Here is a 56,743-nt window from a genome sequence, read left to right as displayed (position 1 = left end):
GGGCCGAGGATCAACCCGACCAGGATAGGCGCCACCACCGGCAGCAGCGACGGCACGATCATTTCCTTGATGGCCGCCGTGGTCAGCATGTCGACCGCCGCGCTGTAGTCTGGCTTGCGCTTGCCGGCCATGATGGCGCCGTCGGCGAACTGCTTGCGCACCTCCACGACGACGGCACCAGCCGCGCGACCCACCGCCTCCATCGCCATCGCAGCGAACAGGAAGGGGATCAGGCCGCCGAGGAAGAGGCCCAGGATGACCTTGTGGTCGGACAGCGAGAAAACCTCGTGCATGCCGCGCGCTTCCAGCGCATGCGTGTAGTCGGCAAACAGCACCAGTGCCGCCAGGCCGGCCGACCCGATGGCATAGCCCTTGGTGACGGCCTTGGTGGTGTTGCCCACGGCGTCCAGCGGGTCGGTGACGTCGCGCACGCTCTCGGGCAGCTCGGCCATCTCGGCGATACCGCCTGCGTTGTCGGTGATCGGCCCGTAAGCGTCCAGCGCCACGACGATGCCGGCCATGCTCAGCATCGAAGTCGCCGCGACGGCGATGCCATAGAGGCCCGCCAGCGCAAAGGCAGCGTAGATGGCGGCGCAGACGAACAGGACCGGCCAGGCTGTCGACTTCATCGACACGCCCAGGCCAGCGATGACGTTGGTGCCATGTCCGGTGGTCGAGGCCTGCGCCACGTGCTGCACCGGGTGGTACTGGGTGCCGGTGTAGTACTCCGTGATCCACACCATGGCGGCAGTCAACACCAGGCCGACAGTGCAGGCGCCGAACAGCGCCATGGCATTGGTCGTGCCGCCGCCGGTCAGCTCGATGGTGCCCGGGAACATGGCTCTCGTGACGAAGAAGAAGGCGATCAGGCTCAGCACGCCGGCCACGATCAGGCCCTTGTACAGAGCCGGCATCACGTTCTTCATGCCGGGGCTGGCCTTGACGAAGTAGCAGCCGACGATGGACGCGAGGATGGATACACCGCCGAGTGCCAGCGGGTAGACGACGCCGGCCAGCGCGCTGCTGCCAGTGATCATCAGCGCCCCGAGCGCCATCGCGGCGATCAGCGTCACGGCGTAAGTTTCGAACAGGTCGGCCGCCATGCCGGCGCAGTCGCCGACGTTGTCACCGACGTTGTCTGCGATAACGGCTGGATTGCGCGGATCGTCTTCTGGGATCCCGGCCTCGACCTTGCCCACCAGGTCGGCGCCGACGTCAGCGCCCTTGGTGAAGATGCCGCCGCCCAGGCGCGCAAAGATGGAGATCAGCGACGAGCCGAAGGCTAGGCCGAGCATGGGCTTGAGGGCCGTGCTGTCGTGCCCGCCGCCGATGGCGAGATAGAAGCCGCCGACGCCCAGCAGGCCAAGTCCCACGACCAGCATGCCGGTGATGGCACCGCCCTTGAATGCAACGTCCAGCGCCGGGCCGATGCCCTTGGACGCGGCCTGTGCGGTGCGCACATTGGCGCGCACGGAGATGTTCATACCGATGAAGCCGCAGATGCCCGAAAGCAGCGCGCCAATGACAAAGCCGATGGCTGTCGTCATGCCAAGTCCCGGCACCACCGCAATGGCGATGGCCAGCACGACGCCGACCATGCCGATAGTGCGGTACTGCCTGCCGAGGTAGGCGGCGGCACCTTGCTGGATCGCCGCGGCGATCTCCTGCATGCGGGCATTGCCCGCGTCTTGGCTCAGGATCCAGCTTCGTTGGATGAAGCCATAGAGAACGGCCGCGAGGCCGCAGGCCAGCGCGAAATACAGCGCCATTTCCGTCGACATGTATGAGTCTCCTGTTTAGCGTGTCAGCTGAGGCCCGTGCGCGACTGCTGGCGGGCTTTGCGCGGCGGAGCTTACGGGCCGCCTTGACACGCCGGTTGCGCGTTTACCAGCGATGTTCGGGAAACCTAGAATGCGGGTTTTCCATCACACAAAAAACGACCATGAGCCTGCACAACGTGACCCCCGGCGCCAAGGTGCCCGACGAGTTCAACGTCATCATCGAGATCCCGATGAATGCCGACCCGATCAAGTACGAGGTTGACAAGGAAAGCGGTGCGATCTTCGTCGACCGCTTCCTGACGACGCCTATGTACTACCCGTGCAACTATGGGTACATCCCCAGGACGCTGGCGGATGACGGTGACCCGGTGGATGTGCTGGTCATCACCCCCTTCGCGCTGACGCCGGGTGTCGTGGTGACTTGCCGCCCGCTGGGCGTGTTGATGATGGACGACGAGGCCGGTGGCGACGCCAAGCTGCTGGCTGTGCCCACCAGCAAGATCCTGCCGATGTACGACCACTGGCAGAAGATCGAGGACGTGAACCCGGCGCGCCTGGCAGCGATCCAGCATTTCTTCGAGCACTACAAGGACCTTGAGAAGGGCAAGTGGGTCAAGGTCAAGGGCTGGGAAGGCCCGGACAAGGCCAAATCGGAGATCACCGAGGGCATGGCGAATTACGCCAAGGTCTGACCGGCCATCTCACTACAAAAGACGCCGCTGTTGCGGCGTCTTTTCTTTCTGGGGTCGGGTAGGCAAGGGTGCGGGAGCGCCGCTTGCCGACGCGGCCGTCATGAACCATGACGCACCCTGGCTACGCGCGCGCCGCGCCTCGCGATTGAGGAAATTTCTAACGGCCAGTCTGCTTGCAAGCGCACTGGCCCCTGCGGCTGCTCAACCCGCAGAGGAGGGGGGGCTGTGGCTGTTCGGACAGGTCGGCGCGTCCGAATACGGCCGTCAACTCGCCGTCGGCCTGCAATTGCCGGGGCCGCAGAGCTGGCGTTTCGGTCGAACAGATCTGGCGGGGCATTGGGATATCTCGCTTTCGCGTTGGCGGTATCCGTCCGCCGCAGCCGGCCGGGCTGGCTGGCTGACGCAGGCGGCTGTGACGCCGACACTGCGGTGGTGGGCCTGGCGCGGTGCCTTTGTCGAGGTCGGTATCGGGGCGACGGTGACGAGCCGGGTCTACGAGACCGATGGCAAGCGCTTCTCCAGCCGCTTCAATTTCGGCAGCCACCTGGGCGCCGGCTGGTCACTGGACGACAAACGCTCGCAGGAGCTGGTCGTTCGCATCGAGCACTATTCCAACGGTGGCTTCCGACGGCCCAACCCGGGTGAGAACTTCCTGCAGGTGCGCTATGCGCACCGCTTCTAGGGCGGACCGGCCTTGTAGGGGGCGTGTTCGGCCAGTTCGTCGATGTAGCCGGCCATGGCCTCGCCCTCGCGGGCAAGGAAGTCGTTGACTGCGTCGGCGAAGGACGGATGCGCAAGCCAGTGGCTGGACGCCGTGGGCGTCGGCATCAGGCCACGCGCCATCTTGTGCTCGCCCTGCGCGCCGCCCTCGAAGCGTTGGTAGCCGTTGGCGATGCACCAGGCCAGCGGCTGGTAGTAGCAGGCATCGAAGTGCAGGCTAGCAATGTGCGCGGTCGCGCCCCAGTAGCGGCCGAAGGCGGCGCGACGTTCGGGGTCCAGCGCAATCAGCGACGTCGCGACCAGCACTTCGCCACGCCGCGCGGTGAACATCAGCCAGTGCTGCGGCATGTCGTTTGCCATGCGGGCAAAGAAGTCCCGGCTGAGATAGGGCGTGCTGTGGTGCTCGCGATAGGTCTGCTGATAGCAGCGGTAGAAGAAGTCCCAGTCCTCGGCACCGATATCCTGGCCAAGGCGGGTCTCGAAGACAACGCCGGCGTCTCGAACGCGGCGCTGCTCCTGCTGGATCTTCTTGCGCTTGTCCCGTTGCAGCCGGGCAAGGAAGCCGGAGAAGTCGGCATCGCCTTCGGCCGTCCAGTGGAACTGCACGCCGGCGCGCGGCATGCAGCCAGTGTCGGCCAGTGCGCGCTGGTCTGCTTCGTCGCCGAACAGCACATGCAGGGACGACGTCTCAGCTTCCCGGGCCAGTGCCCGCAACGCCTGGGCGAGCAACAGCCGAGCTTTGTCATCGACCGCCAGCAGCCGGCTGCCCGGCACCGGCGTGAAGGGCACGGCCACCAACAGCTTGGGGTAGTAGGCAAGGCCGTGCCGCCGGTAGGCGTCGGCCCAGGCCCAGTCGAAGACATACTCGCCATAGCTGTGCGACTTCAGGTAGGCCGGGCAGGCCGCGACAAGTTCGTCGCCCGCCCAGATCGATACGAACTGCGGCTGCCAGCCGGTCTCGGCGCTGGCGCTGCCCGATTCATGCAACGCACGCAGATAGGCCAGACGCATGAAGGGCGTCGGCCGCGCCTGTCGGGCGAGCAGCGCATCCCACGCAGCCAGAGGCAATGCCGCCGGGTCGGCATCGACCCGGATGACATAATTTTTTTCCGCCCCGCTTGAAGTGAGTCCCATGCAATCGCCGTCCGTCAAAGTTGCCCTGGCCCAGATCAATGTCGTCGTGGGCGACCTGCAGGGCAATGCGGACCGCATCATTGCCCAAGCGCGCAAGGCGCATGCGGCTGGGGTTGATCTGCTGCTGACGCCCGAACTGGCGCTGTGCGGGTATCCGCCCGAAGACCTGTTGCTGCGCCCGGCCTTCCTGGCGGCCTGTGGTGTGCAGTTGATGCGCATTGCCACCGAGCTGGCTGGCTGCGAGGGCCTGCACATCGTCGTCGGCCACCCGATGATGCGTGAGGACGGCATCGTGCGTGAACGCAGTTGGGCACTGCCACCTTGTTTGAACGCGGCGTCGGTATTGGCCGGTGGGCATCTCCAGCGCACCTACGTCAAGCGCGAGCTGCCCAACTACCAGGTCTTCGACGAGCGGCGCTACTTCTACTCCGGCCGCGATGCGGGACTGGACCCTGTCGTCTTCGAGGTTCGCGGGGTCAGGTTTGGCCTGTTGATCTGCGAAGACGCCTGGTTCGACGAGCCGGCGTTGGCGGCCAAGGCCGGCGGCGCGGACGTGCTGTGCGTCATCAACGCGTCGCCCTTCCACGTGGGCAAGCTTGAGGAGCGCGAGCAGCGCATGGCCGAGCGGGCACGTGCCTCGGGTCTGCCGCTGTTTTATGCCCACCTGGTGGGCGGACAGGATGAAGTGGTGTTCGACGGCGCCTCCTTCGCCATGCAGGCCGACGGCACGCTGGCCGCGCGCTCGCCGATGTTCGAGGAGGCGCTGACGATCATCGAAGTGGATGCGGCGAGCAAGCGCCTGAGTGGCCCCATATCACCGGCGTTGTCTTTCGAGGCCCAGGTCTGGCAGGCTCTCGTCACGGGGGTGCGCGACTATCTCGGCAAGAACGGCTTCCCGGGCGCTCTCATCGGCCTGTCGGGTGGCATCGACTCCGCGCTGGTTTTGGCGATCGCGGTTGACGCACTGGGGGCCGACAAGGTGCGCACAGTCATGATGCCGTCGCCCTACACGGCTGATATCTCATGGATCGACGCGCGAGACATGGCCGAACGTCTGGGTGTGCGCTATGACGAGCTGTCTATCGTGCCGGAGTTCGATGCCTTCAACGCGACGCTGGCCGAAGAATTCAAGGGCCTGCCGCTGGACGCGACCGAGGAGAACATCCAGGCGCGCATCCGCGGCACGCTGCTGATGGCACTGTCCAACAAGTTCGGCAGCATCGTGCTGACGACCGGCAACAAGAGCGAGATGGCCACCGGCTATTGCACGCTCTACGGCGATATGGCGGGCGGCTTCGCGGTTATCAAGGACGTCGCCAAGACCCTGGTCTTTCGCCTCGCCCGCTGGCGCAACGCGCAGGGCAAGGAGATCATTCCCGACCGCATCATCACGCGTCCACCGTCGGCTGAACTGCGTCCCGACCAGAAGGACGAAGACAGTCTGCCGCCTTACGCGGTGCTTGACGCCATATTGGCCCGCTACATGGAGCAGGACCAATCCATCGCCGAAATCGTCGCGGCGGGATTCAAGCCCGAGGATGTCGAGCGGGTTACGCACCTGATCAAGGTGAACGAATACAAGCGCCGCCAGGCGCCGGTGGGCATCCGCATCACCCACCGCGGCTTTGGTAGGGATTGGCGCTACCCCATCACCTCCAAGTTCCGTGCGTAAACTCGAAGCCAGTCAACCGGAGCCCCCCATGAAGCAGATCACCGCCATCATCAAACCCTTCAAGCTCGACGAGGTCCGCGAGGCGCTGGCCGAGGTGGGCGCTTCGGGCCTGACGGTCACCGAGGTCAAGGGTTTCGGGCGCCAGAAGGGCCACACCGAGCTCTACCGTGGCGCCGAGTACGTGGTCGATTTCCTGCCCAAGGTCAAGGTCGAGGTCGTCGTGAAGGACGACGAGGTCGACCGCTGCATCGACGCCATACTGAAGGCTGCGAAGACCGGCAAGATCGGCGACGGCAAGATCTTCGTGCTGCCGGTTGAGCAGGTCGTGCGCATCCGCACCGGCGAGACGGACGAAGCCGCCGTTTAGGCCACGTTCATCGGGGTGTCAACGCCAGCTTGGCGCCCAAGGCCACAAAGGTGGCCGCAAAGCTGCGACGCAGCCAGGCCATCACCGTCGGGCTGCCCAGCACCCGCTCACGCATGCGGGCCGCAAAGGCGCCATAGAGCGCAAAGACCCCAAAAGTCATGGCCATGAATATGGCCGATAGCTGCAGCATCGTCAGCGTCGGGGCTGCGTCGTCCTTGGCGATGAACTGCGGCAGGAAAGCCAGGAAGAACATCGACAGCTTGGGGTTGAGCAAGTTCACCAGTACCGCGTGACGAACGACTCCCCAGTCGGAGCGTTGAGATCCCTCCGCCTCGATCTTCAACACGCCCTTCTCGCGCCAGGTCATCCAGGCCAGGTAGAGCAGATAGGCCACGCCAGCGAACTTGATGACCTCGAAGGCCAGGCTGCTTGCGTGCAGCAATGCCGCCAGGCCGGTCACAGCCGCGAGCATGTGGGGCACGATGCCCAGCGTGCAGCCCAGCGCCGCGACGGTCGCCGTGCGCTTGCCGCGCGAAAGGCCGGCGGCAATGGTCACCGCAGCGCCCGTACCTGGCGAGGCGACGACCAGCAGTGAGATGGTCAGGAATTCGATGTTCATGCGGGCGCTCCAGTGAGGGGAGGCCCATGCTGCCGCCCGCACCGCGCGCCGTCTTGAACGAAATTTCAGGGGCGGGAGTAGGCGCCAGGCGTGAGTCCGAAGCTGCGCACGAAGCAGCGCGTCATATGGCTCTGGTCCGCGAACCCGCTCGCCGCTGCTGCCTCGGCCAAGGGCTGGCCGGCTCGTACCAACTGGCGTGCACGCTGCACCCGGCGTTGGAGCAGATAGGCGTGCGGCGGCAGGCCGGTCAGGCGAGTGAAGGCGCGCAGGAACTGGTAGCGGCTCAGGCCCGCCTCCGCGGCCAGATCGGTCAATGTCAGTGCCGCGCCGGGCTCGTCGTCCATGCGCTCGCGGGCAGCGATGACGTGGCCACCGGCGGCTGCGGTTTCTGGCCTTGGCTGCAGCAGAGCGGCGGTCAGCGTGAGCAGCGCTGTCTCGGCATGCAGAGCGTCGCTCCCGGCAGTTGCAGCGTCGAAGAGATCGCTGAAGCGCATCGCCAATCTGTTGTCACGGATGACCGGCGCCTTGAACTCAAAGCCTGCGCTGGGCATGACATCGCCCGCCGCAGCGATGAGCTGCGCGGGGTCGGCATAAAGCATCCGCCAGCGCCGGCCACTGGCATCGAAGGGCTTGCCGTCGTGCACCTCGCCGGGGTTGACGGTGATGAGGTCGCCCGGGCCGGCCTCGACGACGCCCCGGCCGCTGGCCGACTTCTGCGCGCCGCGTTCGATGAGGCCGATGCCGAACTGCTCGTGGGTGTGGCGACCGAAGGCGTGGGCAGAGTCGGCCACGACGGCTTCGATGCCAGCAAGGCCGCTGGGCAGGAGCTGGAAGATGCCGCGTCGGGTGCTCATGGCAGTGCCGACTGTTGCATGAATCGCGCTAGCGCAGGTGCTGCCAGACCGCCGCACCCCAGACGCCGGCAGCTAGCAGTAGCGACAGCAGCACCGCTGCGCTGGCAATGTCCTTGGAGCGCTTGGACAGGTCGTGCAGTTCGAAGGACACACGATCGATGGCCGCCTCAATGGCCGAGTTCAGCAGCTCGACGATGAGCATGATCAGCAGCGAGCCGATCAGCAGGGCGATCTGCACCCAGTCGTTGCCAAGCCAGAAGGCCAGTGGCGTGGCAATAACCATCAGCCACACCTCCTGGCGAAAGGCGCTTTCGCCGCTGTAGGCAGCATTCAGGCCTGCCAGAGAATAGCCTGCGGCATGCCTGATGCGATCCAGACCAGTGCGGCCCTTGTGCGGGTTGCTCATGCACTCAGCGGAAGTTGTGTAATGACACGCGAGCCGCAGATTGCGTCGTGCGGGAATTGCCGCTGCGGGTGCAGGCGCGCCAGTTGCGCATAGGCGACCATCCAGGCCAGGACTGCAGCGGCCAGCAGCCAGCCCTTGACGCCAAGTGTCCACAAGCTCAGGCCGGGCAAGACCCATAGCCAGCTCAATGCATAGCGTGCCAAGGCCCTGCCAATGCCAAGCGGTTGCCCGTGCAGGTCGACCACGCGCAGATGCCAGGTCTTCAAGGCCAAGGTCTGGCCGGAACGCGTCCAGAACGTCACAAAGTAGAGCGCTGGCACGCCGAAGACGAAGACATAGCCTGGCAGGCCAAACAGCGCATCTTGCTGTCGCGTCGCCACGACGTAGACGAAGCAGGCGAAGAACAGCACGCCGAAAAGCAGAACGCCTTCATAGACGAAGGCGGCGAAGCGTCTCGCCAGGCCCGGAGGTGCGGCGGTCGTGTCGACCGGTGCCGTCATGGGCGCGGGGTGGCCGAGCGCGGCGCCTTGAGCGACTTGGGCAGCAAGGTTTTGGAGTCAACCAGGGCCGGGTCTGCCACGACCTTGGACTGACCCGCCGCATGGTGGCTGGGCCGGGCCAGTCCGCGTGTGATCAGCACCGTGGTGGCACCGGGCTTGGCCTGGATCAGGCTACCGGTCACTGGCACCTGCGCGACGAGCTTGGGCGCAGCGGGCACGATGTTGGACTTGGGCAACGCCGCAATGGGTTTGTTAGGCGCACGAGCGGCCTGAGCCTGGCGGCGCGCGCGGGCTTTTTCCGCCAACGCCTGACGCTCCTCGGGCGGCAGCGCTTGGTAGGCTTCCCAGCGAGCTTGCCGTTGTTCGGCAGTCAGTTGCCTGGAGACCTGAAACCCGATGCGGGCGTTGGCGCGTTCGGAGGCGCTCAGACTTGTCCAATCGCGCATACGGTCGTGCACACGCTTGATCTCCTCGCCCGACATCGTGGCCAACGTCGGCGTGGCGCTCAGCCATTTGCTTCGTTGCGAATCCTCTATGCCGGCCCAATCGCGCTCCAACGGTGCAAGCAGCGCCTGCTGCTTCGCCGTCAGGCCACTCCACGCGGGAGGCGGTGCGCTGAGCGCCGTGGGCGCGACCGGCTTGGCCAGCGGCCGGGGTTTGCTCGCCGCAGCCGACGGGGCGGCGGCCACACTGGCGGCGGGTTCTGGCGCCACGGCGGCATCCGCTGGCTGCGCAAAAGCAGAAAACCCTGCTGCGTTGAGCAGCAGGGCCATCGACAGGCGGCAAAGGGCGGGCAGCGTCAGCGCGGCTCGGATCATGCGTGTCCGGTCATTCTTCGGCATCGCGGAGGAACTCCGCAAAGCCCGGGTCGGTGAAGGCGGACGGCGGCAAACTGTCGCTGAGCAGCGCGGTGTCGACCTCGGCGGCCGCCGCAATCTGCTCGTTGACCTGGCCTTGCTGCATCAACAGCAGTCCGGCCGCCAGCAACAGTAGGGGCAGGGCGGACAAGAGCAGGGTCCAAAGGCCGCCGTCATTTCCGGGGCTGCGCGGACCGCCGTTCAAGGCTAGGGTCGAGCCCATTTGCACCGCGTTGGGCGCGGCGCTCACCGTCGCGCTTGCAGCTGCGCGGGCTTGGCTGGCGCGAGCGACGGCCTGCTCGCGTGCGAAGCGCAGGCGTTCCGACACATCGTGGGGCAGTGCGTTGCTTCGTTCAGTCAGGCTTGCAGCAACGCGCAAGCCAAAGCGTGTGACGCGGGAATCGAGCTCGGCGGAGGGGGTGGGCAGATTGGACGACTTCATAGCGTGATTCCTTTGGCCTTGAGTGCCTTGGCCAATGCGTGCACGGCCCGCGAGCAGTGCGTTTTGACGCTGCCTTCGGAACATCCCATCACGGAAGCGGTCTCGGCAACATCCAGTTCCTCCCAGTAACGCAGCAGAAAGGCTTCTCGTTGACGTGTCGGCAATTCCTGCACCTCGGCATCAATTCGTTGCAAGATTTGCGCCCGACTGACTTCATCAGCGGCACTTAGGGCCCCCAAAGCGCCTTCCTGCGTTTCGAGCACCTCCAACAAGTCGAAATCGCCGTCCGCATCGCTGCCCTCGAAGTCGGACATGTTGCTCATGACCGCATTGCGCGTCTTCTGACGACGGAAATAGTCCATCGTCGCGTTGGACAGGATGCGCTGGAACAACGGTGGCAACTCGGCCGCAGGGCGGTCGAAATAGTTCTCGGCCAGCTTGATCATGGCGTCCTGCACGATGTCCAGGGCGGCATCGTCATCGCGAACCACGTAGGCCGTGCGCTTGAAGGCGCGACGATCCACGGTACGCAGGAAGTCGTTGAGTTCTTTGTCGGTGGCCAAGGCTGGGGCGGGTCCGGGCGGCAGCGCGGATTATGTCATTCGCCTGATACGAAGGCTCGTACCGTTTTGCTCGGCATAATGCTGCTTCGCACAAAGAGTCAATGGTCTTTCAGTGGCCGCCCGACAGGGGCACCATCGATTGATGCGCAGGTTCCAAATCCGCCTCACGAGGGCGAGAAGAGGGGCACCAATGGTTTTTCGTTAGAGAAATTCACAAAGGTTCTAAAAATGGATATGTCTGCCGCGGAAATCAAGCGCGCCGCCCTGGCGCAGCCGCAAATCTCCCCCTCCCATGCCACCGCGGAGCTCAACGGTTCCGAGATCCTCGTTCGCTGCCTGCAGGCCGAAGGGGTGCGCCATCTCTGGGGTTACCCAGGCGGCGCGGTGCTTTACATCTACGACGCTCTCTACAAGCAGGAGAGCATCCAGCACGTGCTGGTGCGCCATGAGCAGGCCGCCGTCCATGCCGCTGATGGCTTTGCCCGGGCGAGCGGCGAGGTCGGCGTGGCACTGGTCACTTCCGGCCCTGGCGTCACGAATGCCGTGACCGGCATCGCGACGGCCTACATGGACTCGATCCCGATGGTCATCATCACGGGTCAGGTTCCGACCCCGGCCATCGGCCTGGATGCCTTCCAGGAGTGCGACACAGTCGGCATCACTCGCCCCATCGTCAAGCACAACTTCCTGGTGAAGGACGTGCGCGATCTGGCGCTGACGCTGAAGAAGGCCTTCCACATTGCGCGCACTGGCCGCCCCGGCCCGGTCGTTGTCGATATCCCCAAAGACGTCTCGCTGGCCAAGACGACGTTCAGTTATCCGGACCGCATCGAGATGCGCTCCTACAACCCTGTGAAGAAGGGTCATAGCGGCCAGATCCGCAAGGCCGTGCAGCTGTTGCTGCAAGCCAAGCGGCCCTATATCTACACCGGCGGCGGCGTCATCCTGGGTGAAGCGACGGCCGAGCTGCGCCAGCTGGTCGACATGCTGGGATTTCCTTGCACCAACACGCTGATGGGTCTGGGCGCGATGCCTGGCACCGACCCACGCTTCCTGGGCATGCTCGGCATGCACGGCACCTACGAAGCCAACATGACCATGCAGCACTGCGACGTGCTGCTGGCCGTGGGCGCGCGTTTCGACGACCGTGTGATCGGCAACCCCAAGCACTTCGGCTCGGTCGAACGCAAGATCATCCACGTGGACATCGACCCTTCGTCGATCTCCAAGCGCGTGCGCGTCGACATCCCCATCGTGGGCGACGTGAAGGACGTTCTGCAAGAGCTGATCGCGCAGTTGAAGGAGGCGCAGGCCAAGCCGGATGCCAATGCCGTCAACGCCTGGTGGAGCCAGATCAACGAATGGCGGGGCCGCGACTGCCTCGCCTTCAAGGGCTCGGACGAGGTGATCAAGCCGCAGATGGTGGTCGACACCCTCTGGCAGTTGACGCGCGACCGCGACACCTACATCACGTCGGACGTCGGCCAGCACCAGATGTGGGCCGCCCAGTACTACAAGTTCGACCAGCCCCGCCGCTGGATCAACTCCGGCGGTCTGGGCACGATGGGCGTGGGCCTGCCGTATGCGATGGGCATCAAGCTCGCCAAGCCGGAGGCGGACGTGTTCTGCATCACCGGCGAGGGCAGCATCCAGATGTGCATCCAGGAGCTGTCGACCTGCTTCCAGTACAAGACGCCGGTCAAGATCGTGTCGCTGAACAACCGCTACTTGGGCATGGTGCGCCAGTGGCAGCAGTTGGACTACGGCGGCCGCTATTCACACAGCTACATGGACGCGCTGCCCGACTTCGTGAAACTTGCCGAGGCCTATGGCCACGTCGGTATCCTGGTCGAGAAGCCGAGCGACGTGGAGCCTGCGCTGAAGGAGGCGATGCGCCTCAAGGATCGCACCGTCTTCCTGGACATCCGCACCGATCCGACCGAGAACGTCTGGCCCATGGTCAAGGCGGGCAAGGGCATTTCAGAGATGCTGCTGGGGTCGGAAGACCTGTGAGCGCCTGAAGCCGCGAGTTCTGGCCGGCGTTACCGCGCCAGCCGGAGCTCACGGCGGAGGCTGCAATCAGTCCGATACCTGTAGCAATTCCCGTTAACTCGAACCCGCAGCCAAGGTCCGGCAGTTACCGCTGCCGGCGCTGAAGAGCGCGAAGGACGAAGACCCATGAAACACATCATTGCCTTGCTCATCGAGAACGAGCCCGGTGCGCTGTCGCGCGTCGTCGGCCTGTTCTCGGCCCGGGGCTACAACATCGAGAGCCTGACCGTCGCGCCGACGGAAGACGCGTCGCTGTCGCGCATGACGATCGTGACGACCGGCAGCGACGAGGTCATCGAGCAGATCACCAAGCACCTCAACCGCCTCATCGAGGTCGTCAAGGTTGTCGACCTGACCGAGGGCAACTACACCGAGCGTGAGCTGATGCTCATCAAGGTGCGTGCCGTCGGCAAGGAGCGCGAGGAGATCAAGCGCACCGCCGACATCTTCCGCGGCCGCGTCATCGACGTGACCGAGAAGACTTACACCATCGAGCTGACCGGCGACGCCGGCAAGCTCGACGCCTTCATCGATGCGATCGACCGCGCGTCCATCCTCGAAACCGTACGCACCGGCGCCAGCGGCATCGGCCGCGGCGAGCGCATCTTGCGCGTCTGACCTGCCTCAACCCCTCACCGATTTTTTCCTGGAGCGACCCATCATGAACGTCTACTACGACAAGGACGCCGATCTCAGCCTCATCAAGGGCAAGAACGTCACCATCATCGGCTACGGCTCACAAGGCCATGCCCACGCGCAGAACCTGAACGACAGCGGCTGCAAGGTCACCGTCGCGCTGCGCCGCAGCGGCGCGTCCTGGTCCAAGGCCGAAGGCGCTGGCCTCAAGGTCGCCGAGATCGCCGACGCGGTGAAGACCGCCGACGTTGTCATGATCCTGTTGCCCGACGAGCAGATCGCCGACGTCTACAAGAACGAGGTCGAGCCCAACATCAAGGAAGGCGCTTCGCTGGCCTTTGCCCACGGCTTCAACGTGCATTACGGCCAGGTGCAGCCGCGCGCCGACCTGGACGTCTGGATGGTCGCCCCCAAGGCCCCCGGCCACACGGTGCGCAATACCTACCGCCAAGGCGGCGGCGTGCCTCATTTGATCGCCATCTACCAGGACAAGACCGGCAAGGCCCGTGACCTGGCCCTGAGCTACGCCGCAGCCAACGGCGGCGGCAAGGCCGGCATCATCCAGACCTCGTTCCGTGAAGAAACCGAGACCGACCTCTTCGGCGAGCAGGCTGTGTTGTGCGGCGGTGCCGTCGAGCTGATCAAGGCGGGCTTCGAGACGCTGACGGAAGCCGGCTACGCGCCCGAGATGGCCTACTTTGAATGCTTGCACGAGCTCAAGCTCATCGTGGACCTGATCTACGAAGGCGGCATCGCGAACATGAACTACTCGATCTCGAACAACGCCGAGTACGGCGAGTACGTGACCGGCCCGCGCGTCGTCACCGAAGACACCAAGAACGCGATGCGTCAGTGCCTGAAGGACATCCAGACGGGCGAGTACGCCAAGAGCTTCATTCTCGAGAACAAGGCCGGTGCCCCGACGCTGATCAGCCGCCGCCGCCTGACGGCAGAGCACCCGATCGAGCAAGTAGGCGAGAAGCTGCGCGAGATGATGCCCTGGATCAAGGCCAACAAGCTGGTCGACAAGGCCAAGAACTGATCCGCTGTCTTTCAGCGATAGAGGCCGGTGCCGCGAGGCACCGGCCTTTTTCGTCCCTGACGAGCATCTCAAGCTCTCAGGCGTAGCTTGCTCAGACGCTGCGCTATCCTGCCGTCCATGACGCCTGAACCCATCGAGGACGACGAGCCCAGCATCGCCGTCCGACCCCGCCGCAAAGGCATCTACGCCCTGCCGAACGCGATCACGTTGGCCGCGTTGTTCAGTGCCTTCTACGCCATCATCATGGCGATGAACGGCCGCTTCGAGACGGCCTGTGTGGCGATCTTCGCGGCCGCCGTGCTCGACAGCCTGGACGGCCGTGTCGCGCGCATGACCAACACGCAGTCGGCCTTCGGCGAGCAGATGGACAGCCTGTCCGACATGGTCGCCTTCGGTGCCGCGCCCGCCCTCATCGTCTACATGTGGGCGCTCAAGGACGTGGGCAAGCCGGGCTGGATTCCCGCCTTCGTCTACATCGCCGGCGCGGCGCTGCGGCTGGCGCGCTTCAACGTCAATATCGGCGTCGTCGACAAACGCTTTTTCCAGGGCCTGCCAAGTCCCGCCGCCGCCGCCATCGTCATGGGCCTGATCTGGTGCGCGGTCGATGCGCCCTGGTATGCCGGCGTCGGCAACATGCCCTGGCTGCGCTGGACAGCGTTTGGCGTGACCTTGTTCGCCGGGCTTTCGATGGTCACGAATGCGCCCTTCTACAGCTTCAAAGTGTTCGACAGGCGGCGCAGCGTGCCCTTCATCGTGCTGGTGGCCATCATGCTGGGCATCGGCCTCATCGCACTCGACCCGCCCACAGTGTTGTTCGTGATCTTCTGCGTCTATGGGCTGTCGGGTTATGTGATCTACGGCTGGCGGAAGTACAAGGGCAAGCCGGTCAGCGTCATCTCCACGAGCACGGACGAGCCCGATGAACGTGGCTTGCATCAGTAGGCTTTCATGCTAGATTCCAGCCCCATGAGTTGCGCCAGCATTAGCCTGCTACTAGCCCTAGAGGAACCACGGGTTCGCTAGTCAGCCGCGCGCACGCTCAATCTGACCCCAACGGCCCGTATGCAACCGCAGCGGGCCGTTCGTGTTTTCAAGGCTGCTGGTTGCGCCACCCACCCTCGGATGGAAACCATGTTGAAGCAACCGCAGCAGAAGTACCGCGCCTTTGCGCCCATCACCTTGCCGGACCGCCGCTGGCCCGACGCCGTGCTGACCCGTGCGCCGATTTGGCTGAGCACCGACCTGCGCGACGGCAACCAGGCGCTGATCGAGCCGATGGACATCACCCGCAAGCTGCGCATGTTCCAGCAACTGGTGAAGATCGGCTTCAAGGAGATCGAGGTCGGTTTCCCATCGGCCTCGCAGACCGAGTTCGACTTCGTGCGCCTGCTCATCGAGGGCGGCCACATCCCCGATGACGTGAGCATCCAGGTGCTGACGCAGGCGCGCTCGCACTTGATTGAGCGCACCTTCGAGTCTCTGGACGGCGCCCGGCGCGTCATCGTGCACGTCTACAACGCTGTCGCGCCCATCATGCGCCGTGTCGTGCTGGGCCAGGACGAGGACGGCATCGTGGAACTGGCGGCTTCGCATGCCCGCCAGATCAAGGAGCTGGCCGCCGCGCGCCCCGGCATCGACTGGCGCTTCGAGTACTCGCCCGAAATGTTCTCTGGCACTGAACTGGCCTTCAGCAAGCGCGTCGTCGATGCGGTGACGGCGGTGTGGGAGCCCACGCCCGAGCGCAAGTGCATCATCAACCTGCCATCCACCGTCGAGCACAGCACACCGAACATCTTCGCGGACATGATCGAGTGGATGCACCGCAACCTCGAGCGCCGTGATGCCATCGTGCTGTCCGTCCACCCGCACAACGACCGCGGCACGGGCACGGCGGCTGGCGAGCTCGCGCTGATGGCGGGTGCCGATCGCGTCGAAGGCTGCCTGTTCGGCAATGGCGAGCGCACCGGCAATGTCGACCTGGTCAACATCGCGCTGAACCTTTACACGCAGGGCGTGGACCCGCAGCTCGACTTCTCCGACATCGACGAGGTGCGCCGCTGTGTCGAGCATTGCACGCAGATCTCGGTGCACCCGCGCCACCCCTACGTCGGCGACCTCGTCTACACCTCTTTCTCCGGCTCGCACCAGGACGCGATCAAGAAAGCCTTCGCGGCGCGCAAGGACGGCGAGATTTGGGACATGCCCTATCTCCCCATCGACCCCAAGGACCTCGGTCGCAGCTATGACGCCGTCATCCGCGTGAACAGCCAGTCCGGCAAGGGCGGCATCGCCTACCTGCTGGAGACCGAGTACGGGCTTGAGCTGCCGCGGCGACTGCAGATCGAGTTCAGCCAAGTCGTGCAGGCCGTTATGGACGACAGCGGCAAGGAGCTGACTGCCGCCGACCTCTACGCCATCTTCGAGCGCGAGTACGGCATCGGCGACGCAGCGGCATCGGTCGTGCAGCCGCAGATGACCGAAGTAGCGGGCGGCGCGATGCGCCTGTCGGCCGAGGTCGTGCTGGGCGGCTGGGTGGGCCATGTGCAAGGCCAGGGCAACGGCCCTATCGACGCCTTCGTCGATGCGCTGTCGGCCCGCCTCGGGACGGAAGTGCGCGTGCTCGACTATCACGAACACTCCATCGGCAGCGGCGCCGATGCGCGCGCCGTGGCGTATCTGGAACTGCGCGTTGGTGATGTGACGCGCCATGGCGTCGGCATTGATGGCAGCATCGTGCGTGCGTCCATGCAGGCCATCCTGTCCGGCCTGGCGCGCGCGCCGGTCACCGTGCCGCAAATTCGAGAGGAGAACCTGCGATGACCGACAAGCTGATCATCTTCGACACCACGCTGCGAGACGGCGAGCAGTCGCCCGGCGCCTCTATGACGCGCGAAGAGAAGATGCGCATAGCCCGCCAGTTGGAGCGCATGAAGGTCGACATCATCGAGGCCGGCTTTGCAGCGTCGAGCAATGGCGACTTCGAAGCCGTCAAGGCCATTGCCGCAGCTATCAAGGACAGCACCGTCTGCTCACTGGCGCGCGCCAACGACCGCGATATCGCGCGAGCCGCCGAGGCCCTTGCCGGCGCCAGCAACGCACGCATCCACACCTTCATCGCCACCAGCGAACTCCACATGGAGAAGAAGCTGCGCATGACGCGCGAGCAGGTGCTGGAGCAGGCGACGCTGGCCGTGCGCTTCGCGCGCAACCTGTGTGGCGACATCGAGTTTTCACCGGAAGACGGCTACCGCTCCGACATCGACTTCCTGGCCCGCGTCTGCGAGGCCGTCATCAAGGAAGGCGCCGGCACGATCAACATCCCTGACACGGTCGGCTATGGCATCCCCGAGTTGTACGGCGACTTCATCCGCCGCCTGCGCGAGAAGGTGCCCAACTCTGACCGTGCGATCTGGAGCGTGCACTGCCACAACGACCTCGGCATGGCGGTCGCCAACTCGCTGGCCGGCGTGAAGATCGGCGGCGCGCGCCAGGTGGAATGCACCATCAATGGCCTTGGCGAGCGCGCCGGCAATTGCTCGCTCGAAGAAGTTGTCATGGCCGTCAAGACGCGCCGCGACTATTTCGGACTGGACATTGGCATCGACACCTCGCAGATCGTGCCGGCCTCCAAGCTGGTGTCGCAAACGACCGGCTTCGTCGTGCAGCCCAACAAGGCCGTTGTTGGTGCCAACGCGTTTGCGCATGCGAGCGGTATCCACCAGGATGGCGTGCTGAAGGCGCGTGACACCTACGAGATCATGCGCGCCGAGGATGTCGGCTGGGCTGCGAACAAGATCGTTCTGGGCAAGCTGTCCGGCCGCAACGCCTTCAAGGCGCGGCTGCAGGAATTGGGTATTCAGCTGGAGAGTGAGGCCGAGGTCAACGCGGCTTTCCAGCGCTTCAAGGACCTCGCCGACCGCAAGAACGAGATTTTCGACGAGGACATCATTGCCCTCGTCATGGACGAATCGGTCACCGCCGAGCAGGAGCACTACCGCCTGCTGTCGCTGTCCCAGCGCAGCGAGACCGGTGAGCGCCCTCACGCGGCCATCGTCTTCGCGATGGGCCATCAGGAGCACCGCGCCGAGAGCGACGGCAACGGGCCGGTTGATGCAACGCTGCGTGCCATCGAATCCGTGGCCGAGTCGGGCGCCGAGATGCTGCTGTACTCGGTCAACGCCATCACCGGCGGCAGCACCGAGTCGCAGGGCGAGGTGACGGTGCGCCTGCAGCACGCCGGGCGGGTGGTCAACGGCGTTGGCGCCGACCCGGACATCGTCGTCGCGTCCGCCAAAGCCTATCTCTCTGCGCTGAACAAGCTGCAGAGCAAGACCGAGCGCGTCGCCGCGCAGGGCTGAAGCCACCCGCCGTTGGTGTAACGGGCGTGCACAGCGTCACGCCCGGAGGGATCGTTACCTCGTTACGGGCAATCTGGCGCGTAAACGCCCCGGTGCTTGGGGCTCATGCGGGGCTTGCCGCCCTCAAAATTCAGGCCTTGGTGTATCCGCTAGCAGCATGCGGGTCAGACCGGCAGAGGTTTTGGGGCTGACCCTGATACCGCTGCCGTGTCAGACAAGGCCTACTTGCAAGGGTCGGAGCCAGCTGCGAAAGGACTGAGCGCGTGATGGCCTGCAGTGCCTCCCCTAGAAAAAGGGCGAGAGTTCACTTGAGGTATTTCACTTAAGTTCTTATCTTGTCAGTGTTTTCGGTGGCACATACACTGCCGCCCTGCTGTTGGGGATCCCGTTGAAGACATTTGCCGCCGCCTTTCTGAGCCTCAGCCTGCTGCTTGCCCTGCCGAGCGCGGCCACGGCCGCCGCCGCCAGCGCCAAGTCCAAAGTAACGAAAACCATCAAGGCGGGCGGTTCGCAAACGCGCAAAAAGCGCTCGGTCGTGCTTCGCAAACCGGCGCCGGTGGTCATGCGCGCCGTGCCCACCTTCGGGCAGGTGGCAGGCTTGCATGCAGTCGACGATCCGCTTGATCTGAAGTCGAGCGTCGCCTACGTGCTGGACCAGGAGACCAACGAGGTGCTGTTCTCCAAGAATCCGCAAGCCGTGCTGCCCATTGCGTCCATTACCAAGCTGATGACGGCCTTGGTCGTCGTGGAAGCTGGCCTTTCGCTGGACGAGAAGCTGACGGTCACTGCCGAGGACATCGACACCGAGAAAAATACGCGTTCGCGCTTGGCTGTCGGCACGACGCTGACGCGCGGCGAGATGCTGCACCTCGCCCTGATGGCCAGCGAGAACCGTGCCGCCAACGCGCTGGGCCGTCACTATCCCGGCGGCCTGTCCGCTTTCGTGGCTGCGATGAATGCGAAGGCGGTCAGCCTGGGCATGGCCGACACGCACTATGTGGAGCCGACAGGCCTGTCCAGCCGCAACCAGAGCAGCGCGAAGGACCTGGCGACGCTCGTGAACGTGTCCAGCCAGATTCCGTTGCTGCGCGACCTGTCGACGTCGCGTGAAGCGCGCGTGGCCCTGGGCAAGCGTCTGGTGCAGTTCCGCAGTACCAATGGCCTGCTGTCCAACCCGCTGTGGGACATCGGTCTGCAGAAGACCGGCTTCATCAATGAAGCCGGCAAGTGCGTCGTCATGCAGGCCAGCATGGCGGGCCGCAAGCTCATCATGGTGTTCCTTGATTCCAGCGGCAGCGCGTCCCGGATTGCGGACGCCGAGCGCATGCGCAAGTGGCTGGCCAGCCAGGGCGAAACGGCCTCGGTGTCAGCCAAGCTCTGACGACGGTTCAGCGGACGTGAAACGCGGCGCCTCGGCGCCGCGTTTGCTTCTGGGATCAGGCGCGGTGACCCAGAGCCGATGAGATCTGCGCTGCCGTTTCCTTCAGCCGCACCACCCAGCTTTCTTCCAGCCGGTCGGCGGGCGCAGAAATCGACAACCCGGCGACCAGCTTGGCCTGGTCGTCATAGATGCCGGCGGCCATGCAGCGCACGCCCAGTTCCAACTCTTCGTCGTCACGCGCCACGCCGCGCTGTCGCACCATGGCCAGTTCGCGTTCCAGCGCGCCGATCTCGGTCAGGCTGTTCCGAGTGTGACCGGACAGGCCGGTACGCGTCGCATAGGCACGCACGCGTGGGCTGTCGTCGCTGGCCAGGAAGAGCTTGCCGACCGACGTCAGGTGCAACGGCGCGCGGCCTCCGACGGCACGCACGACCTGCATGCCCGAGCGTTCGGAGTAAGTGCGCTCGATGTAGACGATCTCGTCGCCCTGGCGCACGGACAGGTTGACCGGTTGGTGGGTGAACTTGTGCAACTCGCGCATGGCCGGCAGCGCGGCGTCGCGCACGTCCAGCCGCGCCTTGACGAGATTGCCCAGCTCCAGCATGCGCATGCCGAGCCGATAACTGCCGGCTTCGGGCCGGTCCACGTAGCGACCCAAAGTCAGGTCATTGAGAATGCGATGGGCCGTGGACGGGTGCAGGCCCGTGGCTTCGGACAGTGCCTTTAGCGAAACCGGGTCCTGGTGCTGGGCCAGCACGTCCAGCAGCGAGAACATCCGTTCCAGGACCTGGATCGCCGGGGTCTGCTGGGCCTCTTTGGATTTCATGGCGTCATTGTGGAGGAGATTGCCGGTGTTTTGTATGGCGAAAGTGCGCTCCAGCAGATGGCAAGCCTTGGCCTTGCTTTTCTTGGCCTGCGCTGGCGGCGTTCAGGCTGCGGAATCGGCTTCGGCCCCCAGCGCGGCGGACAGCCGCTGGTCGCGCGTGCCGCGCCTGTATGGCCGCATCACGTCCCATGAACTGGGCCTCGTCATCAACACGGCTGACCCTTATTCGGTCGCCGTGGGCGAGTACTACGCCAAGCGCAGGGGTATCGCGCCCGAGCAAATCCTGCGGGTGCAGCTGCCATCGCGGGCGAGCCTGACGCGCGAGGAATTCAACGCGCTGGACCGGACCATCCGCACCCACATGCCCGAGAACGTCCATGGCTTAGCGCTGGCCTGGGTTCGGCCGTATGCCGTGGAATGCAACTCTTTGACCAGCGCCCTGGGCATCGGCCTGCAGCCCGATGTTTGCGCCAACAGCTGCGCGGCTACGCGCATCAGTCCGTACACGAGTTATTTCGGCGCCAAGCCCTGGCTGGTCATCGGCGTGCGCCCGACGATGCAGTTGGCCGCGCGTTCGGTGCCGGCGGCCATGGCCATGATCGAGCGCGGTATGGCCTCGGATCACTCGCTGGCCGCAGGCGCGCCTGAACCGGCCATCGCCTACCTCGCGACAACGCCCGATGCCGCTCGCAACGTCCGCGAGCGCCTGTTCCCGCCGGCCGGCCCGGTGCCCGGTGTGGCGGGCTTGGAAATCGAACGCGTCAGGAGCGATGCACTGCCGCCGATGCGTCGCACCCTCATCTACCAGACCGGCTTGATCCGCGTGCCCGCGCCGCTAGGGGGCGAATGGTTGCCCGGCGCGCTGGCCGACCATCTGACGTCTGCTGGGGGGCTGCTCGACAAGCCCGTCGGCGAAGGTCAGATGAATATCCTCGACTGGATCGACGCCGGTGCAACCGCCAGCTATGGGGCAGTCAGCGAGCCCTGCAACCATCTGCAGAAGTTTCCCCACCCGCAGATGCTGATCCAGGCCTATGCACAGGGTGTCAGCGCGCTGGAGGCCTATTGGCACAGCGTGGCCTGGCCCGCTCAGGGCGTCTTTGTCGGCGAGCCGCTGGCGGCGCCGTTCGCGCCCTTGCCCAGTCCTTGAGCCGCTGCAATGCCAGCGCGCACGGCGCCTTCAAGCGTGGCAGGGTAAGGGCCGTCGATGTAGTCGCCCGCGGCCCATAAGTCCGGCGCGATCTGCGCCGGTGGCCTGGCCAGACCTGGCGTGCAGGCGAAGGTCGCGCGCTTTTCGGTCAGTACCTTGTCGATGACCGGCGGCGTGGCCCATGCCAGTTCGCGCTGCGCCTGGGCCAGCACCGCCTCGGCGCAGCCGCCGCGTTCCACCCAGGGCGCCGCGCCGCTGACGACGAAGGCGAAGCGGCCCGGAGCACCCCCGAGTTGGCCGTGGTCGAAGACAAACTGGGCAGGCGCATCGGGTCCATCGCGCAGTGCCAGCATCGGCGCAGGCATAGCGCTGCCGGGGCTGCTCAGGTAGACGGTGATGATGGGCTCATAGCCGAGCGCACGGGCCGCGGCGGACCACCCTGGTGCGACATCGGCGGTCAAGCGTGCCGCCTCGACGCTCGTGCAGGCGAGCACGATGCCGTCGAAGCTTTCGCCGTCCACAAGCCCGCCGCGTTCGATGGTTTGCACCCGCCGACCCAGCCGCAGGCGCGGACCTAACCACGCCGTCGCAGGCCCGGCGAGCACATCAGAAAGCGGCCGACGCGGCAGCAGCAGGTCGGCACTGCCGGCGCCGCTGAAGAGTGCGTCCTTCAGCACGCGCAGGAAGACTTGCGCGCTGGCCTGCGGTGCCGGCGTGTTCAGCGCGGCCACGCACAAGGGCTCGACGAGGTCGCGCTTGACTGCGGTCGGCAGGCCGGCGCACAACTCGGCAACGCTCAGGCGCGGGTCGCAACGAAAACCCCGGGTCAACCAGCCGCCGGCCGTCGTCAACAAACCGAGTCGCGCCGGCCACGGCCAGCCGCGATGGGCGAGCACGCCGCGCGTGAAGGCAACGAGGGGTGAGCCGGGTGGTAGACGCAGGCCGGGTTCGCCCGGGTAGGGCAGGGCGAGGGGCAGGCGCTTGAGCACCTGCTGGGGATCGACTCCAAGGCGGCGCATCAGCGCGAGGCTGTCGCGGTAGGCGCCGATGAGGATGTGCTGGCCGTTGTCGTAGGGTGGTTCACCAACGACGCTGCGCGCGCGGCCGCCGAGTTGCGGCGCCATCTCGAAGAGGGTGATGTCATGGCCAGCGTCGGCGAGCGCCACGGCTGCCGCAATGCCGGCCCAACCGCCGCCAACGATGGCTGCCTTCACCGCCCGCGCCAATTGGTCTTCATCGCGATCCAGAGCTTGCGCAGCGGCGTCAGCGCAATGCGCTGGTGCAGGACCTGGAAGTTCTCGCGCTCAATCTCGACCAGCAGGGCGCGGTAGATGTTGGCCATCATCAGGCCGGGCTTCTGTGCCGCGCGGTCCCCCTCGGGCAGCAGGGCGAGGGCCTCGTCGTAGAGCTGGTGCGCCCGCTCGGCCTGGAACTTCATCAGCGCGGTGAAGCGATCGGAGTAGCCCCACGGCTTGCTTCGCAGCAGGATCTCGTTGGCCTTGACGCCAAACTGCTGCAGCTCGTTCACGGGCAGGTAGACGCGCCCACGCCGGGCGTCGTCGCCGACGTCGCGAATGATGTTGGTGAGCTGCATTGCCAGACCCAGCTTGTGGGCGTAGGCGATGGTCTGCGGCTGGTTGCGGCCAAAGATGCTGCTGGCCACTTCGCCAACGACGCCGGCGACCAGGTGGCAATAGCGTGCCAAGCCCGGGAAGTCGAGGTAGCGCGTCTGCTGCAGGTCCATCTCGCAACCTTCGATGACCGCGTTCAGGTGGTCGAGGCGGATGTCGTAGGTAGGCGCATGCGGCATCAGCGCCTTCATGACCGGGTGGGATGGCTGGCCGGCAAAGGCGCTGCCGACCTCCTTGCGCCACCAGGCCAGCTTGGTCGCGGCGACGCTGGCATCCTGGGTCTCGTCGACGACGTCGTCCACCTCGCGGCAGAAGGCGTAGAAGGCGGTGATCGCCGCACGCCGCGGCGGGGGCAGGAAAAGGAAGGCGTAGTAGAAGCTCGAACCGCTCGCGGCGGCTTTCTCTTGGACGTACTGTTCGGGAGTCAAAGCGCAGGGCTCATGTTTTGGCGCGCATTGTCAGCGCACGCCAGGCCAGCCGCGGCGCGTCCCAGGCGGTCAGGGCAGGGCGGTGCAGCAGGCTGTCGTGGCCGCGGGAAGATATCTTGTCGAGAATGGCGAGGCCGCCCTGCACGACAAAGCGCAACTCCCAGCCGGCGCGGCCGGGCAGGGTCAGCGCAAGAGGCGCCCCGTCGAGCATCAACGCGCGCGCCCAGGCACAGAGGTCGGCGATCAGCGCGCGCGCGGCGGGGCTGTCGCGGCAGGACAACACGTCGTCACCGCTGACTCCATGGCGGTCCAAGTCGAGCTGAGGGACATAGAGCCGGCCGTTCGGTCCGTCGCGGGTGAAGTCCTGCCAGAAGTTGATCAACTGCAATGCTGAGCAGATCGCATCCGAGCGCCGCAGTGAAACGGCGTCTGTCACGCCGTACAGCCCGAGCAGCAGCCGACCGATCGGGTTGGCCGAGCGGCGGCAGTAGTCCAGCAGATGGTCATGGTCAAGGTAGCGCGGCGGCGCCAGGTCTTGTTCGAAGGCGTCGAGCAGGTCGTGCAGCAGGGCCGGCTGCAAGCGATGCATCTCGCGCGCGAGCGGCGCGAAGACGCGCTGCCAGCGCGGCGATGGCGGCTGGGCGGCCACCGCGGCTTGAAGTTCGGCGCGATAGTCCTGCAGCGCTTGTCGGCGCTCCGCTGTACTCGCGTCCCCTTCGTCGGCAATATCGTCCGCCGTGCGCGCGAAGTGGTAGATCGCAACGACCGCCGGACGCAGAGCGGGCGGGCAAAGCCAGGAGGCGACGGGGAAGTTTTCGTAGTGGTCGACGCTCAAGCTTCGCCTCAAGTTCCGCTTGCAAAGTCGCGATTTTTCAGTGAAGTTATGCGGCGTTTGACAGTTGTCACAGGCTCTGAATACATTACTGACCCGCCGGTCATTAAATTTCCTAACCGGCCGCTTCACCCCTGCCGAGGTCTGCATGCCCCATCTTCTGCGTCTCGCACCGCCTCTGTTGTTGGCGGTCCTGCTTTCGGCTTGCGGTAAGCAGCCTGCCGCACCCGAGCCGGAGCGCGCCGTGCGAACCCAGCTTGTCAGCGCGAGCTCAGCAAACGCCAGCCATGAGTATGCGGCCGAGGTCGAGGCGCGAGTCGAATCACGCCTGTCCTTCCGCGTTAACGGCAAGCTGCTGAGCCGGCCGGTGAACCTCGGCGACACGGTGAAGGCCGGCCAGCTATTGGCCCGCATCGATGCGCAGGACTTGAGGCTGGCCGAGGCCGCCGCCAGCGCCGCCGTCATGGCAGCGCGCACCAACCGAGACCAGGCCGGCGCTGACTACAAGCGCTTCGTCGACCTGCAGCGTCAGGGATTCATCAGCGCGGCCGAGCTGGAGCGGCGTGACTCGGCCTTCAAGGCGGCGCAAGCCCAGCTTGAACAAGCCCGCGCCCAGTCGGATGTGCAAGGCAACCAGGCTGGTTACGCCCAACTTGTTGCTGACGGCGGTGGCGTCGTGACCGGTGTCGACGCAGAGCCCGGGCAGGTCTTGGCCGCCGGTACGCCGGTCGTGCGCGTGGCGCTGGACGGGCCGCGCGACGTCGTCTTTTCTGTGCCCGAGGATCAGGTGGCCCGCGTGAAAGCGGCAGCCGGCGTGCCCGGCGCACTGAAGGTGCGGCTTTGGGGCGCCGACCAGACCTATCCCCTGACGCTGCGCGAAGTCGCTGCAGCGGCCGACCCAGTGACGCGCACCTTCCTCGTCAAGGCTGACGCCGGCAAGCTCGATGTGCGGCTGGGCCAATCGGCCACCGTCGTGCTGGACTTGCCGCAGACGGCCGGTGTCGTCAAGCTGCCGCTGGCGGCCGTGATGCAGCAGGGCGGCAAGACCTCGGTTTGGGTGCTCGACGGCCCATCGATGACCGTGAAGCCGGTCCCCGTGCAGATCGGCGGTGCCGATGGCAACGAGGTCGTCATCGCAGGCGGGCTCAACCCCGGCCAGGAGGTCGTCGTTGCGGGAGTGCATGTACTCAGCCCGGGGCAGAAGGTCAAACGCTACGTGCCGCCACGCACCACCAGCGCGCCGCCGGCGCCGCCCGCCGTGGCCGCATCACGCTGAGCCGGGGCCGCGCATGAATTCCCCCCTCACCAAGCAGCCGGACATCGGCGGTGGCTTCAACGTCTCACGCTGGGCGCTGGAACATCCAGCCCTGACGCGCTACCTGATGGTGGTGCTGATGCTGATGGGCTTCGTTGCCTATTTCCAGCTCGGCCAGGACGAAGACCCGCCTTTCACCTTCCGTGCCATGGTCATCCAGGCCTTCTGGCCCGGTGCGACGGCCCAGCAGATGGCCGACCAGGTCACCGACAAGATCGAGAAGACGCTGCAGGAAGTGAACCACGCGGACAAGATCCGCTCGTACACCAAGCCCGGCGAGTCGCTGACCGTCTTCCAGGTCAAGGACAACACGCCGCCCAAGGAGGTCGCCGACCTCTGGTACCAGACGCGCAAGAAGATCAGCGACATGCGCAGCACGCTGCCGCAGGGCGTGCTCGGCCCCGTCTTCAATGACGAGTTCGGCGACGTCTATGGCTCGATCTATGCGCTGTCGGCCGACGGCTTCAGCCGCGAGGAGCTGCGCGAGCATGCTGACCGCGTGCGCCAGACCCTGCTGCAGGTGAAGGACGTGGCCAAGGTCGAGATCTTCGGCGTGCAGCCGGAAAAGCTCTTCATCGAGGTTTCCCAGAAGCGCCTGGCCCAGCTCGGGCTGGACTTCAGCCAGGTCATCAACCAGATCGGCGCCCAGAACGCCGTCGAGGGCGCGGGCCTGCTGAATGCGGGCAGCGCCAACTTCCAGGTTCGCGTGCAGGGGCAGTTCACGTCAGCGCAGGCGCTGTCCGAAGTGCCCATCCGCGCGGTCAATCCGCAAACCGGCGTCGCAAGCCAGATGCGCCTCGGCGACATCGCCGAGATCAAGCGGGCCTACGTCGACCCGCCGGCCACCAAGGTGCGCCACCAGGGCAAGGAAGTGCTGGCTCTGGGCGTGTCCATGGCCAAGGGCGGCGACATCATCGCGATGGGCAAGGCGCTGAATGCCGCGCTCAAGGCCATCGACCGCGAACTGCCGCTGGGCATCAAGCTGGAGCAGATCCAGGACCAGCCCAAGGCCGTGACAACCTCGGTTGGTGAATTCGTGCGGGTGCTGATCGAAGCTGTCGTCATCGTGCTGGCGGTCAGCTTCATCTCACTGGGCCTGCATACAAAACCGCTGCGCATCGACATCTGGCCCGGCCTGGTCGTCGGTATCACGATTCCGCTGGTGCTGGCCATCACCTTCACGACCATGTTCTATTGGGGCGTGGGTTTGCACAAGATCTCGCTAGGGTCGTTGATCATCGCGTTAGGACTGCTGGTGGACGACGCCATCATTGCGGTCGAGATGATGGTTCGCAAGCTCGAAGAGGGCTACGACAAGATGCACGCGGCCACCTACGCCTATGACGTGACGGCGATGCCCATGCTGACCGGGACGCTGATCACGGCGGTTGGCTTCCTGCCCATCGGCCTGGCCAAGTCGACGGTGGGCGAGTACACCTTCGCGATCTTTGCGGTGACGGCTGCTTCGTTGGTCATCTCCTGGGTCGTCTCGGTCTATTTCGTGCCCTATCTGGGCGCCTTGCTGCTCAAGAGCAAACCCGCCGCGGACGGTGAGGTGCACGAGCTCTTCGACACGCCGTTCTACAACCGCTTCCGCGGCCTGGTGCGCTGGTGCGTGGAGAACCGCTGGAAGACGATAGCCATCACGCTGCTGGTGTTCGCTCTGGGCATCCTCGGCATGGGCCGGGTGCAACAGCAGTTCTTCCCCGATTCCAGCCGTCCCGAGGTGCTGGTCGACCTGTGGCTGCCAGAGGGCTCGACCATCCAGGAGACCGAGGCCTTGGCCAAGCGGTTCGAGGCGCGCATGCTGAAGGAGCCCGGCATCGCCAGCGTAACCAGTTGGATCGGATCCGGCGTGCCCCGCTTCTATCTGCCGCTTGACCAGATCTTTCCGCAGTCCAATGTCACGCAATCCATCCTGCTGCCGAAGAGCCTGGAGGAGCGAGAGGAACTCAGGAAACGCCTGCCGACCGTACTGGCCAACGAGTTCCCCGAGGCGCGCGGGCGCGTGAAGCTGCTGCCCAATGGCCCGCCCGTGCCCTATCCGGTGCAGTTCCGCGTCACCGGTGCCGACCCCAAGATCGTTCGGGACTGGGCCGACCAGGCCAAGGACATCCTGCGCACCAATCCCAACATGCGTGGCGTCAACGACAACTGGAACGAGAACGTCAAGACGCTGCGCCTGAAAGTCGACCAGGACAAGGCGCGGGCGCTGGGCGTCAGCAGCCAGAGCCTGGCGCAGGCGGCGCGCACCTTGCTGTCGGGCAGCGTCATCGGCCAGTACCGGGAGGCCGACAAGCTCATCGACATCGTGCTGCGCCAGCCTCAGGACGAACGAGCCTTCATCACCGATATCGGCAATGCCTATCTGCCCACCAGTTCTGGCCGATCGATTCCGCTGACGCAGATCGCCAAGGTGGAATTCGACTGGGAACCTGGCGTCATGTGGCGCGAGGGCCGCAACTACGCGGTCACCGTGCAGGGCGACGTGGCGGAAGGCTTGCAAGGCGCGACGGTCACCAAGGAGGTGTGGCCTGAGCTTGATGAGCTGCAGAAGAAGATGCCGACGGGTTATCGCATCGAGATCGCCGGCGCGGTGGAAGAGAGCAGCAAAGGCCAGGGGTCCATTGCCGCAGGCGTGCCCATCATGCTGTTCATCACCTTCACGCTGCTGATGCTGCAGTTGCAGAGCTTCAGCCGCGCGATGCTGGTCTTTCTGACCGGCCCGCTGGGTATCGCCGGCGTAGCCGCCGCGCTGCTGCTGTTGAACCGGCCGTTTGGCTTCGTCGCGCTGCTGGGCGTCATCGCCTTGATGGGCATGATCATGCGCAACTCGGTGATCCTCATCGACCAGATCGAGCAGGACCGCGCCCGAGGCGTGCCGGACTGGTCGGCCATCGTCGAGTCGGCCGTTCGGCGCTTCCGCCCCATCGTGCTGACAGCAGCGGCGGCCGTGCTGGCCATGATCCCGCTGTCGCGCAGCGTGTTCTGGGGGCCGATGGCGGTGGCCATCATGGGCGGCCTCATCGTGGCGACGGTGCTGACGCTGCTGGCCTTGCCGGCGATGTACGCGGCATGGTTCCGCGTGCAAAGGCCGGAGGAACATAGCCGTATGCACAGCCGACTTCCCGATGACGCCGGCGAAACGCTTGTGAGCTGACTCCTCAGGGTTTTGCCGATCCGCGGACCGGGGCGGCGGGCAGGCCGCGCGAGATCGCTACAATCGCCGGTTTGCCGAATCGCCTACGGGGCTGCCGCATCATTTTGAAGTGGTGGCGGCCCAACCCAAGAATTGCGCGGGTGGCGAAATTGGTAGACGCACCAGGTTTAGGTCCTGACGCCTTCACGGGCGTGCCGGTTCGAGTCCGGCCCCGCGCACCACCACTGTCCTTCAACTGTTCCCGAGTCCAATCATGGCCGTCACCGTCGAAACCCTTGAAAAGCTGGAACGCCGCATTACCCTGCACGTTGCGGCCGCTGACATCAGCAGCGAAGTCGAAGCCCGCTTGAAGAAGCTGGCCCGTACCGTCAAGGCCGACGGCTTCCGCCCCGGCAAGGTGCCGATGAATGTCGTTGCCCAGCGCTACGGCTACTCGGTGCAATACGAAGTCGTCAACGACAAGCTCGGCGCCGCCTTCAACACCGCAGCCAACGAAGCGCAGCTCCGCGTTGCGGGCATGCCGCGCATCGAGCAAAAGAATGAAGCGCCTGAAGGCCAGATGGCTTTCGACGCGACCTTCGAGGTCTACCCCGAAGTCAAGATCGGTGACCTGGCCGGCGCTGAAGTCGAGCGCGTCACCAGCGAAGTGACCGAGGAGGCCATCGACAAGACTGTCGAGATCCTGCGCAAGCAGCGCCGCAGCTTCGCCCAGCGCCCTGCGGCGGATGTGGCTCAGGTCGGTGACCGCGTCACCATCGACTTCGAAGGCAAGATCGACGGCGAGACTTTCGCCGGCGGCAAGGCCGAGGCTTTCCAGTTCCTGATCGGCGAAGGCCAGATGCTGGAGCAGTTCGACGCAGCTGTGCGCGGCATGAAGGCAGGCGAGTCCAAAACCTTCCCGCTGCAGTTCCCCGAGGACTATCACGGCAAGGATGTGGCCGGCAAGGAAGCCGATTTCCTCGTCACGGTCAAGAAGATCGAAGCCCAGCACTTGCCCGAAGTGAACGAGGCTTTCGCGAAGTCCCTGGGCATCAAGGATGCGACGGTCGAAGGCCTGCGCTCAGACATCAAGAAGAACCTCGAGCGCGAGGTGAAGTTCCGCGTGCTGGCACGCAACAAGGGCGCCGTCATGGACGCCTTGGTGGCCGTCTCCGAACTGGACGTGCCCAACGCCCTGGTCCAGGGTGAAGCCGAGCGCATGGTCGGTCAGGCGCGCGAGGACTTGAAGAAGCGCGGCGTCAAGGATGCCGACAAGGCCGAGATCCCCGCCGACATCTTCAAGCCGCAAGCCGAGCGCCGCGTGCGCCTGGGCCTGGTGGTCGCCGAACTGGTGCGCACGAACAATCTTCAAGCCAAGCCGGCCCAGTTGCAGGCGCACATCGAAGAGCTGTCGCAGAGCTACGAAAAGCCCGCTGAAGTCATGCGTTGGTACCTCACCGACCGCGAGCGCATGGCCGAGGTCGAGGCGGTGGTCGTTGAGAACAACGTCACGGACTTTGTGTTGTCGACCGCCAAGGTAACCGACAAGTCGCTGCCGTTCGACGAGCTGATGGCCACCGGCAACTGATAGCCCCTGGCCTCATGAAGGCGCCGTGCCGCAAGGCCGGCGCCTTTTTACTTGCGTGGCGATAATTCGCCCCCATTACAGTGAACAAGCTTTGTCTTCAAGGATCTGAATGAGCGCTCTCGACACCAGCAATCTCGGCCTCGTGCCCATGGTCATCGAACAGTCTGGTCGTGGCGAGCGCGCCTACGACATCTACTCACGCCTGCTGCGCGAGCGAATCATCTTTCTGGTCGGTCCGGTCAACGACGGCGTGGCCAACCTTGTTGTCGCTCAAATGCTTTTCCTGGAAAGCGAAAACCCCGACAAGGAAATCTCGCTCTACATCAATAGCCCTGGCGGCAGCGTATCGGCCGGTATGTCGATCTTTGACACCATGCAATTCATCAAACCCGAGGTCTCAACCCTCTGCATGGGCATGGCCGCCAGCATGGGCGCCTTTTTGCTTGCCGCTGGCGCCAAGGGCAAGCGGTTCTCGCTGCCTAACGCCAAGGTCATGATCCATCAGCCGCTGGGCGGCGCGCAGGGCCAGGCGACCGATATCGAGATCCATGCGCGTGAAATCCTGAAGACTCGCGAGACATTGAATCGCATCCTCGCCGAGCGCACCGGCCAGACCCTGGAGAAAATCCAGTCCGACACGGAGCGCGACTACTTCATGTCTGCGGCCGAAGCCAAGAACTACGGCTTGGTCGACCAGGTACTGGAACACCGGCCTTGAGTCGTGAGGGCCTGTAACTGGCCCCCGGATTCATAGCGTAATCGGGGCCCTTATCCCCACAAGGGCCCCGAGACCGTTTGGACTATCATCAATCAGGCACCCGCCTGTCCCCTGGCATTCCCGAGCAGACCCATGGCCGAAAAAAAAGGCACCTCCAGCGAAAAAGTTTTGTACTGCTCGTTCTGCGGCAAGAGCCAGCACGAGGTCAAGAAGCTGATTGCTGGCCCGTCGGTCTTCATCTGCGACGAATGCATTGAGCTGTGCAACGACATCGTTCGTGACGAGATTCCTGCGCCTGCGCCGGCCGCGCGCGCTGGCAAGTCCGACCTGCCCGTACCGAGCGAGATCAAGGCCAGCCTTGATCAATACGTCATCGGCCAGGATGTCGCCAAGCGAACGCTGGCGGTGGCCGTCTACAACCACTACAAGCGGCTGCGCCACATGGCTGCCAGCAAGGAGTCGGTTGAGCTGTCCAAGAGCAACATCCTGCTGATCGGGCCGACCGGCTCTGGCAAGACGTTGCTGGCGCAGACGCTGGCGCGACTTCTGAACGTGCCGTTCGTGATCGCCGATGCGACGACGCTGACCGAGGCCGGCTATGTCGGCGAGGACGTCGAGAACATCATCCAGAAGCTGCTGCAGAACTGCAACTACGACGTCGAGCGTGCGCAGCGCGGCATCGTCTACATCGACGAGATCGACAAGATCTCGCGCAAGGCCGACAACCCATCCATCACGCGGGACGTGTCGGGTGAAGGTGTACAGCAGGCGCTGCTCAAGCTGGTCGAAGGCACGATGGCTTCAGTACCCCCGCAGGGCGGCCGCAAGCACCCCAACCAGGACTTCCTGCAGATCGACACAACCAACATCCTGTTTATCTGCGGCGGCGCCTTCGACGGCCTGGAAAAGGTGATCCAGAACCGCAGCGAGAAGTCCGGCATCGGCTTCGGCGCCACGGTGAAGAGCAAGAGCGAGCGTCGTGTCTCCGAGGTCTTCCGCGAGTGCGAGCCTGAGGACATCATCAAATTCGGTTTGATTCCCGAGCTGGTGGGCCGCCTGCCTGTAGTGGCCACGCTGGGTGAACTGTCGGAGGACGCACTGGTGCAGATCCTGACCGAGCCCAAGAACGCACTGCTCAAGCAATACCAGCAGCTCTTCGAGATGGATGGCGTCGAGCTAGAGATTCGCAAGCCGGCACTCGCGGCCATCGCCCGCAAGGCGCTGGCTCGCAAGACTGGCGCCCGCGGCCTGCGATCCATCATGGAGCAGGCGCTGATCGACACCATGTTCGACCTTCCCGCCCTCGACGGCGTGGAGAAGGTCGTGCTGGACGAACACAACATCGAGGACGCATCCTCGCGTCCTCTGCTTGTCTACCGCGAGCAAGCCAAGGCCAGCGCCTGAGCCCTCAACTTGCAATCGCCCCCTCAGGCCGCACATCGGCCTGAGAAAGAGAGGTCTTCATGTCCGGACATCCCATCCTCCCCGCAGACCCCATCACGCTGCCGCTGCTGCCGCTGCGTGACGTTGTCGTGTTCCCGCACATGGTCATCCCGCTGTTCGTGGGCCGGCCGAAGTCCATCAAGGCGCTCGAAGCCGCGATGGAAGCGGGCCGCCAGATCATGCTGGTCGCCCAGAAGGCCGCCGGCAAGGACGAGCCCAAGCCCGAAGATATGTTCGAGGTTGGCTGCGTCTCCAGCATTCTGCAGATGCTCAAGCTGCCCGACGGGACCGTGAAGGTGCTGGTTGAGGGCCTGCAGCGCGCGACCACCCTATCCATCACCGATCCGGGCGAGCACTTCGTTGCGGAAGTCACGCCCATCCCGCCCGAGACCGAGCATCAGCCTGAGGTTGAAGCCCTGCGCCGCGCCGTGACGCAGCAGTTCGACCAGTACGTCAAGCTCAACAAGAAGATCCCGCCCGAGATCCTCACGTCGATCGGCGGCATTGACGACCCGGGCCGCCTCGCCGACACCATCGCTGCCCATCTGCCGCTCAAGCTCGACGCCAAGCAAGCCGTACTGGATCTGGCGGAGGTTGCCAAGCGCCTGGAGAAGCTGCTCGACCTGCTCGAGCATGAAGTCGACATCCTTCAGGTCGAGAAGCGCATCCGTGGCCGCGTCAAGCGCCAGATGGAGAAGAGCCAGCGCGAGTACTACCTGAACGAGCAGGTCAAGGCCATCCAGAAGGAGCTTGGCGACGGCGAAGAAGGCGCCGACATGGAGGAGCTTGAGAAGAAGATTCTCGCGGCCCGCATGCCCAAGGAAGCGCGCAAGAAGGCCGACGCCGAGCTGAAGAAGCTCAAGCTGATGTCGCCCATGTCTGCCGAAGCGACGGTGGTGCGCAACTACATCGACACGCTGGTCAATTTGCCTTGGAGCAAGAAGACCAAGATCAAGCACGACCTCAAGAATGCCGAGGACGTGCTGAACGAAGACCACTACGGCCTTGAGAAGGTTAAAGACCGCATCCTTGAATATCTCGCGGTTCAGCAGCGCGTCGACAAGGTGAAGGCGCCCATCCTGTGCTTGGTCGGCCCTCCGGGCGTCGGCAAGACCTCGCTTGGCCAAAGCGTGGCGCGCGCCACGGGGCGCAAGTTCATTCGCATGGCGCTGGGCGGCGTGCGCGATGAGGCCGAGATCCGCGGCCACCGTCGCACCTACATCGGCTCCATGCCGGGCAAGGTGCTCCAGAGCCTGTCCAAGATCGGCACGCGCAACCCGCTTTTCCTGCTCGACGAGATCGACAAGCTGGGCATGGATTTCCGCGGCGACCCTTCTTCGGCGCTTCTTGAAGTGCTGGACCCGGAGCAGAACCACACCTTTGGCGACCACTACGTCGAGGTCGACTTCGACCTGTCCGACGTGATGTTCGTCGCCACCTCGAACTCGATGAACATCCCGCCGGCTCTGCTGGACCGCATGGAAGTCATCCGCCTGTCGGGCTATACCGAGGACGAGAAGGTCAACATCGCACAGACCTACCTGCTGCCCAAGCAACGCAAGAACAATGGCGTGCTGGACGAGGAGCTGGAAGTTACCGAATCGGCTATCCGCGGCGTCATCCGCTACTACACGCGTGAAGCTGGTGTTCGTTCCCTCGAACGTGAGATGTCAAAGGTCTGCCGCAAGGTCGTCAAGGGCATCCAGCTCAAGACTTACGACGGCAAGGTGACCGTCACCGAAGACAACCTCAACGACTTCCTGGGCGTACGCAAGTACGACTTCGGCCGAGCTGAGAAGAAGAACCAGGTCGGTCAGGTGGTAGGCCTGGCCTGGACTGAGGTGGGTGGCGATCTGCTGACCATCGAGGCGACCGCAATGCCGGGCAAGGGCAACATCATCCGTACCGGCTCACTGGGCGACGTGATGAAGGAGTCTGTCGAAGCCGCGCGCACTGTGGTTCGCTCGCGTGCCCGCCGGCTGGGCATCAAGGATGAAGTCTTCGAGAAGCGCGATGTGCACGTCCACGTGCCCGATGGCGCCACGCCCAAGGACGGCCCCAGTGCGGGAGCGGCGATGACGACGGCGTTTGTCTCCGCGCTGACCGGCATTCCAGTGCGTGCAGACGTGGCGATGACGGGCGAGATCACGCTTCGCGGTGAAGTGACGGCAATTGGCGGCCTGAAGGAGAAGTTGCTGGCGGCCCATCGCGGCGGCATCAAGACAGTGATGATCCCGGAGGAAAACGTCAAGGACCTGCAGGACATCCCAGAGAACGTCAAGAACCAGCTTGAGATCGTGCCGGTGCGCTGGATTGAGCGCGTGCTTGAAGTCGCGCTGGAAGCGATGCCCACGCCTTTGCCCGATGAAGAAGTCGGGGTCACTGCAGCGAAGCCGGACGACGGCACTGTCAAAGGAACGGTGGCTGCTCACTGAGCCGGCGCCGCTGACTTGTCAGTCGATAAAAAACTGGATTACAATGCCAGCTTCGCTAAACAGGCAACCGCACAGTTGGCTGGCTAGAGAAACAAAGCGGGATTAGCTCAGTTGGTAGAGCGATACCTTGCCAAGGTATAGGTCGAGAGTTCGAGCCTCTTATCCCGCTCCATGATTTTCCGAAAGGGAAGCCCAGGCTTCCCTTTTCCGTCAGGGTCGCGCCAAACGATTCTGATTTTGGGTTTACGGCGGCGCGATAGCAAAGCGGTTATGCCCCGGATTGCAAATCCGGTTAGTCCGGTTCGACTCCGGATCGCGCCTCCAAAAAGCACCATGCGGGTGTAGCTCAGTTGGTAGAGCGCAACCTTGCCAAGGTTGAGGTCACGAGTTCGAGCCTCGTTACCCGCTCCAATAAATCGGTCGCACCGATGTCTTGCCCAAGTGTCACAACCGGGGCTAGTCGAAATGCGCGGGTGTAGCTCAGTTGGTAGAGCGCAACCTTGCCAAGGTTGAGGTCACGAGTTCGAGCCTCGTTACCCGCTCCAATTCACGGGAGATTCGATCAGTCGGATCTCCCGTTTTCTTTTTCGCGGACCGGATAATCCGGCTCGCCGCGCGGGTGGCGAAATCGGTAAACGCAGCGGACTTAAAATCCGCCGCCTCGAAGGGGGCGTACGGGTTCAAGTCCCGTCCCGCGCACCAGACGCTTGTCAGCAGCTCAAACGGTCAGCATTTGCTGGCCGTTCTGTTTTCCGCCTGCCAGGTGCTGACATCCCGGCCCCGCCAGTTGAGCACAGCGGCCATCCAGTCTTCCAGCGCAGCCGAGCTGCCGCTCGTTTCGATGGCGAGATGCGCCTCATCGGTAGTCGCAGGCGTCCAGAGCCCGGCTGCGCGGCGAGCGACGGCCGTTTCGATTCGCAGCAGCCGTATGCCTGGGCCAAGGGCTGCTTGCCAAAGCGGCGCGATCAGCGGGTAGTGCGTGCAGCCCAGCAGCGCCGTGTCTACGCCAGCAGCGTGCAGCGGCGCGCAGTAACCCTCAACCAGAACGCGCAGTTCGGGGCTGTCCAGGTCACCGGCCTCGATGTGGTCAACGATACCTGGGCAGCCTTGTACGACCACCTCACTGCCGTTCACATGCCGCTCGATCAATGCGCGCAGCCGCAGGCTTGCTGCGGTGGCCGGCGTGGCCAGCAAGCCGATGCGCCCATTGCGTGTCGCGGCGACAGCGGGTTTGATGCCTGGCTCGGTGCCAACGAAAGGCAAAGTGGGCCAGCGTTCGCGCAGCGCCTCGATGGCGTGCGCTGTCGCCGTATTGCAGGCGATGACGATCAAATGGGCGCCGCAGTCGATCAGGTGCTCGGTGATGGCAAAGCTGCGAGCGCGAATTTCCTCGGGACTGCGGCCGCCGTAAGGAGCATAGGCCGTGTCCGCGAGGTAGCGCAGTCGCGCGGTCGGCAGCATGGCGTGCAACTCGCGCAGCACGGTGAAACCGCCGACGCCGGAATCGAAAACGCCGATCTCGCGGCGTGGAGGGGGGGCGGTCTGCATGGGCGCGAGCAGTCTAGCTTCGCGATTCGAGAGACCTCTCCAGAAAGAGTTTTTTCAACCCCGGCGGGCGTCTGGCTAGAATCGAACGGTCGTGCTTTTTTAAGCGCAGCTCCCGCTGGGAGCACCCTTAGAATCTGGTTAACGTTTACGTCAATTCGAGCTGGAGTTTCCGATGAAGGTTTTGGTTCCTGTCAAACGCGTCGTTGACTACAACGTCAAGGTGCGCGTCAAGAGCGATGGCACGGGCGTTGACATCGCCAACGTGAAGATGTCCATGAACCCTTTCGACGAGATCGCCGTCGAAGAGGCCGTGCGCTTGAAGGAGAAAGGCGTGGTGACCGAGGTCATCGCCGTGTCTTGCGGCGTCACGCAGTGCCAGGAAACGCTTCGCACCGCGATGGCCATTGGCGCGGACCGCGCCATCCTGGTCGAAACCACCGAAGAGCTGCAGCCGTTGGCCGTCGCCAAGCTGCTGAAGGCGCTGGTGGACAAAGAGCAGCCGCAGCTGGTCATCCTCGGCAAGCAGGCCATCGATGACGATTGCAACCAGACAGGCCAGATGCTGGCCGCGCTCACCGGCATGCCGCAGGGCACATTCGCCTCCAAGGTTGAGATGGCCGGCGATAAGCTGAATGTCACCCGCGAAGTGGACGGTGGCCTGGAGACGGTGTCCTTGAGCCTGCCGGCTGTCGTGACGACCGACCTGCGCCTGAATGAGCCGCGCTACGTCACCTTGCCCAACATCATGAAGGCCAAGAAGAAGCAGCTCGACATCGTCAAGCCGGCTGACCTGGGCGTGGATGTCGCGCCTCGCATCAAGACGCTCAAGGTCAGCGAGCCGCCCAAGCGCGGTGCGGGCGTCAAGGTGCCCGATGTGGCCACCCTGGTGAACAAACTGAAGACTGAAGCGAAGGTGATCTGATGACTGCCCTGGTTATTGCTGAACACGACAACGCCTCGATCAAGGGCGCAACCCTCAACACCGTCAGCGCCGCCGTCGCGCTGGGCGGTGATGTGCATGTGCTGGTCGCTGGCCAGAACGCCGGAGCCGCTGCGGCAGCTGCTGCGCAAATCGCCGGCGTTGCCAAGGTCCTGCAGGCCGACTCGGCCGCGCTGGCCGAAGGCCTTGCCGAGAACGTCGCCGCGCAGGTCGTGGCCCTGGCCTCTGGCTACAGCCACATCCTCTTCCCGGCGACTGCTGCGGGCAAGAACGTTGCGCCGCGCGTCGCGGCGCTGCTGGATGTGGCCCAGCTGAGCGACGTGACCAAGGTGATCAGCGCCGACACCTTCGAGCGTCCCATCTATGCAGGCAACGCCATTGCGACGGTGCAGAGCAGCGATGCGACCAAGGTACTGACCGTGCGCACCACGGGCTTCGATCCTGCTGCTGCCACGGGTGGCTCCGCCGCCGTGGAAACCGTGGCGGCGTCTGCCGACAGCGGCAAGAGCAGCTTCGTCGGCCGTGAGGTGACCAAGAGCGACCGTCCCGAACTGACCGCTGCCAAGATCATCGTGTCCGGTGGCCGTGCGCTGGGCAGCAGCGACAAGTTCATGGAAGTCCTGACACCGCTGGCCGACAAGCTCGGCGCCGCCCTCGGTGCTTCGCGCGCAGCTGTCGACGCTGGCTACGCGCCCAACGACTGGCAGGTGGGCCAGACCGGCAAGATCGTCGCGCCGCAGCTCTACATTGCCGCCGGCATCTCGGGTGCCATCCAGCACCTGGCCGGCATGAAGGACTCCAAGGTCATCGTCGCGATCAACAAGGACGCGGAAGCGCCGATCTTCTCGGTGGCCGATTACGGCCTGGAAGCCGACTTGTTCACGGCCGTGCCGGAACTCGTCGCCGCGCTGTAAACCGCCGCACGCTGACCACACCGGGCGCCCCGACCTTCGTCGTCGCGGCGCCCTTTTTGTTTCTGCAAGGAGGAACAAATGAGTTACCAAGCTCCCCTCAAGGACATGCTCTTCAACATCCAGCACCTCGCGGCGTTGGAGTCGCTAACGGGGCAAGTCCCTGCATTTGCCGACTTTGGCCTGGACACCGCGGCCGCCGTGCTGGAGGAATGCGCCAAGCTGACGGAAGACGTCATCGCGCCGCTGAACTTTGAGGGTGACAAGAACCCGTCGTCGTGGAAAGACGGCGTCGTCACGACAACGCCTGGCTTCAAGCAAGCATTCCGTGCCTACGCCGAAGGCGGCTGGCAAGGCTTGCAGCACCCCACGGCCTTCGGCGGGCAGGGCGCACCCAAGACCATTGCCGCGGCGTGCAACGAGATGCTGCAGGCGGCCAACATGAGTTTCGCGCTCTGCCCGCTGCTGACCGACGGCGCAGTCGAGGCGCTGCTGACGGCAGGCACCGAGGAGCAGCGCGCCGTCTACATCCCCAAGCTGCTGGACGGCTCGTGGACCGGCACGATGAACCTCACCGAACCGCAGGCCGGCTCCGACCTCGCCCTGGTGCGCACGCGTGCCGAGCCGCAGGGTGACGGCACCCACAAGATCTTTGGCACCAAGATCTTCATCACCTATGGCGAGCACGACATGGCCGAGAACATCGTCCACCTCGTGCTGGCCCGCGTTGTGGGCGCACCCGAGGGCGTGAAGGGCATCAGCCTGTTCCTGGTGCCCAAGTTCCTTGTCAACGCGGATGGCAGCCTTGGCGCTCGCAATGACGCTCACTGCGTGTCCATTGAACACAAGATGGGCATCAAGGCCAGTCCGACAGCGGTGTTGCAGTTCGGCGACCACGGCGGTGCAATCGGCACGCTGATCGGCCAGGAAAATCGCGGCCTCGAGTACATGTTCATCATGATGAACGCGGCCCGCTACGGCGTGGGCTTGCAGGGCATCGCGGTGGCGGACCGCGCCTATCAGAAGGCGGTGGCTTACGCGAAAGACCGCGTGCAGTCGCGTCCGGTTGATGGTTCTGTGGCGGGCAGCGCAGCCATCATTCATCACCCCGACGTGCGTCGCATGCTGATGACGATGCGCGCGCTGACCGAAGGCTGCCGCGCGATGGCGAGCACAGCGGCAGCGGCTTTCGACGCGGCCCATCACCATCCCGACGCAGACGCGCGCAAGCAGAACCAGGCCTTCTACGACTTCATGGTGCCGCTGGTGAAGGGCTACAGCACGGAGATGAGCCTGGAGGTCACATCACTCGGCGTGCAAGTACATGGCGGCATGGGCTTCATCGAGGAGACCGGCGCGGCGCAGTACTACCGGGACGCCAAGATCCTGACGATCTATGAAGGCACGACGGCCATCCAGGCCAACGACCTGGTCGGCCGCAAGACGGCGCGTGACGGCGGCCAACTGGCGCGTGGCATTGCCGGCCAGATCGAGGTGACGGAACGTGAGCTGGCCAAGCGCGACAGCGTGGCGGCGCGCGCCGTGCTGAAGTCGCTGCGCACTTCGCGCGAGGACTTCCTCACCGTCGTCGACTACATCGCAGGCTCAGCGAAGAGCAATCCAAACGCGGCCTATGCCGGCTCGGTGCCTTACCTGATGTTGGCCGGCAACCTGGTGGCTGGCTGGCAGTTGGCGCGTGCGCTGATGGCCGCGGAAGACGCCTTGGCGACTGACAAGGAATTCATGGCCGCCAAGATCACGACCGCGCGCTTCTACGCCGAGCACATCCTGCCACGCACGGGGTCGCTGCGTGCGGCCATCGTCGACGGCGCGGACAGCGTCACCGCCCTCAGCCTCGAAGCTTTCTGACGGAGTTCAATTTGGCCCTGCCTTCCATCCTGAAGAACCTGCCGCTGCCCGTCATCGGCTCGCCGCTCTTCATCATCAGCAATCCCAAGCTCGTCATTGAGCAGTGCAAGGCGGGCATCGTCGGCTCGATGCCGGCGTTGAACGCGCGGCCCGCCGAACTGCTCGACGAATGGCTGGCTGAAATCACGGAGACGCTGGCGGCCTACAACCGCAACAACCCGGACAAGCCGGCCGCGCCCTTTGCCATCAACCAGATCGTGCACAAGAGCAATGAGCGCCTCGAGCACGACATGCAGGTCTGCGCCAAGTACAAGGTGCCCATCGTCATCACGTCGCTGGGGGCGCGCGAGGACGTGAACGCCTCGGTTCATGCCTGGGGCGGCATCGTGTTGCACGACATCATCAACAACAAGTTTGCGCGCAAGGCCATCGAGAAGGGCGCTGACGGCCTGATCGCCGTCGCGGCAGGTGCTGGCGGCCACGCAGGCGTCAAGAGCCCGTTTGCGCTGATCCAGGAGATCCGCGAGTGGTTCGATGGCCCGGTGGCGCTGTCCGGCTCGATGGCGACCGGCGACGCCGTCCTGGCGGCACAGGCGATGGGTGCCGACCTGGCCTACATCGGCTCCGCCTTCATCGCCACCGACGAAGCGCGGGCGAGCGACGAGTACAAGCAGATGATCGTCGCCAGCAACAGCGACGACATCGTCTACAGCAACCTCTTCACCGGCGTCCACGGCAACTACCTGCGCGGCTCTATCGTGGCGGCCGGCATGGACCCGGACAAGCTGCCGGAGAGCGACCCGAGCGCCATGAACTTTGGCGGCGGCGCGGCAAAGGCCTGGAAGGAAATATGGGGCAGCGGGCAGGGCATTGGTGCAGTGCGCGAGGTGCTACCCGCCGCTCAATTGATCGCCCGTCTCAAACGTGAGTACGCGGCAGCTCGGGCCCGACTCTCGCTCACTTGATCGGTTAGCGAGCAGCGCTAAACGGCCGCCCGCAAGGCGGCCGTTTCCTTTTGTGAGTTTCCTGTCCCAGAAGCGGGCGACTCATGAAAACGTCTCGCACGGGTTATCCATGAAACCGCTTTCTTGCTGGCCCCGGGACGATTCATCAAATGCTGAAAGCGCTTTCAATTGCTTTTGGCTGCTACCTGACCCTCGCAGCGGCTGCCTGCCGGGGGAGCGCAGTAGGTTTTCGCAGTCGAGCCGCCCGCCAGGGATGGGCCATTCCGCCCTTCCAGCGTTGGGACCCGAACGACCCGCCGATCCTCACGACGAGCGGGCAAAGGAGACAAAGGTGAATCTTGTTTTGCGTTGCTTGCGCCTGTTGGGCGCTTGTTGGTTGCTGGCTCTTGGCCTGCTCGGCACCACACCGGCGCTGGCCCAGGACTACACACACGGCGTGGAAGTCAGCGGCAGCACAGCCACCCTCTGGTTTAAATCCAATGTGTCGACCACGTGGGTCGACGTCCACTACACCGTCAACAACGGCCCGCAGCAAAACGTCCGTATGACTGCGGCCAACGGTCGCCATGAGCAGAAGATCACCGTCGTCAGCGGCAACGTCATTGGCTACTGGTTCACCTACAACAACGGCACGGCGGCCTACGACACGCCGCGGTTCAGCCACACCGTTGGCAGCAGCACGGCGACTGGGCCGGTCTGCTTCTATGCGGACGTGAACTACACCGGCGCCAGCTTCTGCGGCAATGTGGATTCAAGCTGGATCGGCGCTGCCTGGAACGACCGCGTGTCCTCCGTGCGCGTGCAGGCCGGTTACCAGGCAACGCTGTACAACGACATCAGCTATGGCGGCGGCTCGCTGGTGCTGACGGCGAACGAACCGAACCTCGTCAATCGCGGCTTCAACGACCTGACCTCGTCCTACCGTGTCGGCACCAACACCGGCTCTGGCACCTGGAACGGCCGCACGACGTTCAACATCGTCAACCAGACAAACGGCCGCTGGGCCGACGACCAGGTCTACTGGGCCATCATTGGCCGCGACTGGGCCACGGGCCGCTTCGTGCGCGTGGACGCCTCGGGCAATCTCATCCCCATGTCCACCGCGGACAACGGCGCGCTGAGCAAGGGTGGCGTCACCTACAGCAACTACTTCCATCGCCTCAGCAGCACGCGCTCGGTCACCATCCCGGCGCTGGACTCGGCGCGCATCATGCTGTCCGTCGGCTCGCCGATGTACATCCGCGTCGTCGTCGACGGCAATGGCAACGTCGGCTACGCCGGCGCCAACATCGAGAACCCTAGCGACCCCAACATCGACGTCTACTTCGACTTCGGTGAGATGGCCATCCTGCCGCAGGGCCATGCCAACCAGGGCATCTTCATCAACACCACCCGCGTGGACCACTTCGGCTTCCCGCTGAAGCTGCGCGTGCAAGGTCTGGGTGGATTCGACCAAACGGTGGGTGAAGCGTTGAACGAGACGCGCGACCAGCTCTTCAGCCGCTTCCAGGCCGAAACGCCTGCGCAGTTCCGCTCGCTGGCCCAGGCGCCCCATGCGCCCTACCGCATCATTGCGCCGGCCCATGCGACGTTCAAGCCCGGCCAGGCCAACGCCAACTATTTGCAGCCCTACATCGACGCAGTCTGGGCCCGCTACCGCAACGAAGACCTCGTCTTCACGCTGCAGAACCTCGGCACCTTCCGTGGCCGCATCAGCGGTGACCGCTTCGTCTTCACCGGCGGCTCACCGGCCGGCACCTTCTACATCAATGGCAAGCCCGACACCGCCATGGTGCTGCTTGGCGCCGGCCTGCTGGCAGACGCGAGCGGCAACCCGACCAACACTGGCACCCAGCTGCAGATCCAGGCGCAGCTCTGCGCGGCGCTGAATCGCCGCGTCGTCGAGCAACCGGCCAACTGGTACGTGCAGACGGCGCACCACCCGGCAGGCTTGGCCAGCAACTGGTACTCCAAGTTCTGGCACGACCACAGCATCAACAAGAAGGCCTATGGCTTTGCGTACGACGACGTGGGTGACTTCAGCCCATCCATCCATACGTCGGCGCCGACGACGGTGACGTACACCATCGGCTGGTAAGCGCCCAGCTCGGCCGGCGCATCAACGCTTGCTGTTGATGCGCCAGGCCGGCAGGGTCCATCCCGTCCACAGTGCCAGGCCGCGCAGCAGCATTGCGGTCGCGGCCGCTGCAGTTATGGCGGCCCATTGCGGCGCCTGCAGGTGCGCGGCGGCGACCAGCACCCAGCCGCCGGCAAAGCTGCACAACGCATAGGGCCGGTGGTCGTGGAAGGCGGCCGGGATCTCGTTGCAGACGATGTCACGCAGCACGCCGCCGAAGGTGGCTGTGATCACGCCCATCAGCACCGCGACGATCGGCGGCTGGCCCATGTCAAGCGCGAGCTGGGCGCCGTTGGCCGTGAAAAGCCCGAGCCCCAACGCGTCGGGCCATTGGATGGCCTTTTCGGTCAGTGCCAGATGGCGCCCGCGCATGAAAAGCATGGCGGCAAAACACAGGGCCATCAGCGCCCACAGCCAATCTGCGTGCTCAGCCCAGAAGAAGGGTCGCCGGTCCAGCAGCACATCGCGCAGCGTGCCGCCGCCAAAGGCCGACAGGCCGGCCACCACGCACAGTCCGACGACATCGAGCTGCTTGCGCGCCCCGGCCAGCAGGCCGGAAAGCGCGAAGGCGAGGGTGGCGGCAATCTCGACGACGGATTGCAGCGTCGAGAAGTTCAGGGCGGGAGGGTTCACTCCCGCATCATTTCACCGTTCACTTCACGGTTGCCCAACGCGCCTGCGGTGCATCGTTGGCCGAGTGCGGAATGGTCACGCCGGCCTTCATCGCCCACGGCCGCACCTGGTGGTGGATGGGGATGAAGAGGAACTCGTCGCGGGTGCGCTTGAGCGCCTCCTGCATCTGCGCCAGGCGCTTGGTCGCGTCCGTCTCGACCTTCATCTGCTGCACGAGGGCGTCCACCTTTGCGTCACTGACGCGTGAGTAGTTGCCCTTGCCGTCGGCGCCCGAGGTCTTGGTGTGCACGATGTCTTGCAGGGTGTACTGCGCGTCAAACGTGGTCACGCCCCAGCCGTACATGTAGAGCGGCAGGTCGAAGCGCTGCAGCGCGACCGAATGCTGGGTCATCGGCTGCGTCTGCAGCTTGGCCTTCACGCCGATCCGCGCCCACATCGACACCACCGCCTGGCAGATCTCCTCGTCGTTGACGTAGCGGTCGTTCGGGCAGGCCAGAGGCACCTCGAAGCCTTCGGCGTAGCCCGCCTCGGTCATCAACTGCTTGGCGCGCGCGACGTCGGGCTTGGCCACCACGTCGAGGTCGGCGGACCAGCCATAGGCCACCGGCGCCACCATGACGGCCGCGGGGATGGACAGGCCGCGCATCAGGCTGCGCTTGATCGCTTCGCGGTCGATGGCCAGCGACAGCGCTTCGCGAACGCGCTTGTCCTTGAACGGGTTCTTGCCCTTCACGCTGGCGCCCTTGATCTCGTCGCTGCCGATGTCAAGCGCGAAGAAGATGGTGCGGTTCTCCGGCCCTTCGATAACCTTCAGCCGCGGGTCGGCTTTGAGCTTGGCGACGTCCTGGGGTGGCAAGTCGGTCAGCAGGTCGAGGGCACCAGACAGCAGCGCGGCCACGCGTGTCGCGTCCGACTTGATGGGCAGGTAGGTCACCTCGCTGACATTGCCCGTGGGCTTGTCCCACCAGTCCTTGTTGGCCACCATCGTGACCTTCTGATCGGGCGTCCAACTCGTGATCTTGAACGGCCCAGTACCCATCGCATTGCGCGAGGCATAGGTGTCTTCCTTGGCCTTGAAGTCCTGCGGGTTCTCGGAGCGGTTCTTCATCGCCCAGGCCTTGCTGATGATGCGCACATAGGTCAGGTTGCGCGTCAGCACAGGGTTGGGGCCGTCGAGAACGAAGTCCACCGTGTGGCTGTCGACCTTCTTCACTTCCTTGATGCCGGAGGCGTAGATGATCATGTTGCTGGCCGGGTGCTTGATGCGCTGCAGACTGAAGAGCACGTCGTCTGCCGTGAAGGGCGAGCCGTCATGGAACTTGACACCCTTGCGCAACTCGAAGCGCACCAGCGACGGCGTCACCATCGTCCACTTCGTGGCCAACGCCGGCTCGACTTCGAACTTCTCGGTGTAGCGGGTCAAGCCCTCGTAGGCATAGCCCTGAATGGTCGTCGTCGCGGAGTGGTTCTGCGAATGCGGGTCGAGGGTCTGGATGTCGTTCTGCGCGGCCCAGCGCAGCGGGTTCGCAGTGACGATGCCGGCGGCCAGCAACAGGGCGGCGAAGGTGGTGAGTGTCTTCATTTGATGGTGGTGTAGCGGGCTTCGAAGTAATCGTTGGAGCGGTGCATTGTGTCCACACCGGGCTTCATCGCCCAGGGGCGGATCTGGTGGTGGACCGGAATGAACAGCGCCTCGTCGCGGATGCGCAGCAGCGCCTCCCGGATCAGCGCATTGCGCTTGGGCACATCGGGCTCGAACTTGATCTTCTGGATCAGTCCGTCCAGTGTCGCGTCGCTGACCTTGCCGAAGTTGAAGTTGCCATCGGCTCCTTGGGTGCGCGTGTGGCCCCAGGCCTGCATGCCGTAGAGGGCGTCATAGGTCGATACGCCCCAGCCCAGCATGAAGAAGGGCGATTCGCCGCGCTGGAAGGTCTGGCTGTGTGTCGAGAACGGCGCCGAGATCAGGCGCAGCTTGACGCCGATCTTGGCCCACATCGAGACCGCAGCCTGGCAGACCTGCTCGTCGTTGACATAGCGGTTGTTGGGGCAATGCAGCGGCAGCTCGAAGCCCTGTGGGTAGCCGGCCTCGGCCAGCAGCTTGCGCGCCTTCTCCGGGTCGGGCTTGGGCGGGGCGTCCAGTGCGGCGTCGTAGCCGTTGACGCCCGGCGGAATCATCAGCGCGCCCGGCACCGACAGGCCGCGCATGATGCTGCGCTTGATCGCCTCGCGGTCCAGCGCCAGGTTCATGGCCTCGCGTACACGCTTGTCCTTGAACGGGTTCTTGCCCTTCACGCTGGACTCGCGCAACTCCTCGCTCCCCTGGTCCATGACGAAGAAGATGGTGCGGATCTCCGCGCCCTCCAGCAGCTTGACCTTGCCCTGCTCCTTGAGCCTGAAGAAGTCCTGCGGTGGCAGGTCGGTGACGATGTCCACGTCGCCCGACAGCAGGGCTGCCACGCGTGTGGGCGGCGACTTGATCGGCAGGTATGTCAGCTCGGTGACATTGCTCGGGTTCTTTTCCCACCAGTCCTTGTTGGCGACCATCTTGACGGCCTGGTCGGGCTGCCAGCTCACCAGCTTGTAGGGGCCGGTGCCGTTGGCGTTGCGCGCCGCGAAGTTCTCTTCCTTGGCCTTGTAGTCCTGCGTGTTGGTGGCATTGTTCTTGGTCGACCACGCCTTGCTCATAATGGGCCAGCTGATGATGTTCTGCAGCAGCATCGGCGTCGGCGCTTCAAGGATCAGCTCGACCGTGTGGTCGTCGATCTTCTTGACCTCCTTGATGCCCGACACATAGGTCTGCTTGGTGCCCTGCGGCTGCGTGATGCGACCGAAGCTGAAGACGACATCGTCCGCCGTGAAAGGCGAGCCATCGTGGAACTTGACGCCCTTGCGAAGTTCAAAGCGCACCTGGGTCGGCGAGACATAGGTCCACTGCGTTGCCAACGACGGCTCGGGCCGGTAGTTCTTGCCCAGACGTGTCAGGCCCTCGTAAATGTGGGTGCCGATGGCGTTGGAGGTGTTGTGATCCTGCGAGTGCGGGTCCAGCGTCAGGATGTCGTTCTGGGCGGCCCAGCGCAGCGGGGCGGCAGTTGCCGCGCCCAGCGTCAGCGCGGCGAGCAGGGGAAGGATTCGGAGAGCGGATTTCATGCGGCTTCCTTAACGACTGCAGAAGCCAAAAATAGTAGACGCGACTGCCGGCTGCCCGGCTAGGGCTTGCCCGCTACTTCTAGGGAGCAGTCGCAGCCCGCGCCCGCGGCGATCCAGCGCCGCACCAGCCAGCCGCCGAAACTGCCGAGGACGCCGCTCGACTGCGCCGTCAGCGCGCCGCACACATAGCGGTCGCGGTCCCAGCGCAGGGCCACGCAGGGACCTTTGAGGCGGCGACTCAACACGGCGCCGAGCGGGCAGGGTTCGGCCAGGCAGCAGACGCCGCAGCCGTTGCAGGTGTCCCCAACCGCCGGCTTGGGCGGCGCCTCGGGGTGGATCTCGATGACTCGTGTCGGCTGGCCCATGCGTGCCGCGATCATGCCTGCGCCGACTTGCCCACCCCGTGCATACTTGAACGATGGACAGGCCCACGAGCGAACAAATTGCGGTACTGCCGCCCTATCGTGCGTTGACACCCGACCGCATCCATGTGCTTTGCGACGCGGCGCAGTGCGAGTTCGCAGAAGGCGAGCTTCGTCGGGCCGGGCATGTCGGCTTTGATACCGAGAGCAAGCCCATGTTCGTCGCTGGCGGAGAGCAGACGGGACCGCACATCGTGCAGTTCGCTACCGCAGAGCACGCCTTCATCGTCCATACGGAGAAGCCGGAAACGCTGGCCTTCCTGCGCGCCATGCTGGAGTCGGCCGCCGTTGCCAAGGTGGGCTTCGGGTTGGCTTCCGACCAAAAGCCGCTGCACAGGAAGCTGGGCTCTCAGTTCCTCGGCGGTATCGACGTTTCCCACATGGTTCGGCGCCTGGGCTTCAAGCAGGCCGTCGGCCTTCGGGCCGCGGTTGCCATCGTCCTGGGTCAGCGCCTGCCCAAGTCCAAAAAGATCACCACGTCCAATTGGGCCAGCCGCAACCTCAGCCCGCAGCAGTTGCAGTACGCCGCCAACGACGCGCACGCTTCACTGCTGGTGTATCGGGCTCTTGCGGCCATGCCCCCGGCCGCGGTCTAGCAGGCGCCTCAGGCCTTCACCCCGAGTTCGCGCAGGCGCTCGTCCAGATAGCTGTTGGCCGTGTAGCGGTCGCTGAGGACCACGTCGTCGCGCGGGTGCAGAAACAGCGGGAGCGACACACGGCTCTTCTTCGCGCCTTCGCCGGTCGGGTTGACGACGCGGTGCTGGGTTGACGGGTAGTAGCCTTCCGACGCCTCCTGCAGCATGTCGCCGATGTTGATGGTCAGCGTGCCGAAGTCGCAGGGCACGTCGTGCCAGGCGCCGTCGGTGCCCAGCACCTGCAGGCCGGGCTCGTTGGCGGCCGGCAGGATGGTCAGCAGGTTGATGTCGCCATGCGCCGCCGCGCGGATGGAGCCGGCCGGCTCCTCGCCTGTCAACGGCGGGTAGCGCAGCACGCGCAGCAAAGTCTTGGTGCTCCCCTTGATCATGTTGGACAGCGGCTCGCGGTACTTGGCGGCGATTTCAGGTGGCGTGTAGCGCTCGACCCAGCCCAGAAGTTCCTCAGCCAGCGCGTTGGCCTCGCGGTAGTAGGTGAGGGCGTCTGCCTTCAACTGCTCCGGGATGCGGCCCCACGGGTAGACATGGAAGTACTCCTTGATGTCCTTCTGCTTGGAGCCCTTGGCGGTCTCCGAGATGGCGGTCGAGAAGTAGCCGTCCTGCGTCTCCTTGGAGAACGCGAAGTCGTCCTTGGCGTCGCTGTTGAAGAAAGCCAGCCAGTCGGCATAGATCTTCTCGACCAGGCCCTGGCGGATCGGGTGGTTGGTCAGCACACCGAAGCCGGTCTCGTGCAGGGAGCGGGTGAACTTCTCGGCGGCGTCGGGTGCGCGGTAGTCAACGACCTGGACTTGCATCGGGGATCTCCTGAATGTCCCTTGCGAACAGCCATTCAATCTCGGGGCTGGCGCGACTGACAAGTTTACGGGCCAGTCAACTTTGCCGCATGTCGGTTCGTGAACTTTGTCGCGCCTCCGACACCGGCTCGGGCAAACCCGGGGTGCTAGAGTCCGGCCCTGATACTTTTATTCCTTCCCGTCCCTTTTGCTGGCAGCAGCGAAGGTGGGTCGCAATCCGCCAATCGGTCGAGCCGTGTCGCGGAAGGTTCTTCAACCAGCCAACTCCCTGGAAACCGGGGCATGAGGTGAGCGAAAGATGATGCAGCAATACAGGTCCAACTCCTACCTGTTCGGCGGTAACGCGCCGTATGTGGAGGAGATGTACGAGGCCTACCTCGACAACCCGGGCTCCGTCCCCGACAACTGGCGCGCCTATTTCGACGCGCTGCAGCATGTCCCGGCGGTTGACGGCAGCGAGGCCCGCGACGTGGCCCATGCGCCGGTCGTCGAATCTTTCGCCCAGCGCGCCAAGGCCAACGCCTTCGCCAACAAGGCCTCCAGCGCCGATCTGGCCGTCGCCCGCAAGCAGGTGCACGTGCAGTCGCTGATCGCGGCCTATCGATTTCTCGGCAACCGCTGGGCGGAGCTGGACCCGCTCAAGCGCGCCGAGCGTCCCAAGATTCCCGAACTCGACCCCGCGTTCTACGACCTGACCGAGTCCGACATGGACATCTCGTTCAGCGCCGTGAACAGCTACTTCGGTGGCGAGACGATGACGCTGCGCCAGATCGTGCAGGCCCTGCGCGAGACCTATTGCGGCTCCATCGGCTCCGAGTTCATGCACGGCTCCGACCCCGGCGAAAAGCGCTGGTGGCAGGAGCGCCTGGAGAAGGCACGCGGCAAGCCCAACTTCACGGCCGACGAGAAGAAGCACATCCTCGACCGCCTGACCGCGGCCGAAGGCCTGGAGCGCTACCTGCACACCCGCTACGTCGGCCAGAAGCGTTTCTCGCTCGAAGGTGGCGAGAGCTTCATCGCCGCCATGGACGAACTGATCCAGCGCGGCGGCGAGCGCGGCGTGCAGGAGATCGTCATCGGCATGGCCCACCGTGGTCGCCTGAACGTGCTGGTCAACACGCTGGGCAAGATGCCCGCCGACCTGTTCGCCGAGTTCGAGCACAAGGCCGCCGAGGACCTGCCCGCTGGCGACGTGAAGTACCACCAGGGCTTCAGCTCTGACGTGTCGACGCCTGGCGGCCCGGTGCACCTGAGCCTCGCGTTCAACCCGTCCCACCTCGAGATCGTCAACCCGGTCGTCGAAGGCAGCGTGCGCGCCCGCCAGGACCGCCGTGGCGACACTGTCGGCGCTCAGGTGCTGCCCGTGTTGGTGCACGGTGACGCAGCCTTTGGTGGCCAGGGTGTCGTGCAGGAAACGCTGGCGATGGCGCAGACGCGTGGCTACCGCACCGGCGGCACGGTGCACATCGTCATCAACAACCAGATCGGCTTCACCACCAGCGACCCGCGCGACCTGCGTTCGACCTGGTACTGCTCCGACGTCGTCAAGATGATCGAGGCACCGGTGCTGCACGTGAACGGCGACGACCCCGAGGCCGTCGTCTGGGCCACCCAGCTCTGCATGGACTACCGCGCCGAGTTCAAGAAGGACGTGGTGCTGGACATCGTCTGCTTCCGCAAGCTGGGCCACAACGAGCAGGACACCCCGGCGCTGACCCAGCCGCTGATGTACAAAAAGATTGCTGCCCACCCCGGCACGCGCAAGGTTTACGGCGACAAGCTGGTCGCGCAGAACGTGCTGCCGGCCGAAGGCCCGGACGACATGGTCAAGGCCTACCGCGCCGCGATGGACGAAGGTCGCCACACGGTCGACCCGGTCCTGACCAACTTCAAGAGCAAGTTCGCCACCGACTGGTCGCCTTTCCTCGGCAAGAAGTGGACCGACAGCTGCGACACCGCCATCCCGGTGGCCGAATGGAAGCGACTGGCCGAGAAGCTGACGACGCTGCCCAAGGACTTCGCGCCGCACAACCTCGTCGCCAAGCTCTACGCGGACCGCGCCACGATGGGCCGCGGCGAGATCAACATCGACTGGGGCATGGGCGAGTCCATGGCCTTCGCGTCGCTGGTGGCCTCGGGCTACCCGGTGCGCCTGTCCGGCGAGGACAGCGGCCGTGGCACGTTCACCCACCGCCACGCCGTCCTGCATGACCAGAATCGCGCCAACTGGGACGCCGGCACCTACATCCCGCTGCAGAACGTGGCTGACGGCCAGGCACCGTTCACCGTCATCGACTCCATCCTGTCGGAAGAAGCGGTGCTGGGCTTTGAGTACGGCTACGCCGCCGCCGAGCCCAACACGCTGACCATCTGGGAAGCGCAGTTCGGCGACTTCGTCAACGGCGCGCAGGTCGTCATCGACCAGTTCATTGCCTCCGGCGAAGTGAAGTGGGGCCGCTCCAACGGCCTGACGATGATGCTGCCGCACGGCTACGAGGGCCAGGGGCCCGAGCACAGCTCGGCGCGCCTGGAGCGCTTCATGCAGCTGGCCGCGGACAACAACATGCAGATCGTGCAGCCGACCAATGCCGCGCAGATCTTCCATGTGCTGCGCCGCCAGATGCTGCGCATGTTCCGCAAGCCGCTGATCATCATGACGCCCAAGAGCCTGCTGCGCGCCAAGGACGCGACGTCGCCGCTGGCCGACTTCACCAAGGGCGAATTCAAGACCGTCATCGGCGAGCAGGATGCGGCGCTGAACGCAGAGAAGGTCAAGCGCGTCATCGTCTGCTCGGGCAAGGTCTATTACGACCTGGTCAAGGCGCGTGCGGAGAAGAAGTCCGCCGACGTGGCCGTTATCCGCGTCGAGCAGCTCTACCCCTTCCCGCACAAGGCCTTCGCGGCCGAGCTCAAGAAGTACCCGAACGCCACCGACATCGTCTGGTGCCAGGACGAGCCGCAGAACCAGGGCGCCTGGTTCTTCGTGCAGCACTATGTGCACGAGAACATGACGGAAGGCCAGAAGCTGGGCTACGCCGGTCGCCCGGCCAGCGCGAGCCCGGCCTGCGGCTACGCCCACCTGCATCAGGAGCAGCAGAAGGCGCTGCTAGATCAGGCGTTCGCCAAGCTCAAGGGCTTCATCCTTACCAAATAAGACCGAGTTGCGCGGCGCCATTCAGGGCGCTGCGTTCGCTTGCGCCTGCGCACACCACACCCAATAAAAGACACGGAGCCTCCCACCATGGCCATCGTTGACGTTCAAGTCCCCCAGTTTTCCGAATCTGTTTCCGAGGGCACGCTGCTGACCTGGAAGAAGAAGCCCGGCGAAGTCGTCACCATCGACGAAACCCTCGTCGAGATCGAGACCGACAAGGTCGTTCTTGAAGTGCCCGCGCCTGCGTCCGGCGTGCTGAGCGACGTCCTGGTCGCCGACGGCAGCACCGTCACCAGCCAGCAGCTGCTCGCCAAGATCGACAGCGAAGGCAAAGCCGGCGCCGCGGCTCCGGCGCCTGCTGCTGCCGCTCCGGTTGCTGCACCCGCCACGGCTGCTGCGCCTGCCGCCGCCACCGGCGGAAACAAGGGCGACGTGGCCATGCCCGCCGCCGCCAAGATCCTGGCCGAGAAGGGCCTGGCCGCCACCGATGTCGCCGGCTCCGGCAAGGACGGCCGCGTGACCAAGGGCGACGCCCTCGGCGCTGCCGCCAAGCCGGCCGTGCCTGCCCCCGTCGCCGTGGCGGCCCCTGTCGCCAAGCTGCTACCCGCAGTCGCCGCACCGGCTCAGCAGAACCTCGGCGACCGCCCCGAGCAGCGCGTGCCCATGACCCGCCTGCGCGCCCGCATCGCCGAGCGCCTGGTGCAGTCGCAGTCCACCAACGCCATCCTGACCACCTTCAACGAAGTCAACATGGCCCCGGTCATGGAGATGCGCAAGAAGTTCCAGGAGAAGTTCGAGAAGGAACATGGCGTCAAGCTCGGATTCATGAGCTTCTTCGTCAAGGCGGCGGTCGCGGCGCTGAAGAAGTACCCGATCATTAATGCGTCGGTCGATGGCAACGACATCGTCTACCACGGCTACTTCGACATCGGCATTGCGGTCGGTTCGCCGCGCGGCCTCGTCGTGCCGGTGCTGCGCAACGTCGACCAGATGAGCTTCGCCGACATCGAGAAGAAGATCGCCGAGTTCGGCCAGAAGGCCAAGGACGGCAAGCTGTCCATCGACGACCTGACCGGCGGCACCTTCTCCATCTCGAACGGCGGCACCTTCGGCTCCATGCTGTCCACGCCCATCATCAACCCGCCGCAGTCGGCCATCCTGGGTGTCCATGCCACCAAGGACCGCGCGGTCGTCGAGAACGGCCAGGTCGTCGTGCGCCCGATCAACTACCTCGCCATGTCCTATGACCACCGCATCATCGACGGCCGCGAAGCCGTGCTGGGACTGGTGACCATGAAGGAAGCGCTGGAAGATCCGGCTCGCCTGCTGTTCGACATCTGAGACCGGACACGCGGGCATGTCCTCGGCGCCTCGCGTGATCATCCTGTCCGGTCCCAACGGGGCCGGCAAGACGACCTTCGCGAGAGAGTTCCTGCCGCAAGAAGCGCAGTGCCCGGTTTACGTCAATGCCGATCTGATCGCCGCCGGGCTGGCGCCGTTCGCGCCAGAAACGGCAGCGCTCGCGGCTGGCCGGCTCATGCTGACGGAGATTGAGCGGCATGCGGGGCGACGGGAAAGCTTTGCCTTTGAGACCACATTGAGCGGGCGTGCCTACGCGCAGTCCATTCGACGGTGGAAGCAGGCGGGCTATCGCATCGAGCTGTTCTTTCTGAGGCTACCGAGCGCCCAGTTCGCTATCGAGCGAGTGGCGCAGCGTGTGCGTCAGGGCGGACATCACATCCCCGCGGATGTCATCGAACGCAGGTTTCACGCGGGCTGGGCCAATTTCGAGCATGTGTACAAACCGTTGGTTGATGCCTGGATGCTGATCGATGCGTCCAGCACGTTCTTCGATGTGCTTGACTGGAGCGACTCTTGAAGACTGCCAAACCCACTATCCCGGCTCCCTTGTCTACAGCGAAATCCCCCGATTTCCGCAACGCCGCAGCCGCCTTCGAGCGCGCCCGGCAGCGCGCCCGCGAGCTCGCCAAACAGACCAATACGTATCTGGTCGTCCAGCAGGACGGCCAACTCGTCAAACTGAAAGTGAACTAATCCCATGAGCACCAAGCTATTCGACGTCGTCGTCATCGGCGGCGGCCCCGGCGGCTACATCGCGGCCATCCGCGCGGCCCAGTTGGGCATGAACGTGGCCTGCATCGACGAGTGGAAGAACGACAAGGGCGGCCCCGCCCTCGGCGGTACCTGCACCAACGTTGGCTGCATCCCGTCCAAGGCGCTGCTGCAGTCCAGCGAGCACTACGAGCACCTGAACCACCACTTCGCCGACCACGGCATCACGGCGGACAACGTCAAGATCGACGTCGCCAAGATGCTGGCCCGCAAGGACCAGGTCGTGAAGCAGAACAACGACGGCATCGTCTACCTGTTCAAGAAGAACAAGGTCACGTTCTTCCACGGCCGTGGGTCCTTCGTTGCCGCCAAGGATGGCGGTTATGAACTGAAGGCAGGCGAGGAGGTCATCGCCGCCAAACAGGTCGTCATCGCCACCGGCTCCAACGCCCGCGCGCTGCCCGGCGTGCCGTTCGACGAAGAGCACATCCTGTCCAACGACGGCGCCTTGCGAGTCGGCTCGACGCCCAAGAAACTGGGCCTGATCGGCGCCGGCGTCATCGGCCTGGAGATGGGCTCGGTCTGGCGCCGCCTCGGCGCGGAAGTCACGGTGCTGGAAGGCCTGCCGGCCTTCCTCGGCGCCGTGGATGAGAGCGTGGCCAAGGAAGCCGCCAAGGTCTTCAAGAAGCAGGGCCTGGACATCCAGCTCGGCGTGAAGGTCGGCGAAGTCAAGACGTCCAAGAAGGGTGTCAGCGTTGCCTACACCGATGCCAAGGGCGAGGCCAAGACGCTGGAGGTCGACAAACTCATCGTCTCCATCGGTCGCGTGCCCAACACCATCGGTCTGGGTGCCGATGTCGTTGGCCTGAAGCTGGACGAGCGCGGCGCCATCGTGGTGGACGATGACTGCAAGACCAATCTGCCGGGCGTCTGGGCCATCGGCGACGTTGTCCGCGGCCCGATGCTGGCGCACAAGGCCGAGGAAGAGGGCGTGGCCGTGGCCGAGCGCATGGCCGGCCAGCACGGGCATGTCAACTTCAACACTGTGCCCTGGGTCATCTACACCAGCCCCGAGATCGCCTGGGTCGGCAAGACCGAGCAGCAGCTGAAGGCCGAAGGCGTGGCCTACAAGGCGGGCCAATTCCCCTTCCTGGCCAACGGCCGCGCCCGCGCGCTGGGTGACACGACCGGCTTCGTCAAGTTCCTGGCGGACGCCAAGACCGACGAGATCCTGGGCGTGCACATCATTGGCCCGTTTGCGTCAGAGCTGATCTCGGAAGCCGTCGTCGCGATGGAGTTCAAGGCCTCGGCCGAAGACATCGCGCGCATCTGCCATGCCCATCCTTCGCTGTCCGAAGCAACGAAGGAAGCGGCGCTCGCCATCGACAAGCGCACGCTCAATTTCTGACGTGACCCAAGTCACCGAGCTCTACCAGCAGACGCTGGCCGAGCGCGGCTACACGGCCGACCCAGCGCAATTGCGCGCGGTTTCGGCCCTGCAGCGCTGCCAGGACGACTGGGCCAGCTACAAGGCTCGCCGCGCGAATGCGGTGACCAAGCTGCTGGTGCGCCCGCCCATCCCGCGCGGCGTCTACATGTACGGCGGTGTCGGCCGAGGCAAGAGCTTCCTGATGGATTGCTTCTTCCAGGCCGTACCGCTGCAGCGCAAGACGCGTCTGCACTTTCACGAGTTCATGCGCGAGGTGCACCGCGAGCTGCAGGAGCTCAAGGGCATCGCAGACCCGCTGGACGAACTCGGCAAACGCATCGCGCGGCGTTTCCGCCTGATCTGCTTCGACGAATTCCACGTGGCTGACGTGACCGACGCAATGATCCTGCATCGGCTGCTGGACGCGCTGTTCCGCAACCGCGTGTCCATCATCACGACGTCGAATTTCCACCCCGACGGGCTCTAC

Annotated in this window: 49 protein-coding genes and 6 tRNA genes (2 of these 55 only partly in view); 36 read left to right on the top strand and 19 right to left on the bottom strand. The window is 64.7% G+C overall.

The features are described 5' to 3' along the window. Positions 1-1,781, bottom strand: the 5' portion of a protein-coding gene (locus ASC81_RS17275) for a sodium-translocating pyrophosphatase (protein WP_056269553.1). Its footprint begins 388 nt before the window's first position; the window shows 1,781 of its 2,169 coding nt (coding positions 1-1,781); it begins with the start codon at positions 1,779-1,781; its stop codon lies beyond the left edge, outside the window. Positions 1,782-1,942: 161 nt separating this feature from the next. On the opposite strand from ASC81_RS17275, the gene ppa reads away from it, so the two are divergent. After that, positions 1,943-2,473 (top strand): inorganic diphosphatase, encoded by a 531-nt coding sequence (gene ppa, locus ASC81_RS17270; protein ID WP_056269550.1) that lies wholly within the window; start codon positions 1,943-1,945, stop codon positions 2,471-2,473. A gap of 100 nt (positions 2,474-2,573) precedes the next feature. Then, a complete protein-coding gene (locus ASC81_RS26640) occupies positions 2,574-3,155 on the top strand; it encodes an acyloxyacyl hydrolase (protein WP_082536597.1) in 582 nt (193 codons plus the stop codon). Here ASC81_RS26640 and ASC81_RS17260 read toward each other — a convergent pair. Continuing rightward, positions 3,152-4,327: a GNAT family N-acetyltransferase gene (locus tag ASC81_RS17260; RefSeq protein WP_056269545.1), complete on the bottom strand. Its 1,176-nt coding sequence runs from the start codon at positions 4,325-4,327 to the stop codon at positions 3,152-3,154. The genes ASC81_RS26640 and ASC81_RS17260 overlap by 4 nt on opposite strands. Here ASC81_RS17260 and ASC81_RS17255 point away from each other — a divergent pair. Together ASC81_RS17255 and ASC81_RS17250 are read left to right on the top strand one after the other, a co-directional pair. Further along, entirely contained in the window at positions 4,326-5,999 is a 1,674-nt protein-coding gene (locus ASC81_RS17255) for an NAD+ synthase (protein WP_056269542.1), read from the top strand. The two genes, ASC81_RS17260 and ASC81_RS17255, sit on opposite strands and share 2 nt — an antisense overlap. Positions 6,000-6,027: 28 nt before the next feature. Further along, entirely contained in the window at positions 6,028-6,366 is a 339-nt protein-coding gene (locus ASC81_RS17250) for a P-II family nitrogen regulator (protein WP_056198291.1), read from the top strand. Between the two features lie 7 nt (positions 6,367-6,373). On the opposite strand, the gene ASC81_RS17245 is transcribed toward ASC81_RS17250, so the two are convergent. The 7 genes from ASC81_RS17245 to ASC81_RS17215 all read right to left on the bottom strand — a co-directional run bounded on the left by ASC81_RS17245 (position 6,374) and on the right by ASC81_RS17215 (position 10,607). Continuing rightward, on the bottom strand, positions 6,374-6,985 hold the full coding sequence (locus tag ASC81_RS17245; RefSeq protein ID WP_056269540.1) for a LysE family translocator: 612 nt from the start codon (positions 6,983-6,985) through the stop codon (positions 6,374-6,376). Between the two features lie 65 nt (positions 6,986-7,050). Next, on the bottom strand, positions 7,051-7,839 hold the full coding sequence (locus ASC81_RS17240) for an AraC family transcriptional regulator (RefSeq protein WP_056269537.1): 789 nt from the start codon (positions 7,837-7,839) through the stop codon (positions 7,051-7,053). A gap of 28 nt (positions 7,840-7,867) precedes the next feature. Next, positions 7,868-8,245 (bottom strand): diacylglycerol kinase, encoded by a 378-nt coding sequence (locus ASC81_RS17235; RefSeq protein ID WP_056269535.1) that lies wholly within the window; start codon positions 8,243-8,245, stop codon positions 7,868-7,870. Beyond that, positions 8,242-8,745 (bottom strand): RDD family protein, encoded by a 504-nt coding sequence (locus ASC81_RS17230; protein ID WP_056269532.1) that lies wholly within the window; start codon positions 8,743-8,745, stop codon positions 8,242-8,244. Before ASC81_RS17230 ends, ASC81_RS17235 begins: the two co-directional genes overlap by 4 nt. Continuing rightward, a complete protein-coding gene (locus ASC81_RS17225; protein ID WP_056269529.1) occupies positions 8,742-9,563 on the bottom strand; it encodes a DUF3106 domain-containing protein in 822 nt (273 codons plus the stop codon). Before ASC81_RS17225 ends, ASC81_RS17230 begins: the two co-directional genes overlap by 4 nt. A 10-nt stretch (positions 9,564-9,573) precedes the next feature. Continuing rightward, positions 9,574-10,044: a DUF3619 family protein gene (locus tag ASC81_RS17220; protein WP_056269526.1), complete on the bottom strand. Its 471-nt coding sequence runs from the start codon at positions 10,042-10,044 to the stop codon at positions 9,574-9,576. Beyond that, positions 10,041-10,607, bottom strand: coding sequence for an RNA polymerase sigma factor (locus ASC81_RS17215; RefSeq protein ID WP_056269523.1), 567 nt, complete (start codon positions 10,605-10,607; stop codon positions 10,041-10,043). Before ASC81_RS17215 ends, ASC81_RS17220 begins: the two co-directional genes overlap by 4 nt. Positions 10,608-10,835: 228 nt before the next feature. On the opposite strand from ASC81_RS17215, the gene ASC81_RS17210 reads away from it, so the two are divergent. From ASC81_RS17210 to pbpG, 7 genes are all read left to right on the top strand, one after another. Next, positions 10,836-12,620: an acetolactate synthase 3 catalytic subunit gene (locus ASC81_RS17210; RefSeq protein WP_056269519.1), complete on the top strand. Its 1,785-nt coding sequence runs from the start codon at positions 10,836-10,838 to the stop codon at positions 12,618-12,620. Between the two features lie 165 nt (positions 12,621-12,785). Next, positions 12,786-13,277: an acetolactate synthase small subunit gene (ilvN, locus tag ASC81_RS17205; protein ID WP_056269518.1), complete on the top strand. Its 492-nt coding sequence runs from the start codon at positions 12,786-12,788 to the stop codon at positions 13,275-13,277. A 43-nt stretch (positions 13,278-13,320) separates the two neighbouring features. Beyond that, complete coding sequence (gene ilvC / locus ASC81_RS17200; RefSeq protein WP_056269515.1) at positions 13,321-14,337, top strand: ketol-acid reductoisomerase; 1,017 nt, start codon at positions 13,321-13,323, stop codon at positions 14,335-14,337. A 117-nt stretch (positions 14,338-14,454) separates the two neighbouring features. Then, complete coding sequence (gene pssA / locus ASC81_RS17195; RefSeq protein ID WP_056269512.1) at positions 14,455-15,279, top strand: CDP-diacylglycerol--serine O-phosphatidyltransferase; 825 nt, start codon at positions 14,455-14,457, stop codon at positions 15,277-15,279. Between the two features lie 189 nt (positions 15,280-15,468). After that, positions 15,469-17,157 (top strand): 2-isopropylmalate synthase, encoded by a 1,689-nt coding sequence (leuA, locus tag ASC81_RS17190; protein WP_056270017.1) that lies wholly within the window; start codon positions 15,469-15,471, stop codon positions 17,155-17,157. Next, positions 17,154-18,695: a 2-isopropylmalate synthase gene (locus ASC81_RS17185; RefSeq protein ID WP_056269509.1), complete on the top strand. Its 1,542-nt coding sequence runs from the start codon at positions 17,154-17,156 to the stop codon at positions 18,693-18,695. The genes leuA and ASC81_RS17185 overlap by 4 nt, the downstream gene beginning before the upstream one ends. A 388-nt stretch (positions 18,696-19,083) precedes the next feature. Next, positions 19,084-20,076 carry a D-alanyl-D-alanine endopeptidase gene (gene pbpG, locus ASC81_RS17180; RefSeq protein WP_235533690.1) on the top strand — a complete coding sequence of 331 codons (993 nt, stop codon included), beginning with the start codon at positions 19,084-19,086 and terminating at the stop codon, positions 20,074-20,076. A gap of 55 nt (positions 20,077-20,131) precedes the next feature. On the opposite strand, the gene ASC81_RS17175 is transcribed toward pbpG, so the two are convergent. Beyond that, positions 20,132-20,902 carry an IclR family transcriptional regulator gene (locus ASC81_RS17175; protein WP_056269504.1) on the bottom strand — a complete coding sequence of 257 codons (771 nt, stop codon included), beginning with the start codon at positions 20,900-20,902 and terminating at the stop codon, positions 20,132-20,134. A gap of 67 nt (positions 20,903-20,969) precedes the next feature. On the opposite strand from ASC81_RS17175, the gene ASC81_RS17170 reads away from it, so the two are divergent. After that, positions 20,970-22,052, top strand: coding sequence for a TIGR03790 family protein (locus tag ASC81_RS17170; RefSeq protein WP_162245916.1), 1,083 nt, complete (start codon positions 20,970-20,972; stop codon positions 22,050-22,052). On the opposite strand, the gene hpnE is transcribed toward ASC81_RS17170, so the two are convergent. From hpnE to hpnC, 3 genes are read right to left on the bottom strand one after another with little or no spacing between them, the layout of a single operon-like run. Next, on the bottom strand, positions 21,992-23,266 hold the full coding sequence (hpnE, locus tag ASC81_RS17165) for a hydroxysqualene dehydroxylase HpnE (RefSeq protein WP_056270016.1): 1,275 nt from the start codon (positions 23,264-23,266) through the stop codon (positions 21,992-21,994). The genes ASC81_RS17170 and hpnE overlap by 61 nt on opposite strands. Further along, positions 23,263-24,111: a presqualene diphosphate synthase HpnD gene (gene hpnD / locus ASC81_RS17160; RefSeq protein WP_056269498.1), complete on the bottom strand. Its 849-nt coding sequence runs from the start codon at positions 24,109-24,111 to the stop codon at positions 23,263-23,265. Before hpnD ends, hpnE begins: the two co-directional genes overlap by 4 nt. Before the next feature lie 10 nt (positions 24,112-24,121). Next, positions 24,122-25,093 carry a squalene synthase HpnC gene (gene hpnC / locus ASC81_RS17155; RefSeq protein WP_082536594.1) on the bottom strand — a complete coding sequence of 324 codons (972 nt, stop codon included), beginning with the start codon at positions 25,091-25,093 and terminating at the stop codon, positions 24,122-24,124. On the opposite strand from hpnC, the gene ASC81_RS17150 reads away from it, so the two are divergent. The 12 genes from ASC81_RS17150 (at position 25,092) to ASC81_RS17095 (ending at position 36,283) form a co-directional block, all read left to right on the top strand. After that, positions 25,092-26,219 (top strand): efflux RND transporter periplasmic adaptor subunit, encoded by a 1,128-nt coding sequence (locus ASC81_RS17150; RefSeq protein WP_056269494.1) that lies wholly within the window; start codon positions 25,092-25,094, stop codon positions 26,217-26,219. The genes hpnC and ASC81_RS17150 overlap by 2 nt on opposite strands. A gap of 13 nt (positions 26,220-26,232) precedes the next feature. After that, positions 26,233-29,418 (top strand): efflux RND transporter permease subunit, encoded by a 3,186-nt coding sequence (locus ASC81_RS17145; RefSeq protein ID WP_056269491.1) that lies wholly within the window; start codon positions 26,233-26,235, stop codon positions 29,416-29,418. 134 nt (positions 29,419-29,552) lie between these two features. Then, a tRNA-Leu gene (locus ASC81_RS17140) sits at positions 29,553-29,639 on the top strand. A 32-nt stretch (positions 29,640-29,671) separates the two neighbouring features. Beyond that, the gene (gene tig / locus ASC81_RS17135) at positions 29,672-30,985 is read left to right on the top strand and encodes a trigger factor (protein WP_056269489.1); all 1,314 of its coding nucleotides are present in this window, start codon (positions 29,672-29,674) and stop codon (positions 30,983-30,985) included. A 109-nt stretch (positions 30,986-31,094) separates the two neighbouring features. After that, entirely contained in the window at positions 31,095-31,703 is a 609-nt protein-coding gene (gene clpP / locus ASC81_RS17130) for an ATP-dependent Clp endopeptidase proteolytic subunit ClpP (RefSeq protein ID WP_056269486.1), read from the top strand. A gap of 132 nt (positions 31,704-31,835) precedes the next feature. Further along, on the top strand, positions 31,836-33,107 hold the full coding sequence (gene clpX / locus ASC81_RS17125) for an ATP-dependent Clp protease ATP-binding subunit ClpX (protein ID WP_056269482.1): 1,272 nt from the start codon (positions 31,836-31,838) through the stop codon (positions 33,105-33,107). 59 nt (positions 33,108-33,166) lie between these two features. After that, positions 33,167-35,581 carry an endopeptidase La gene (gene lon / locus ASC81_RS17120; protein ID WP_056269479.1) on the top strand — a complete coding sequence of 805 codons (2,415 nt, stop codon included), beginning with the start codon at positions 33,167-33,169 and terminating at the stop codon, positions 35,579-35,581. A 96-nt stretch (positions 35,582-35,677) separates the two neighbouring features. Beyond that, a tRNA-Gly gene (locus tag ASC81_RS17115) sits at positions 35,678-35,753 on the top strand. A 78-nt stretch (positions 35,754-35,831) separates the two neighbouring features. Continuing rightward, a tRNA-Cys gene (locus tag ASC81_RS17110) sits at positions 35,832-35,905 on the top strand. 11 nt (positions 35,906-35,916) lie between these two features. Next, a tRNA-Gly gene (locus ASC81_RS17105) sits at positions 35,917-35,992 on the top strand. Between the two features lie 58 nt (positions 35,993-36,050). After that, positions 36,051-36,126: transfer RNA gene (locus ASC81_RS17100), tRNA-Gly, on the top strand. Between the two features lie 68 nt (positions 36,127-36,194). After that, positions 36,195-36,283, top strand: a tRNA-Leu gene (locus ASC81_RS17095). 24 nt (positions 36,284-36,307) lie between these two features. Here ASC81_RS17095 and murI read toward each other — a convergent pair. After that, positions 36,308-37,129: a glutamate racemase gene (gene murI / locus ASC81_RS17090; RefSeq protein ID WP_056269475.1), complete on the bottom strand. Its 822-nt coding sequence runs from the start codon at positions 37,127-37,129 to the stop codon at positions 36,308-36,310. A 172-nt stretch (positions 37,130-37,301) separates the two neighbouring features. Here murI and ASC81_RS17085 point away from each other — a divergent pair, with 172 nt between their 5' ends. From ASC81_RS17085 to ASC81_RS17065, 5 genes are all read left to right on the top strand, one after another. Further along, positions 37,302-38,051, top strand: coding sequence for an electron transfer flavoprotein subunit beta/FixA family protein (locus tag ASC81_RS17085; protein WP_056269472.1), 750 nt, complete (start codon positions 37,302-37,304; stop codon positions 38,049-38,051). Then, positions 38,051-38,983 carry an electron transfer flavoprotein subunit alpha/FixB family protein gene (locus ASC81_RS17080; protein WP_056269468.1) on the top strand — a complete coding sequence of 311 codons (933 nt, stop codon included), beginning with the start codon at positions 38,051-38,053 and terminating at the stop codon, positions 38,981-38,983. The genes ASC81_RS17085 and ASC81_RS17080 overlap by 1 nt, the downstream gene beginning before the upstream one ends. A 78-nt stretch (positions 38,984-39,061) precedes the next feature. Continuing rightward, entirely contained in the window at positions 39,062-40,849 is a 1,788-nt protein-coding gene (locus tag ASC81_RS17075) for an acyl-CoA dehydrogenase (protein ID WP_056269465.1), read from the top strand. Positions 40,850-40,860: 11 nt separating this feature from the next. Next, positions 40,861-41,814: a nitronate monooxygenase family protein gene (locus ASC81_RS17070; RefSeq protein ID WP_056269464.1), complete on the top strand. Its 954-nt coding sequence runs from the start codon at positions 40,861-40,863 to the stop codon at positions 41,812-41,814. A 376-nt stretch (positions 41,815-42,190) separates the two neighbouring features. Continuing rightward, positions 42,191-43,912 carry a beta-1,3-glucanase family protein gene (locus tag ASC81_RS17065; RefSeq protein WP_056269462.1) on the top strand — a complete coding sequence of 574 codons (1,722 nt, stop codon included), beginning with the start codon at positions 42,191-42,193 and terminating at the stop codon, positions 43,910-43,912. A 21-nt stretch (positions 43,913-43,933) separates the two neighbouring features. Here ASC81_RS17065 and ASC81_RS17060 read toward each other — a convergent pair whose 3' ends face one another. From ASC81_RS17060 to ASC81_RS17045, 4 genes are read right to left on the bottom strand one after another with little or no spacing between them, the layout of a single operon-like run. Further along, complete coding sequence (locus tag ASC81_RS17060) at positions 43,934-44,584, bottom strand: trimeric intracellular cation channel family protein (RefSeq protein WP_056269460.1); 651 nt, start codon at positions 44,582-44,584, stop codon at positions 43,934-43,936. A gap of 19 nt (positions 44,585-44,603) precedes the next feature. Next, complete coding sequence (locus ASC81_RS17055; protein WP_056269458.1) at positions 44,604-46,166, bottom strand: ABC transporter substrate-binding protein; 1,563 nt, start codon at positions 46,164-46,166, stop codon at positions 44,604-44,606. After that, on the bottom strand, positions 46,163-47,731 hold the full coding sequence (locus ASC81_RS17050) for an ABC transporter substrate-binding protein (protein WP_056269455.1): 1,569 nt from the start codon (positions 47,729-47,731) through the stop codon (positions 46,163-46,165). The genes ASC81_RS17055 and ASC81_RS17050 overlap by 4 nt, the downstream gene beginning before the upstream one ends. A gap of 59 nt (positions 47,732-47,790) precedes the next feature. Beyond that, on the bottom strand, positions 47,791-48,111 hold the full coding sequence (locus ASC81_RS17045) for a hypothetical protein (RefSeq protein ID WP_235533688.1): 321 nt from the start codon (positions 48,109-48,111) through the stop codon (positions 47,791-47,793). A 38-nt stretch (positions 48,112-48,149) separates the two neighbouring features. Between ASC81_RS17045 and ASC81_RS17040 the strand changes: the two genes are divergently transcribed. Further along, positions 48,150-48,749: a 3'-5' exonuclease gene (locus ASC81_RS17040; protein ID WP_056269453.1), complete on the top strand. Its 600-nt coding sequence runs from the start codon at positions 48,150-48,152 to the stop codon at positions 48,747-48,749. 8 nt (positions 48,750-48,757) lie between these two features. On the opposite strand, the gene ASC81_RS17035 is transcribed toward ASC81_RS17040, so the two are convergent. Next, positions 48,758-49,600, bottom strand: a complete 843-nt coding sequence (locus tag ASC81_RS17035; RefSeq protein WP_056269451.1) for an isopenicillin N synthase family oxygenase — start codon at positions 49,598-49,600, stop codon at positions 48,758-48,760. A gap of 298 nt (positions 49,601-49,898) precedes the next feature. Between ASC81_RS17035 and ASC81_RS17030 the strand changes: the two genes are divergently transcribed. The 6 genes from ASC81_RS17030 to zapE form a co-directional block, all read left to right on the top strand. Beyond that, positions 49,899-52,754 (top strand): 2-oxoglutarate dehydrogenase E1 component, encoded by a 2,856-nt coding sequence (locus ASC81_RS17030; RefSeq protein ID WP_056269449.1) that lies wholly within the window; start codon positions 49,899-49,901, stop codon positions 52,752-52,754. Between the two features lie 87 nt (positions 52,755-52,841). Continuing rightward, the gene (gene odhB / locus ASC81_RS17025) at positions 52,842-54,095 is read left to right on the top strand and encodes a 2-oxoglutarate dehydrogenase complex dihydrolipoyllysine-residue succinyltransferase (RefSeq protein ID WP_056269447.1); all 1,254 of its coding nucleotides are present in this window, start codon (positions 52,842-52,844) and stop codon (positions 54,093-54,095) included. A gap of 16 nt (positions 54,096-54,111) precedes the next feature. Further along, entirely contained in the window at positions 54,112-54,633 is a 522-nt protein-coding gene (locus ASC81_RS17020; RefSeq protein WP_056269446.1) for a zeta toxin family protein, read from the top strand. Then, positions 54,630-54,809 (top strand): hypothetical protein, encoded by a 180-nt coding sequence (locus tag ASC81_RS27085; RefSeq protein ID WP_156392199.1) that lies wholly within the window; start codon positions 54,630-54,632, stop codon positions 54,807-54,809. Before ASC81_RS17020 ends, ASC81_RS27085 begins: the two co-directional genes overlap by 4 nt. 4 nt (positions 54,810-54,813) lie before the next feature. Then, positions 54,814-56,235 carry a dihydrolipoyl dehydrogenase gene (gene lpdA, locus ASC81_RS17015; RefSeq protein WP_056269443.1) on the top strand — a complete coding sequence of 474 codons (1,422 nt, stop codon included), beginning with the start codon at positions 54,814-54,816 and terminating at the stop codon, positions 56,233-56,235. Between the two features lies 1 nt (position 56,236). After that, on the top strand, positions 56,237-56,743 hold the 5' portion of the coding sequence (gene zapE, locus ASC81_RS17010; RefSeq protein WP_056269441.1) for a cell division protein ZapE. The gene runs 594 nt beyond the window's last position; the window shows 507 of its 1,101 coding nt (coding positions 1-507); the start codon lies at positions 56,237-56,239; the stop codon falls past the right edge of the window.

The sequence above is a fragment of the Pelomonas sp. Root405 genome, assembly GCF_001425165.1.
In the GTDB taxonomy this organism is placed as follows: Bacteria; Pseudomonadota; Gammaproteobacteria; order Burkholderiales; family Burkholderiaceae_C; genus Pelomonas.
The sequence above is the reverse complement of the archived record's forward strand: the minus strand, read 5'-3'. Positions and strand labels throughout refer to the sequence as shown.

What these genes read in the sequence shown, in the direction of transcription:
- ilvN (WP_056269518.1), top strand. Translation starts at nt 12,786, where the DNA reads ATGAAACACATCATTGCCTTGCTCATCGAGAACGAGCCCGGTGCGCTG.
- ASC81_RS17050 (WP_056269455.1), bottom strand. Translation starts at nt 47,731, where the DNA reads ATGAAATCCGCTCTCCGAATCCTTCCCCTGCTCGCCGCGCTGACGCTG.
- ASC81_RS17040 (WP_056269453.1), top strand. Translation starts at nt 48,150, where the DNA reads ATGGACAGGCCCACGAGCGAACAAATTGCGGTACTGCCGCCCTATCGT.
- ASC81_RS17030 (WP_056269449.1), top strand. Translation starts at nt 49,899, where the DNA reads ATGATGCAGCAATACAGGTCCAACTCCTACCTGTTCGGCGGTAACGCG.
- ASC81_RS17230 (WP_056269532.1), bottom strand. Translation starts at nt 8,745, where the DNA reads ATGACGGCACCGGTCGACACGACCGCCGCACCTCCGGGCCTGGCGAGA.
- clpX (WP_056269482.1), top strand. Translation starts at nt 31,836, where the DNA reads ATGGCCGAAAAAAAAGGCACCTCCAGCGAAAAAGTTTTGTACTGCTCG.
- lpdA (WP_056269443.1), top strand. Translation starts at nt 54,814, where the DNA reads ATGAGCACCAAGCTATTCGACGTCGTCGTCATCGGCGGCGGCCCCGGC.
- ASC81_RS17185 (WP_056269509.1), top strand. Translation starts at nt 17,154, where the DNA reads ATGACCGACAAGCTGATCATCTTCGACACCACGCTGCGAGACGGCGAG.
- ASC81_RS17145 (WP_056269491.1), top strand. Translation starts at nt 26,233, where the DNA reads ATGAATTCCCCCCTCACCAAGCAGCCGGACATCGGCGGTGGCTTCAAC.
- pssA (WP_056269512.1), top strand. Translation starts at nt 14,455, where the DNA reads ATGACGCCTGAACCCATCGAGGACGACGAGCCCAGCATCGCCGTCCGA.
- tig (WP_056269489.1), top strand. Translation starts at nt 29,672, where the DNA reads ATGGCCGTCACCGTCGAAACCCTTGAAAAGCTGGAACGCCGCATTACC.
- clpP (WP_056269486.1), top strand. Translation starts at nt 31,095, where the DNA reads ATGAGCGCTCTCGACACCAGCAATCTCGGCCTCGTGCCCATGGTCATC.
- ASC81_RS17055 (WP_056269458.1), bottom strand. Translation starts at nt 46,166, where the DNA reads ATGAAGACACTCACCACCTTCGCCGCCCTGTTGCTGGCCGCCGGCATC.
- ASC81_RS17225 (WP_056269529.1), bottom strand. Translation starts at nt 9,563, where the DNA reads ATGATCCGAGCCGCGCTGACGCTGCCCGCCCTTTGCCGCCTGTCGATG.
- ppa (WP_056269550.1), top strand. Translation starts at nt 1,943, where the DNA reads ATGAGCCTGCACAACGTGACCCCCGGCGCCAAGGTGCCCGACGAGTTC.
- ASC81_RS17020 (WP_056269446.1), top strand. Translation starts at nt 54,112, where the DNA reads ATGTCCTCGGCGCCTCGCGTGATCATCCTGTCCGGTCCCAACGGGGCC.
- ASC81_RS17080 (WP_056269468.1), top strand. Translation starts at nt 38,051, where the DNA reads ATGACTGCCCTGGTTATTGCTGAACACGACAACGCCTCGATCAAGGGC.
- ASC81_RS17175 (WP_056269504.1), bottom strand. Translation starts at nt 20,902, where the DNA reads ATGAAATCCAAAGAGGCCCAGCAGACCCCGGCGATCCAGGTCCTGGAA.
- leuA (WP_056270017.1), top strand. Translation starts at nt 15,469, where the DNA reads ATGTTGAAGCAACCGCAGCAGAAGTACCGCGCCTTTGCGCCCATCACC.
- ASC81_RS17235 (WP_056269535.1), bottom strand. Translation starts at nt 8,245, where the DNA reads ATGAGCAACCCGCACAAGGGCCGCACTGGTCTGGATCGCATCAGGCAT.
- ASC81_RS17240 (WP_056269537.1), bottom strand. Translation starts at nt 7,839, where the DNA reads ATGAGCACCCGACGCGGCATCTTCCAGCTCCTGCCCAGCGGCCTTGCT.
- lon (WP_056269479.1), top strand. Translation starts at nt 33,167, where the DNA reads ATGTCCGGACATCCCATCCTCCCCGCAGACCCCATCACGCTGCCGCTG.
- ilvC (WP_056269515.1), top strand. Translation starts at nt 13,321, where the DNA reads ATGAACGTCTACTACGACAAGGACGCCGATCTCAGCCTCATCAAGGGC.
- ASC81_RS17220 (WP_056269526.1), bottom strand. Translation starts at nt 10,044, where the DNA reads ATGAAGTCGTCCAATCTGCCCACCCCCTCCGCCGAGCTCGATTCCCGC.
- ASC81_RS17035 (WP_056269451.1), bottom strand. Translation starts at nt 49,600, where the DNA reads ATGCAAGTCCAGGTCGTTGACTACCGCGCACCCGACGCCGCCGAGAAG.
- odhB (WP_056269447.1), top strand. Translation starts at nt 52,842, where the DNA reads ATGGCCATCGTTGACGTTCAAGTCCCCCAGTTTTCCGAATCTGTTTCC.
- ASC81_RS17085 (WP_056269472.1), top strand. Translation starts at nt 37,302, where the DNA reads ATGAAGGTTTTGGTTCCTGTCAAACGCGTCGTTGACTACAACGTCAAG.
- ASC81_RS26640 (WP_082536597.1), top strand. Translation starts at nt 2,574, where the DNA reads ATGAACCATGACGCACCCTGGCTACGCGCGCGCCGCGCCTCGCGATTG.
- ASC81_RS17210 (WP_056269519.1), top strand. Translation starts at nt 10,836, where the DNA reads ATGGATATGTCTGCCGCGGAAATCAAGCGCGCCGCCCTGGCGCAGCCG.
- ASC81_RS17150 (WP_056269494.1), top strand. Translation starts at nt 25,092, where the DNA reads ATGCCCCATCTTCTGCGTCTCGCACCGCCTCTGTTGTTGGCGGTCCTG.
- ASC81_RS17250 (WP_056198291.1), top strand. Translation starts at nt 6,028, where the DNA reads ATGAAGCAGATCACCGCCATCATCAAACCCTTCAAGCTCGACGAGGTC.
- ASC81_RS17260 (WP_056269545.1), bottom strand. Translation starts at nt 4,327, where the DNA reads ATGGGACTCACTTCAAGCGGGGCGGAAAAAAATTATGTCATCCGGGTC.
- hpnC (WP_082536594.1), bottom strand. Translation starts at nt 25,093, where the DNA reads ATGCAGACCTCGGCAGGGGTGAAGCGGCCGGTTAGGAAATTTAATGAC.
- ASC81_RS17255 (WP_056269542.1), top strand. Translation starts at nt 4,326, where the DNA reads ATGCAATCGCCGTCCGTCAAAGTTGCCCTGGCCCAGATCAATGTCGTC.
- ASC81_RS17075 (WP_056269465.1), top strand. Translation starts at nt 39,062, where the DNA reads ATGAGTTACCAAGCTCCCCTCAAGGACATGCTCTTCAACATCCAGCAC.
- ASC81_RS17245 (WP_056269540.1), bottom strand. Translation starts at nt 6,985, where the DNA reads ATGAACATCGAATTCCTGACCATCTCACTGCTGGTCGTCGCCTCGCCA.
- ASC81_RS17045 (WP_235533688.1), bottom strand. Translation starts at nt 48,111, where the DNA reads ATGATCGCGGCACGCATGGGCCAGCCGACACGAGTCATCGAGATCCAC.
- murI (WP_056269475.1), bottom strand. Translation starts at nt 37,129, where the DNA reads ATGCAGACCGCCCCCCCTCCACGCCGCGAGATCGGCGTTTTCGATTCC.